This is a genomic window from Clostridium pacaense, assembly GCF_020709765.2.
In the GTDB taxonomy this organism is placed as follows: Bacteria; Bacillota; Clostridia; order Lachnospirales; family Lachnospiraceae; genus Enterocloster; species Enterocloster hominis.
Genome location: NZ_JAJFEB020000034.1, coordinates 1 through 41,275, shown reverse-complemented (window position 1 = coordinate 41,275; position 41,275 = coordinate 1). Strand labels below are relative to the sequence as shown.

The 41,275-nt window shown below is 51.3% G+C and carries 37 protein-coding genes; 9 read left to right on the top strand and 28 right to left on the bottom strand.

From position 1 onward, the window contains the following. The 11 genes from LK536_RS57580 to LK536_RS57530 form a co-directional block, all read right to left on the bottom strand. Positions 1-208 (bottom strand): hypothetical protein (locus LK536_RS57580; RefSeq protein WP_506092269.1); only part of this gene is annotated, 208 nt, incomplete at its 3' end. 142 nt (positions 209-350) lie between these two features. Beyond that, on the bottom strand, positions 351-653 hold the full coding sequence (locus LK536_RS57575) for a DUF6783 domain-containing protein (RefSeq protein WP_474913251.1): 303 nt from the start codon (positions 651-653) through the stop codon (positions 351-353). Continuing rightward, positions 631-1,458: an AmmeMemoRadiSam system radical SAM enzyme gene (gene amrS, locus LK536_RS57570; RefSeq protein ID WP_025482788.1), complete on the bottom strand. Its 828-nt coding sequence runs from the start codon at positions 1,456-1,458 to the stop codon at positions 631-633. Before amrS ends, LK536_RS57575 begins: the two co-directional genes overlap by 23 nt. Then, positions 1,455-2,861, bottom strand: coding sequence for an AmmeMemoRadiSam system protein A (amrA, locus tag LK536_RS57565; RefSeq protein WP_227796665.1), 1,407 nt, complete (start codon positions 2,859-2,861; stop codon positions 1,455-1,457). Before amrA ends, amrS begins: the two co-directional genes overlap by 4 nt. A gap of 225 nt (positions 2,862-3,086) precedes the next feature. After that, positions 3,087-3,854: a phosphonoacetaldehyde hydrolase gene (phnX, locus tag LK536_RS57560; RefSeq protein WP_025482790.1), complete on the bottom strand. Its 768-nt coding sequence runs from the start codon at positions 3,852-3,854 to the stop codon at positions 3,087-3,089. A gap of 1 nt (position 3,855) precedes the next feature. Further along, complete coding sequence (gene phnW / locus LK536_RS57555; RefSeq protein WP_227796664.1) at positions 3,856-4,977, bottom strand: 2-aminoethylphosphonate--pyruvate transaminase; 1,122 nt, start codon at positions 4,975-4,977, stop codon at positions 3,856-3,858. Positions 4,978-5,010: 33 nt separating this feature from the next. Next, on the bottom strand, positions 5,011-7,641 hold the full coding sequence (locus tag LK536_RS57550; protein WP_227796663.1) for an ABC transporter permease subunit: 2,631 nt from the start codon (positions 7,639-7,641) through the stop codon (positions 5,011-5,013). A 25-nt stretch (positions 7,642-7,666) separates the two neighbouring features. Then, the gene (locus tag LK536_RS57545; protein WP_120056761.1) at positions 7,667-8,443 is read right to left on the bottom strand and encodes an ABC transporter ATP-binding protein; all 777 of its coding nucleotides are present in this window, start codon (positions 8,441-8,443) and stop codon (positions 7,667-7,669) included. A 229-nt stretch (positions 8,444-8,672) separates the two neighbouring features. Then, on the bottom strand, positions 8,673-9,560 hold the full coding sequence (locus tag LK536_RS57540) for a MurR/RpiR family transcriptional regulator (RefSeq protein ID WP_227796662.1): 888 nt from the start codon (positions 9,558-9,560) through the stop codon (positions 8,673-8,675). Between the two features lie 347 nt (positions 9,561-9,907). Beyond that, on the bottom strand, positions 9,908-10,135 hold the full coding sequence (locus tag LK536_RS57535; protein WP_008722508.1) for an HPr family phosphocarrier protein: 228 nt from the start codon (positions 10,133-10,135) through the stop codon (positions 9,908-9,910). A gap of 141 nt (positions 10,136-10,276) precedes the next feature. Beyond that, entirely contained in the window at positions 10,277-11,311 is a 1,035-nt protein-coding gene (locus tag LK536_RS57530; protein WP_025482793.1) for a substrate-binding domain-containing protein, read from the bottom strand. Positions 11,312-11,460: 149 nt separating this feature from the next. Between LK536_RS57530 and LK536_RS57525 the strand changes: the two genes are divergently transcribed. Both LK536_RS57525 and LK536_RS57520 read left to right on the top strand, forming a co-directional pair. Next, positions 11,461-13,014, top strand: a complete 1,554-nt coding sequence (locus LK536_RS57525) for a response regulator transcription factor (protein WP_227796661.1) — start codon at positions 11,461-11,463, stop codon at positions 13,012-13,014. Further along, entirely contained in the window at positions 13,014-14,900 is a 1,887-nt protein-coding gene (locus LK536_RS57520) for a sensor histidine kinase (protein WP_008722503.1), read from the top strand. Before LK536_RS57525 ends, LK536_RS57520 begins: the two co-directional genes overlap by 1 nt. Positions 14,901-14,921: 21 nt before the next feature. Here the strand turns inward: LK536_RS57520 and LK536_RS57515 are convergent, their stop codons facing one another. From LK536_RS57515 to LK536_RS57500, 4 genes are read right to left on the bottom strand one after another with little or no spacing between them, the layout of a single operon-like run. Further along, on the bottom strand, positions 14,922-16,169 hold the full coding sequence (locus LK536_RS57515; protein WP_331472247.1) for a TolC family protein: 1,248 nt from the start codon (positions 16,167-16,169) through the stop codon (positions 14,922-14,924). Positions 16,170-16,200: 31 nt separating this feature from the next. Further along, complete coding sequence (locus tag LK536_RS57510) at positions 16,201-17,418, bottom strand: TolC family protein (RefSeq protein WP_227796660.1); 1,218 nt, start codon at positions 17,416-17,418, stop codon at positions 16,201-16,203. A gap of 44 nt (positions 17,419-17,462) precedes the next feature. Continuing rightward, the gene (locus tag LK536_RS57505) at positions 17,463-20,468 is read right to left on the bottom strand and encodes an efflux RND transporter permease subunit (RefSeq protein WP_227796659.1); all 3,006 of its coding nucleotides are present in this window, start codon (positions 20,466-20,468) and stop codon (positions 17,463-17,465) included. A gap of 12 nt (positions 20,469-20,480) precedes the next feature. Further along, the gene (locus tag LK536_RS57500) at positions 20,481-21,776 is read right to left on the bottom strand and encodes an efflux RND transporter periplasmic adaptor subunit (protein WP_227796658.1); all 1,296 of its coding nucleotides are present in this window, start codon (positions 21,774-21,776) and stop codon (positions 20,481-20,483) included. Between the two features lie 178 nt (positions 21,777-21,954). On the opposite strand from LK536_RS57500, the gene LK536_RS57495 reads away from it, so the two are divergent. From LK536_RS57495 to arfA, 7 genes are all read left to right on the top strand, one after another. After that, positions 21,955-22,629, top strand: a complete 675-nt coding sequence (locus LK536_RS57495) for a response regulator transcription factor (protein WP_008722467.1) — start codon at positions 21,955-21,957, stop codon at positions 22,627-22,629. Then, entirely contained in the window at positions 22,626-23,717 is a 1,092-nt protein-coding gene (locus LK536_RS57490) for a HAMP domain-containing sensor histidine kinase (RefSeq protein ID WP_227796657.1), read from the top strand. Before LK536_RS57495 ends, LK536_RS57490 begins: the two co-directional genes overlap by 4 nt. 639 nt (positions 23,718-24,356) lie before the next feature. Continuing rightward, positions 24,357-25,781: an ABC transporter substrate-binding protein gene (locus LK536_RS57485; protein ID WP_227796656.1), complete on the top strand. Its 1,425-nt coding sequence runs from the start codon at positions 24,357-24,359 to the stop codon at positions 25,779-25,781. A 150-nt stretch (positions 25,782-25,931) separates the two neighbouring features. Then, on the top strand, positions 25,932-26,789 hold the full coding sequence (locus tag LK536_RS57480; RefSeq protein ID WP_506092268.1) for an ABC transporter permease subunit: 858 nt from the start codon (positions 25,932-25,934) through the stop codon (positions 26,787-26,789). Between the two features lie 3 nt (positions 26,790-26,792). Continuing rightward, a complete protein-coding gene (locus LK536_RS57475; protein ID WP_025482806.1) occupies positions 26,793-27,629 on the top strand; it encodes a carbohydrate ABC transporter permease in 837 nt (278 codons plus the stop codon). 117 nt (positions 27,630-27,746) lie between these two features. Next, positions 27,747-28,631: an ArsR/SmtB family transcription factor gene (locus tag LK536_RS57470; protein WP_025482808.1), complete on the top strand. Its 885-nt coding sequence runs from the start codon at positions 27,747-27,749 to the stop codon at positions 28,629-28,631. 29 nt (positions 28,632-28,660) lie between these two features. After that, positions 28,661-30,175 carry an arabinosylfuranosidase ArfA gene (arfA, locus tag LK536_RS57465; protein ID WP_120056768.1) on the top strand — a complete coding sequence of 505 codons (1,515 nt, stop codon included), beginning with the start codon at positions 28,661-28,663 and terminating at the stop codon, positions 30,173-30,175. A gap of 198 nt (positions 30,176-30,373) precedes the next feature. On the opposite strand, the gene LK536_RS57460 is transcribed toward arfA, so the two are convergent. The 13 genes from LK536_RS57460 to LK536_RS57400 all read right to left on the bottom strand — a co-directional run bounded on the left by LK536_RS57460 (position 30,374) and on the right by LK536_RS57400 (position 41,160). Next, positions 30,374-30,553 carry a DUF6019 family protein gene (locus LK536_RS57460; RefSeq protein ID WP_034576156.1) on the bottom strand — a complete coding sequence of 60 codons (180 nt, stop codon included), beginning with the start codon at positions 30,551-30,553 and terminating at the stop codon, positions 30,374-30,376. Between the two features lie 102 nt (positions 30,554-30,655). Next, a complete protein-coding gene (locus LK536_RS57455) occupies positions 30,656-30,934 on the bottom strand; it encodes a type II toxin-antitoxin system HicB family antitoxin (protein WP_025482809.1) in 279 nt (92 codons plus the stop codon). 68 nt (positions 30,935-31,002) lie between these two features. After that, positions 31,003-32,271, bottom strand: coding sequence for an alkyl/aryl-sulfatase (locus tag LK536_RS57450; RefSeq protein WP_227796655.1), 1,269 nt, complete (start codon positions 32,269-32,271; stop codon positions 31,003-31,005). Positions 32,272-32,627: 356 nt separating this feature from the next. Then, positions 32,628-33,653: a PDDEXK nuclease domain-containing protein gene (locus LK536_RS57445; RefSeq protein ID WP_227796654.1), complete on the bottom strand. Its 1,026-nt coding sequence runs from the start codon at positions 33,651-33,653 to the stop codon at positions 32,628-32,630. Between the two features lie 178 nt (positions 33,654-33,831). Continuing rightward, positions 33,832-34,578 (bottom strand): BtpA/SgcQ family protein, encoded by a 747-nt coding sequence (locus LK536_RS57440; protein ID WP_227796653.1) that lies wholly within the window; start codon positions 34,576-34,578, stop codon positions 33,832-33,834. Between the two features lie 62 nt (positions 34,579-34,640). Continuing rightward, the gene (locus LK536_RS57435) at positions 34,641-35,558 is read right to left on the bottom strand and encodes a carbohydrate kinase family protein (RefSeq protein WP_227796652.1); all 918 of its coding nucleotides are present in this window, start codon (positions 35,556-35,558) and stop codon (positions 34,641-34,643) included. A gap of 10 nt (positions 35,559-35,568) precedes the next feature. Beyond that, positions 35,569-36,675, bottom strand: a complete 1,107-nt coding sequence (locus tag LK536_RS57430; protein WP_227796651.1) for an SIS domain-containing protein — start codon at positions 36,673-36,675, stop codon at positions 35,569-35,571. Positions 36,676-36,687: 12 nt separating this feature from the next. Beyond that, entirely contained in the window at positions 36,688-37,491 is an 804-nt protein-coding gene (locus tag LK536_RS57425) for an energy-coupling factor transporter transmembrane component T family protein (protein WP_025482816.1), read from the bottom strand. Further along, a complete protein-coding gene (locus tag LK536_RS57420) occupies positions 37,466-39,190 on the bottom strand; it encodes an ABC transporter ATP-binding protein (RefSeq protein WP_025482817.1) in 1,725 nt (574 codons plus the stop codon). The genes LK536_RS57425 and LK536_RS57420 overlap by 26 nt, the downstream gene beginning before the upstream one ends. A gap of 18 nt (positions 39,191-39,208) precedes the next feature. Then, positions 39,209-39,892, bottom strand: a complete 684-nt coding sequence (locus LK536_RS57415; RefSeq protein ID WP_008722434.1) for a QueT transporter family protein — start codon at positions 39,890-39,892, stop codon at positions 39,209-39,211. A gap of 14 nt (positions 39,893-39,906) precedes the next feature. Then, positions 39,907-40,071 carry a hypothetical protein gene (locus LK536_RS57410; protein WP_008722433.1) on the bottom strand — a complete coding sequence of 55 codons (165 nt, stop codon included), beginning with the start codon at positions 40,069-40,071 and terminating at the stop codon, positions 39,907-39,909. Between the two features lie 83 nt (positions 40,072-40,154). Continuing rightward, positions 40,155-40,898, bottom strand: a complete 744-nt coding sequence (locus LK536_RS57405; RefSeq protein WP_008722431.1) for a GntR family transcriptional regulator — start codon at positions 40,896-40,898, stop codon at positions 40,155-40,157. Positions 40,899-41,031: 133 nt separating this feature from the next. Continuing rightward, the gene (locus LK536_RS57400; protein WP_506092267.1) at positions 41,032-41,160 is read right to left on the bottom strand and encodes a hypothetical protein; all 129 of its coding nucleotides are present in this window, start codon (positions 41,158-41,160) and stop codon (positions 41,032-41,034) included. Positions 41,161-41,275: the final 115 nt, after the last annotated feature.

The following is a 41,275-nucleotide window of genomic DNA, read 5'->3' as shown; positions in this document are numbered from 1 at the left end:
TGTGGGCCTGTGGGGCCTGTTTCCCCCTGCCGTCCTTCCGGCCCGGGGATGCCCTGTGGGCCTGTGGGGCCTGTTTCTCCCTGCCGTCCTGCCGGCCCGGGTATCCCCCTGGGACCTGCGGGGCCTGTTGCCCCTTGCCGCCCTTCCGGCCCAGGTATCCCCTGAGGACCCATAGGCCCTGCCGGGCCGCGGCAACAGCAACAATCACATTCCCGGGGCCCTAAGTCATCCTGAGCACCAAAGTTACATCCATCCATTTGATTGTAATACATCATACTCTCCCCCTTGTGGCATACAGCAAATGCACTGCCGGGCTTCAGGCGGCAGTGCATTTGCATCCGTTACTATCATTATATGCGCATCCATGGCAAGGGGTATCCGAACCTATTGAAAAATCCATTTTTCCTGGACACCTGCTGTGAGAAGAGCCTGACCCTGACAGAAAATCCATTCCCGGTATCTGCACGCCTAGAACGTGTTTGAAAACTCATTCCCGCCGTCTGCAGGCCCCACTTCGCGGCATATTTGGTCCCAATTCGGTCAACGTAGCCCGCTACGCCTCCCTCATCGGGACCAAATCTCCCACAAAGTGGAACGCACAGCTGACGGAAAGCAATTTTCAAACACGCCCTAGCAATTCCCCGCAAACACATACTCCAGGCGGCCGCGTGCCGCCTCCACCAGCGCATACAGGCAGCCTATATCCGTTGCATCCCGGTCCGTCATCTTCCACATCGGAAAGAATCTGGTTATATGCAGGGGAATCCGCGGATTAACCGACGCAACCCATGCGGCAAGTTCCTTTATCTCTGCCTCTGAATCATTTTCCCCCGGCACAATCAGTGTTGTCAGCTCCACGTGGCATTCTCCTGCCGCGCGTTCTATGAAATGCTTCACCACCTCCAGGCTGCCTCCCAGTTTTTTGTAATAGCGGTCCGTAAATCCTTTCAGGTCGATGTTCATGGCATCTGTATAGGGCAGCAGTCCGTCCAGCACCCGGTCCGATGCACTGCCATTGGTCACGATTACATTTTTCATGCCCGCCATCCTGACAAGGCGGGCCGTATCCCGGACAAACTCCCATCCCACCAGCGGCTCATTGTACGTGTAGGCCACGCCGATGTTTCCCCTGTCCCTGAGGTCCGCGGCCCTGTCCGCCAGCTGCCCCGGCGTCACCGTCACCACCTCACTGTCCCTTTCCCCGGCCATGGATATCCCGTGGTTCTGGCAGAAGGGACATTTTAAATTGCAGCCAAAGCTTCCCACGGACAGGATCCGGCTTCCGGGACAGAACATGCGCAGGGGCTTTTTCTCAATCGGATCCAGGGCCATGGATGTAAGCCTGCCATAATTCAGGGGTACAATCCCATTGCCCCGGTTCCCTCTGGCCCGGCAGATACCGGTCTGCCCGTTTTCCAGGCTGCACCGGTGCATGCATACATCACATGTCATCCTCATCCCTTATCACCATGCCTTATGACTTCAAAGCGCTCCAGACCGACCCCGTCCTCATCCGGCCCAATCCCGGCCTTCTGCCTGGCAATGCCGATCTGCTCCCCTACCGTGTCCACTCCGTCCAGGTTTGGCAGCAGAAGCCCTCTTTTGCGTCCCTTTGTCACAATGACCCCGTAACGCTTCACATCCAGTTCCTCAGGCCCGCTTATGGGCGATGTCTCCCCCAGCACATCCACGCTGTATACCAGCTGCTGCAGTTCATCCTCCCTGACGGACGGGAACCTGGGGTCATGGATGCCAGCGCTTACCGCGTTCTGGATGATTTCCTCAGCCACATTCCCGCACACAGGCGCGATGGTGCCGATGCATCCCCTCAGCGCACCGTTCTTATGGATGGAGACAAAGACGCCTGCGCGTGATTTTAACATTTCGCCGGGCAGGCCTTCCTCCACTGCCTGGACCGGTATCATCCTTCTGGTATGCACGTAATGTTCCAGGGACTTTCTTGCCAGGGATACGTAGGCGTCTTCCGCTTCCTGCTTCTGCCTGCACACGGCCTGTTCCCGCTCCTCATATGCCTTCAGGAAACAGCGGCCTTCATCCTCCCCCTGTACTTCAAAGGTACAGATACCATATCCTACCCCAAAGGGACCCTCATAGGACAGGCGCTGCGGTTTTACCGCCATACCGTCCATGGCGCCCGCCATCATGGTAAAGCTTCTGTGTCCGCATTCGCCCGCCTTTTCGCAGAACCCTTCCGTGAAATCCAACAGCCCTCCAAACCTGCCCATGCCCATCACGTCCATGATGCGCTTATCGTATTCCGGCCCCTGGACGCTGAAACCATAAGGGCCGTCCTCTTTCAGCTTGTGGGAAAGATCGCCGCTGGCAATGATGACCGTCCTCCTGCCCAGGCGCTTTACCGCCTGTGCAATCAACTGTCCGGCCCTGTAATGGTCTGTAAAGGGAAGGCCGGAACCGCCAATCCGCACCAGCCGGTAATCACGGTAATACTGGTTGATGAAGTATAAGGGAACCATGGTTCCATGGTCCAGCTCCCTGTCCCTCTCCCTTTCCTTGCCCATGGGAAAATCAATATCATCCGCCAGGTCACAGAGTTCATTTACAAATTCAGTGTCATATTCCACTTCCACTGCTTCCTGGGAAGCCAGGAACTGGCCGAAGTCACCCTTTGCCCCTGTTCCCGGGGAAATGTGGAAATAGTCCGCATACATCACGGCATGGGGCGACAGCACCACAATGGTGTCCGGCTTTGAGGCCGCGGCCAGTCTGGCTGCCTGGTGATATGCCTCCACCGTATCCTTTATCCGTACCTGCTGGCCCCGTCCCACATCGGGTATGATAAGGGGCGGGTGGGGTACCATGATTCCTGCAATAATAGCCATAGGGCATCTCCTTTCCTTTGTTGCCTTTCCAACCATAACTACTTAATATTATAGCCAAAAGAAAGGAATACTTCAATGCCGGGGAACCATGAAACCGGCACATGTAACTGACAGCCCTGGAAAACAGCTGCAGCCGACAACCCTGACACGCAGATGCAGCTGACAGCCCCGACACGCAGATGCAGCTGACAGCCCCGACACGCAGATGCAGCTGACAGCCGGAACTTATATAAGTTCCAGGACCCCCCGTATATCCCTGACCACCCAGTCAGCCCCTGCCTCCAGGAACTTCCGGCTCACGGTCTTGCAGGCATATTCCCTGTCCTCCGGGGAAAGGGCCTCATATTCCTCCATGGACAGGCCCATGGCAGAGCTTCCCTCCACGATGCCCACCGTATAAACACCTGCGTTTTTTCCTTCTTTTATATCAGAAACCGTATCCCCCACTTTCATGACCCGCCTGACATCGGATAGCCCCAGGGCCTCCATGTTGCGGAAAATCATATATGGGTACGGCCTCCCTTTGTGTCCCGTGGAATCCGGGCTGAACCAGCAGTCCGGGCTGTAGCCCTTCTGCGCAGCGGCAGGCGCCACGATGCCCATCATTGCATCCGTATATCCGGTGGTGGAGCCGATCCGGATTCCGTGGCCGCGCAGCGTTTCCACGGTTTCTGTCACATACGGCTTCACATCGGTGAATCCGCCTGCCAGGCCAAGGATCTTACTTTCGCTGAGAAGATAGACCTGTTCCACATCCTCCTGGGTAAACGCCCGGCCGTGGATCCTTTCCCATTCCCCGGAAATCCGCTCCATCTCCAGCATGGTCCGCACATGGTCGCGTTTCAGCATGCCCATGGGCCCCCGTATCTCGTCCATGGTGGGCTGGATTCCGTATTCCCCAAATGCCTCCGCAAAGGCCTGTACCGGGGCAAAGCACCCGTAATCCACGGTGGTGCCTGCCCAGTCAAGAATAACTGCGTCAAATAATGCCATTTTACTGTTCCTCCCTGTCATTTTCCTGGTTTTCCTTATCCTCCAGGAACTCTTTTATTATACTGTAAAGCTTTATGATATCATCCTCATAAATCTCCCCGATATTACCGATCCGGAAGGTATCCGCGTCCGTCACCTTGCCAGGATAGATGGCATATCCCCGTTCCTTTATGTAACGGTACATTTCCTCAAAGGAAAAGCTGCTGTCCTCCGGGTAGAAAAAAGTGGTGATGATGGGCCCCTGATATTCCCCTTCAATATATGGACGGATCCCAAGTTCCGCCAGCTTTTCAATCAGCAGCCTGTTATTGCCGGCATACCGTCTGCTCCTGGCCTCAATCCCGCCTTCTTCCTCCATTTCCCTGAGCGCCTGTGCAAAGGCCAGCACCGTATGGGTGGGGGAGGTGAATCTCCATTTCCCGTCCTTTTCCATGGTCTCCCACTGACTGTACAGGTCCAGGGACAGGCTTGGCGCCTTCCCGTTGCATTTCATAAGTTCATCCCGGCGGCAGATGATGAAGGAAAATCCCGGCACGCCCTGGATGCATTTGTTGGCGCTGCTGATGATGAAATCAATCCCTAAATCCCCGACCGGTATATCCACGCCGCCGAAGCTGCTCATGGCGTCCACGATAAAGACACGCCCCGCTTCCTTCACCACCTTTGCCACAGATGCGATATCGTTTAAAATCCCGGATGTTGTCTCGCTGTGCACCATGGAGACATGGGTGATTTCCGGGTTCTTCTGAATGAGCTCACGGATCCGGTCCGCACAGGGCACCCGGTCATATTCCTCACAGTACTGGATGAACGGGATTCCTGCGTGCTTTGCAATATCCGCCATCCGGTCCCCGTAGGCGCCGTTGGAGGCAATGAGCAGGCAGTCCTCCGGCCCGGCGGAGCTTGTGAGGACGGACTCCACCCCAAAGGTCCCGCTGCCCTGCATCAGTACGCATGTATATTCAGGCTCCCCGACATGGGCCAGCCCAAGAAGTTTCCTGCGGATTTCCTGTGTGATTTCCTTATAATCATCATCCCAGGTGCAGTGGTCAAATAGCATCTCTTTCTTCACGGTATCCGTGGTCGTTAAAGGCCCCGGTGTCAGCAGCTTATAATTCATCATATCCGTTTACTCCTCTTTCTTCTTGTTTGTGGTTTATTTACAGCTTTCTGAAAGGTCCTGATGCTGTTTCAGCAGGTCCACTGTCAGCTTTTGGGGAAATACCTTTGGATAGGCGGACATATTGGCAGGATTCCCCTGCTCCCCTTCATAAACCGGCAGGGGATATGTCTTAATCAGCTCCGCCCTTCCGCTTTTAATGATGCACTCAGCCATCTTCTGGGCCATTGGGCTGGTCTTACCGCCTTTATCAATCACTGCCACGGATTCAGTCAGGGAGAAGTTCCCTTCCAGGGGGTCCACATAGTCTACCGGCAGTCCCTGGGCCTTATCTGACACGGCCTGATGGCGCAGGCCGAATCCAATGGCCACCTCCCCTGCGCGCACCTTCTTAAGGGGAGCCGATCCGGAGCTTTCCACATGGGGTCCGGCATTTTTATAAATCCCGGTAAGCACCTCCCTGGCGCCATCCTCACCGTATTCACTGATAAGGGCCTGCATCAGCAGCCATGCGGTGGATGAACTTTTGATATCCGTCACCGATACAAAGCCCTCATACTCCGGCTTTGACAGATCCTTTAAACAGACGGGCATGGCCAGGTTATTTTCCTTCATCATCTCGGTGTTGACAATGATTGCGCCCTCCTGCTTCGTAATGGGCGTGTAGTAAGAGGGGTATTCCTCCATTGCCCCGGCATCAAAGGCAAGGTCCGCGAACATATGGTTCTGGTCCTGGGCGCTTTCCAGGTAAAAGGAGCTCATGGTGACCACGTCCGCCTCTATGTTGGTCCCCTCTGCCAGCAGCTTGCCGCCAAGTTCAGAGGTCCCAAAGGACTGGAGAAGGTATTTTCCTTCAAATCCATTGCCGTCCAGGGCATGTTTCATGGCTTCTATGGCCTCATCATCCGCATTGGAGTAGATTACCACCTGTGATTCCTTCCCGGAACAGCCGGTTAATGTGAGGGCTGACGCTGCAATCAATGCAGTCATTCCCAGGGTTGCTGCTTTTTTCCACTTTTTCATAAACTTTCCTCTTTTCATTTTTATATTTTCCCTTCTTCCTGATAAAGCGCCAAACAACGCCTTGGCCCCAAGGTTCGTGGCCATGATCAGGAGGGAGAGCACAAATATCTCATTGAATTTTGTATAATACTGCAGTTCCTTTATTTTCGTCGTGATGACCATGGTCCTGGCGCCTGCGATGAAAATGACGGCGCTGACCGTCACCATTGCATTGACAAAATAATAGCTGAATACCTCCAGCAGGGTGGATACCGCGTTGGGCGTGACCACCCGCAGGATGGTCTTAAACCAGGTATCCCCCATGAGCAGGGCGGTTGTCTCCCAGGATGCGTTCATTTTCGCAAGGGAGCTCTTCATCATCAGGTATGGCGTGGAGAAAAAATGCACCACATTACAGATGACCAGGAGGAAAAACGTATTCTGCACCGGGGTGCCGGAAAAGGTGAACAGGAATGCAATGCCGATTACCATGCCGGGTATGGTGTTTGTCACCAGGGCAATGCTTTCTATGATGTCCTTCAGCCTTTGATCCAGGCTGCTTCTGGCCGTTGCAAGGGCTGCCCCGTAAACAATCAGCGAGCCGGTCAGGGCGGTCAGCACCGCAACCAGGATGGAGTTCCTGTACACTGCCGACAGGGAGGAATCCCGGAACACATCCCATACATGGCTGAATGTAAGATCCATCTGATAGGGCCATTCCCGCACCATGGGCACCACGAATATGACGGCAAACACGCACAGGACGCAAGTCAGGATGGCGCAGGACGCCGCGCCGCAGAACACATCCCGGAGCCTGCCTCTGCGGATTTCAGTATTGGAAATCCGGCTGTACCGGATATTATAGCGCTCCAGGTAATGGAGCAGGGAAATGCTCACAACGGACGGCACCAGCATGGACATGGCCACCACGGCCCCGCGGTTGAAATCCGGCACGCTTCCCAGCATTTCATTGTAAAGCACCGAAGCCACCACGTCATACTGCCCTCCCACGGACGCCGGGATGCCGTAATCCGTGAAGCAGAGGAAAAAGCACTGTACAAACGAAGCTGCCAGGGTTCCAAGAAGCGGCCTGAGCACGGTTCCAAGAAAGGTGGAAAACGGGCTGTCCCCCATGATCCTGGATACAATCATGAACTTTTTATCAATAAAACTCATGGAATTGAATATCAGCATGAAGGAAACAGGAAGGGTGTAGATCACATACCCCAAAAGCAGTCCCCAGAAGCCGTATATGTCAAAGAGCTGCCTTCCCAACAGCCTGGTCAGAAGCCCCTGTTTCCCAAAGGAATAGATGATTGCGAATCCATATGTGATGGTGGGCAGCAGCATGGGAATCACGGCCGCCAGGCGTATGAACCCCTTAAGCCCTCTGGGCACATTGGTGTAATGGATGGTATAGGAAAGGATGAATGCCAGGACCGTGGTCACGGCCGCGCTGAGGGATGCCACAGCCGCGCTCCTTGCAAATGCTCCCGCAAATCCCTTCCCGGTAAGCACATCCGCATAATGCGACAGGGCAATGCCTCCCTGGCACTCAAAGGATTTCCCCAAAAGAAGCAGGATGGGAACCAGCAGGAATACCAGGAAAACACCGGTGACCAGCGCGTAAATGCCCTTGATTTCTCTCTCTTTCATCGTCTTCATTGTAAAATCTCCCATCATTTCCCGGTCAGCCCGCCTGCATGATCACGCGGTCAGCCAGTTCCCTCTGGAACAGGGAGAAAATGTTGTTCTTTTTTATCTCCAGCTGGTTTAAGATGAATTCCTCCACAAAGCGGTCCGCTGGCGCGCCTATAATCTCCTCCGGCCTGCCAAACTGTGCAATACCTCCCTGATTCACAATCATCACCTTGTCGGAAAGGGTCAGGGCTTCCTCCGGGTCATGTGTCACAATCACCGTGGTCAGTTTGAATTCCCTGGCAATCTCCTTGATTTTTTCTTTAATGGATTCCTTGATTACCCCGTCCAGGGCGCTTAAGGGTTCGTCCAGCAGCAGGATCCTGGGCTTCATGACCATGGTCCTGGCCAGCGCCACCCTCTGCTTCTGCCCGCCGGAGAGCTGGTCAATCCGTTTGCACAGATGTTCCCTGAGTCCCAAAAGGTCAATGAATTCCTCCACCTCCTGGTTCGTGGAAATCCCCGGCCGGTTCTTAAGCCCGTATGTAATGTTTTTATATACATTGAGGTTGGGGAACAGCGCATAATCCTGGAATACAATGTTAAATCCCCTCTCCTCCATGGGAACCCGGGTGATGTCCTGTCCCTGGAACAGCATCTGCCCGCTGTCCGCGTCCGTGATTCCAAGAATCAGGTTCAGCAGGGTGGTTTTCCCGCATCCCGACGGACCCAGGATGGATACGATTTCCCCGTCCCCGATTGTCAGGTTGATGTCCTCCAATATGGTTACCCCGTCAAATGATTTCCTGATATGTTTTAATTCCAGCATAAATGCCCTCCTTTTAATCTGCCCAGACCGTTTTTCTAAACACCCACATTAAAGCACAACCGTCCGGCCGAATACAACAAGATCCATGTAAGTCCTTTGTAAAGGGAGGGTAAAGCCACAAAATGGAAAAAAAGAAGGCTTGTAGTATTTCTACAAAACCTTCTTTCTAATACGGCGGGAATGAATTGCCAAGCACGCCCCGGTATGCCTGCGTATGATCCGGCTGCCCTCAGTACGCCTGCCTGCGTATGATCCGGCTGCTCTCATCCAGCTTTTCTGTAAAATGTCCATAGTCCCTGAGGATGATACCCATGTAAATCATGTCTACCACGGCAGTCTGGGACATGCGGGAAAATATGGCATTGCCATACAGGAGCTGCTGGCTGCTGGTACACAGCAGTATATCCGCATGGCCCGCAATCAGCGAATGTTCAAAATTCGTGATGGCAATGGTGGCAGCCCCCTTCTTTTTCGCCAGCTTCATCACGTCCACCGTATTCTTAGATGAACCGGAATAGGATATGCCGATTGCAACATCCCGGCTGTCCAGATTGCCGGCGCTTATATGCTGGAGATAGATATCGTTGTACATGATGCAGTTAAACCCCAGATACATAAGCTTTGTGACCAGGTCCCCTGCAACAGAGGCCGAATTCTCCACGTAGTAGACGGCAATCTGCCTGGCGCCGCAGATGAGTTTTGCCGCCCTGCCGATGGATGACGGGGATATATGTTTTAACGCATCATCCAGATAAGACACGGACTGGGCCACCACGCGCCCGGGAACTTCCTCCGGCCGGTCCCGGGCGGATATCTCATAGCCATACCGCAGGACCTCCTCTGAACGCCCGCCTTCCTCCTCTCCCATCCCACTGCCATTACCGCCCAGGGACGCCTTCAAGACCTGGTACTTGAATTCCTTAAAGCCTTCCAGTCCCAGGGCTTTCACGAACCGCATCACGGTGGGCTGGCTGACCCCGGCCGCCCTGGCCATGGCCGCAATGGACATTGTCTCCATCGGTCCGTCATACCCCAGGTAATAGTCCGCTGCCTTTTGTTCGGATTTGCGCAGGCTGGCATATATTCTTTTTATCTCATATTCCAATGGTTTTGCCATTTCTCCCCTTCTTTCCGGGATTCTGTTTCCGAACCCCCAATTATCTGCCCGGTACTTTTTCTACAGGATCCCAGCATCCGTCCTGCGCCCGTACCCAAGTGCCATTTTTCCTGTCCGGGTCAAAGACCCTGCAGCCCTTTGTACTTTTTTCCGTACAAAGGATTGCGGGCAGGTTCCTGTCCATTGTCACATCCTGCCAGAAGGAGCGATACCATTGTTTTATAAAACTTTCGTAAAGGGATGGTAAAATATAGAAAAGCAGGATAATCCAGGGAAAAAGGAACCGGCCGGTGCATATCCTGCAACCGGCCGGTTCCTGTATTTTAAGTATGGGAATTCATGTTCAATCACGCTGCATAAGGAGCGATTTCTTCCAGAAGCCCGTCACATTCATCTGTGTGAAGGATCAGCTCAACTGTTTTGGACTTTGCCAGGGATAACACCCCGACCACTGATTTGGCATCGACCACACGGCTGCCGCATTTTACATCTGCATCATATGAATAGCGGTTGATGATCCGGACGAAATTAATGATCTGGTCTGCCTGGTCAAATTTTACAAGTATATGTTTCATCTTTATTCACCTCCGTATAGTATATTTCGAATTCTTCATCTGTATACCGTTCTTTTTCTTTACGCTCTTATCATAGCACGCAGACCATTGCAATTCTATGGTAATATCTTTTTAAATGGCGTAAAATTGTCCTTTCTTTTCCTATAACCGCGTTTCCCAGTACCCAATATTGTCCTTATCGATACGGATTGGCTCCCCGGATATGATTTCCAGACCGCCGTCATATCCCGTGCTTATCCTGTATGCGGCGCCATTATCCAGAAGGATATCCTTCCCCGGCTGTTCTTCTATGTTCCCGGACCACAGCCCCATGGACACGAAGCCCGCCACCTTTCCCATCTCCACCGGGTCCCATATGTACATCACAGGGCATATATCCTCTTCCCCGTCCCCAATGTATTCCGCCATCTGGCTGGGCAGGCCCAGGCCTATTACCTTCACCGTCTTTTCTTTTCCCTGCTTTTTTACCACATCCGCGGCAGCCTTGATTCCCTCCGTGGACAGGCTGCAGATGACTTTCACCTCCGGGTAGTTCTTTAACAGGCGTTCCGTCTCCTTTACAGCCTTATCGTACACGCCTTCCCCAAAAGCAATGTCCACCAGGCGCATGTCCTTATATCCGGACTCCTCCAGTTCCTTTTTCATCCAGTACATCCACTCATTCTGGTTGGCGGAACGGCTGCCCGCGGAAAGGATGCACCACTGGCCGCTGCCGCTGCATATGTCACAGGCGGAACGTACCAGGGCACGCCCCAGCTTTTCTGCGTCCACCGGTTTAATGTAAATGCTCCTGCTGTCCGCCTTGACGTCCGCGTCCAGGGTAATCACGGATATCCCCTTTTCCCTGGCCTCCCGGAGGACCGGCGCCAGAGCATCTTCATCATTGGCAGCCACCGCAATGGCATCCACCTGCTCGTGGATCAGGTTGCGGATCAGCCGGACCTGTTCCTGTGCCGTGGCCTCATCCGGATACAGGGTGATGCAGTTCTTGCCCGCATCCTCTATGACACGGCGGTATCCCTGGCTGGCCAGCTCGTTATACCAGTTGTCCCTGGACTTCATGATAATGGCGTAGGTCCCCTTGTCATGAAGCTGCTGTCCATAACAGGAACTTATGAAAATCCCTGCTATCATCAGTATCACAGCAAGTATCCATGCACCATGCCTGCCTTTCATCTTCTCCACCGCCTTCAATGAATTTCTTTTTCCAGTATATACCTAACAGGGGATTTTGTCTATTTTCATTGCAAATTATCGAATTCTTGTTAAAATAATGATATAAGCCATCATTATGGGTTTACCGACAGAAAGGGACGTTGATATAGATGAAACTACTAATTGCTGATGATGAGAAGCTGACCAGGGAAGGCATACGGGACCGCCTGGATTTACAGGGTCTGGGGATATCCGGAGTGTTCCTGGCTGATGACGGTGTCCACGGCCTTGAAACAGCCCTGAAGGAATCGCCCGACATCGTGCTTACGGATATACGGATGCCGCGGATGAACGGCGTCCAGATGGCGGAGCAGATCCTGGCCGCCAATCCAGGTACCGTCATCATTTTCATGAGCGCTTACTCAGATAAGGAATATCTGAAAGCAGCCATCAAGCTGAAGGCCGTAAGTTATGTGGAAAAACCCCTGGATATGGAAGAGCTGAAACAGGCTTTGGGCGAGGCCGTGGAAACACGCAGGACCATGAGCACCCACCTGGCCGCGTCCAGAAGCCACGAAAAGGAACAGCTGGGCCATCTCACCCTCCTGCTGACCGAACCGGAGCCGGAAAGCCTTGATGAGGCCGGTGAACTGATTGGGAGTCTTGGGCTTCCCATCAATTCCTCCACCTGTTTCAGCGCCCTGCTGCTGGACAGCCAGACCCCCGTCACCCTGCTTCCTGAGAACAGGATGGACGAGGTCAGGGATTCATTCAGCAGCATGCTGGCGGACAAGGGGATAGGACAGATGTATTTCATACGGGCGGACCGCTATATCATCATTTTCCTGTATTCCGATGCCAGGCAGGAGGAAAAGCTGATTCACGACTGCGCCGCCTTCCTGTCCAAACAGCTGAATGAAATCTCCCGTTTCTTCGTTTCCGTAGGCCCGGTGGTCAGCGGCGTGGAGCGGGCACACATCTCCTATATGGAAGCAAAGGAGCATTTAAAAGAAAGCTTCTTCCATGAATATGGTTTCATCCTGGACAAGGACACGGCCAATGCCCCCTTCCATCCCCCGGCCGACGTGCTGATGGAATTCTCCATGGCCCTGGCCGAAAAGCAGGAGGACCAGGCCCTTAAACTGGCAGGACAGCTTTACCAGTCGTTTGTGCCCAATGACGTGCTGGGTCCCAGCCAGGTCAAGGATATCTATTATAAGTATTTAAGCAAGCTGGATGAACACGGCATGAACAACTACATTTCCCTGTGGCAGAAAGAAGGACTGAATACGGAAAGCATCTGGGAGGGCGTCATGGGGTGCGCTACCCTGAAGGAACTTCATGACCTGCTGTGTGCCAAGGTCAGGCAGTTCTTTGAACAGCTGGAGGACAGCCAGGGCGAGAATCCCGTGGTGTTCCAGATTAAGGAATTCATCCAGCAGAATTACGCCGCGCCCTCCCTGTCCGTCCCGGATGTAAGCGAACACGTCCATCTGTCACCCAGCTATGTGTGTACGGTATTTAAAAATGAAACAGGCCAGACCTTAAACCAGTACCTGACGGATTACAGGATCAAGATGTCCAAGCAGTTCTTAAGCGACCCCCGCTATAAGATAGCGGACATATCCTCCAAGGTGGGATACAGCGACGGCAATTATTACAGCAAGGCATTTAAAAAAATCGTGGGGCTGTCCCCTTCTGAATACAGGGAGAAGATGCTCTGATGAAAAATCCAATCCAACAGCTGATCCACCGCTATACGTATGATATGCGGCTGAAGACGAAACTGGTCATATCCCATATCGTCCTGATCCTGCTGCCCACCGCAGTGCTGTCAGGTTTCTTTTTCCTGCGCATTTATGATATTGTCATGAAGGACAGCATCCGCTCTGAACAGGTGCTGTCCGCCCAGACCGTCAATTCCCTCGAGAACCTGATATCCCACGTGTCCGCATCCTCTGATACCATAACCAACTCCCTGTTTGTGCAGGATGTGTTCCGCATCCCCATAGAAGATGCGAAGGATAAGACCATCTCCACTTCCAGGATGAACAGCCTCTTCCATCTGGCCCGCAGCATGACAGACACCTCCCTGATCACAGATGTGAAAATATACTATGATGACCAGGCGTACGGTGACCTGCAGCAGTACAACCAGATCAATAACGCCCTGTTCCTGCCCATGTCCACAATATCCAGCAGCTACTGGTACGGGATTTACAGCACCTCCCACAGTACTTCCCTGCTTTGCCCTGAACTGTACCTGTCCCCCACCGAGGCGGAAAAGAATGGGCGCCTTGCATATATCACGCGCATTCCATATTCGGACAGCGAACCTGCCATTGACAGTTCCAGAAGCGCTTCTGCCTATATCGCAGTCTATTTTTCCAGGACTTCCTTTGATAATGTGCTCAGCAAGGACGCGACGGTCATGGACGAGGCCGCGTTCATCATCAACAGCAGGGATGTGATTGTCTCTGCATCAGACATGGCGCTGGCCGGGATGTACTATATGCCCCATTCCGAATTCAACTCACGCATGGGCATGGAAAAGGAGTTTTCCCTGGTTTCATTTATGGACAGCTCTGCTTACGCGGCCTATTTTCCAATCAAGGACACGGACTGGATCATGGTTTCCGTGATTCCCGCCCTCCATATCACGGACGCTGGCCGGGACATGATGACACACTTTGCGCTGATCTACCTTTTCTTTACGGCGATTGCCATGTACATCTCCTTTCAGCTGTCCGGCTCCATAGCAGACCGTATCATTACCGTTGCCCTGCAGATGGAAAAGGTCCGCACCGGACGGCCCCAGCCCTTAGACATCGGTGACACAGGCTGTGACGAGATCGGCGTGCTGGCCGACACCTACAACTACATGACAGAGGAAATCGGCCTGCTCATGGACAGCCAGAAGGATGCCGCGGACAATCTGCGGCGCGCTGAATTCCGCGCCCTGCAGGCCCAGATCAATCCGCATTTCCTCTATAATACCCTGGACATGATAAACTGGCTGTCCCAGACCGGGAGGAACCAGGAGGTAACACGGGCCATCCAGGCCCTGTCCCGTTTCTACAAGCTGACCTTAAGCCGCAACGGGCTTATGAACTCCATCGAGACAGAACTCCAGCATGTGAGCCTTTATATCAGTCTGCAGAACATGCGCTATGACAACTGCGTCACCTTTGTGATGGATGTGCCGGATGAGCTTTACGATTACACCATCCCCAAGCTTACCTTCCAGCCCATTGTGGAAAATGCATTCTTACACGGCATCATGACAACGGAACAGAAAAAAGGCAGCATCCTGCTCACCGGATGGAAGTCAGGGGATGATATCGAATTCATCATCTCTGACGACGGGGCAGGCATACCGCCTGAAAAACTGGATACCCTGATGCACGATATGGGGCATGCGGATATGGACGCCGGGGTAAAGCAGCAGGCTTCCCCCGGGCATATCGGGATTTATAACACGAACCTCAGGCTCAAAAGCCTGTATGGGGAAATGTACGGCCTTTCCTTTACCAGCACGCTGGGCAGGGGGACCGAGGTCACTGTGCGGATACCGGCGCGGCATATTACGGATTCGCTGGAGCAGGTGTGATGTGGCCTGTTGCAGTCCCCGTCAGCTAATCCCCTTCACCTCCCAGCAATAAGATTCATACGCCTGGACCAGGTTCATGGAAGCAGTCTCTTTTGCAGCCTTACTTTTGGCATAGTCCGCCTCTCCCTGGAGATATTCCGTATTGGACAGCATACCTGCCGCCTGCCTGCGCTTTTGGGACTGGTAAACAAGTTCCGCGCCTGTATAGGATTCCAGCGCTGCCTGGTACTGTAAAAGCTGTGCCTGGAGTTCCTGGTAGGCGGCGGTAATGGAGGCTTCAGCGGTTCCCTCCGCCTCATCCACCTGCCTGAACCTCTGGTTAATCTCCGCTGTGCTGACGGCCTTTGAATGGCGCTGGCTCTGGACATTGGAATCATTGCCAATGGCCTTACTCTTATCGCCCTCAAAGTCAATGGCCCCGATGGCGGACAGGTCTGGCTCAGGTATGGCTCCGATGGATACAGATTCACTGTCCTCCAGCCCCAGCATGTTAAGCAGCTTAAACCGCAGCTGCTTTTCCTGTTCCTTAAGGGAGGCCAGGGATGTGCGGGCCTGTTCCAGGCGGTTCTGCCCTTCCTGTACCTCTGCCTGTGTGGCGGTTCCCGCCTGGCCCTTCCTGACAAGGGACTGGTAAGAAGCTTCCAGGGCATTTACGCTTTTTTCCGTGGCCTTAACATTGCTGGCCATCTGATTGTAGGAATTCATCAGGGTCTGGGCCGTGTAGGTATAGGAGTCTGCGGATTTCTCAATGCTTCTGGTGCTCTTTTCATCTGTCAGGTTCTTTATCTGGTTATAGATACGTTTGGCAGAAGATTTCAGCATGGAGGCATTGGATGCGTAAAGGGCGGCTGTCTCCATTCCCTTGCTGTCCGCGTCATCTTCCATTTCCTCCGCCTTATCTTCCAGGTTATCCTGTTCCCACTTCATGGTGTCCCACATTTCCTGATACGCATTGATGGAATCTTCCTGGTCTTCTATGGTCTTTTTAAGGGTCAGGTTGCCTTCTTTCAAAAGAGTGCGCAGATTGCCGTATTCCACAGTCATTTCCCGGGATGCGGCCTCCTGTATTACCGCGGAAGCTGCCATGGATACCCCCGTATCTGCCCTATCTGCTGTATATTCTGTATCTGCCATGGATTCCATATCTGCCGTATATTCTGTATTTGCCGTATATTCCGCATCCGCCCCTTCTGCCAGGACCGTCAATGTGCCTGACAAAGCCATGGAGAGGGACAGCATGCCTGACAGAAGCCAATATTTTCCCTTCATCTTTCTGCCTCCTTTCCGATTCCTGCCCCTGTCATGACACGGACGCCAGGCCGTCCACGGCCCAGTCATAGTTGACCTGGGCTGTCAGAAGCGCCAGTTTCTTTGTGCGGACATTTACCTCTGCGGTCGTTAATGAGGACTTCTGTTTCTGGTAATCATTTCTTGTCATGGTGCCTGCGAGAAGCTTCCTGTCCGCGGCTGCCATGGTGCTGCTCTCTAATTCATAGGACTGCTGTGCCTGCACATAATCCTCTTTTGCCAGTATCAGGTTCTGATACGCGGTCTTCACACTGTTTGCAGCAACCTCCTTCTGGTTCTTATAGGACTGTTCCAGGCTTTCCCTGTTGGTGGCGCTGACCGCGTAATTTATCTGTTTCTCCAATATCTTCAGGCTATAGTTGTTCTCCAGCGCCTTTGTGACGTCCGCTTCCAGGTCAATGGCGCTGATACCGTCAAGATCCGGTTCCGGCACATCGCAGATCTCCACATCCGCCCCATAGGTCCAGCCCAGCATCAGACACAGTTCCTCCCTGGTCTTATCAAGACTGGTCCTGGCTGACAGGATGGAGGCTTCTGCCGAGGACACGGACTCTTTAGCCGTAAGCACATCCGCCTGGGTACTCATACCCGCGCTGAACTTCGTGACCGTGGAGTCATAGGCCAGCTGGGCCTGGGTCTTGCCCTCATTCAGGCTCTCCAGGTTATAGGCCTGGGTCCAGTAATTAATCATGGATGTCTGAGCCTGTTTTACCAGGGTGGCTTCCGTCTGGTCGTAGCCTAACTTCTTAATCTCCCCGTCATCCACATTATCATCGCCCTGCTCCCTCAGCTTATCCACCTGGATCTGGCTGTTCAGATAGGAGGACAGCCTGCTGGCATAGTCGGAATCACTTGAGTCAGGATAATCCATGGCGCCGTATACATCATCCGCCGCATCGTAATAATCCTGGGAAATGTCGTCCCGCGTCTCCCCTCTGTACTCCTTATACGCAATCTGGTTCTGGATGACCGTGTTATTGTATTCGTGGATCAGATATGCAATCTCATCAAATTCCAGTTTATTATCCCTAAAGGAAGCCCATTGCTCCGCAGTATACGCAAATTCCGGGCTTCCCGCCAGGGAAACGGAGGGCGATGACGCTGCAACCGCGATGCACAGAAGGATACCTGCCACGGGCTTTCCTATTACACTCTTTCCTGCCACATTCTCCCCAGCCATCCCCCATCCTGCTTTCATTCTACCTGTCATGTACTCACCTTTCCTTACCGATACTTCTATTATATCAAGTGCTTCTATATATCAAGAACCACCCGCTTCTTGTTGCCATTCATGACCGCATAATAAATCGGGAGGATGAACAACGCCACCAGCACACCGGCTGTCAGGCCTCCGATATTAACCACCGCAAGCCCCTGGGTGGTGGAACCGCTGCTGCCAATGGCAAGGGCCATTGGAATCATGGACAGGATGGTGGTCAGACTTGTCATGAGGATAGGACGGAGCCTGGTAGCTCCTGCCTCAATGAGGGCAGTCTTAAGGTCCATGGTCATCCTGTACTGGTTCACCGTATCCACATAGAGGATACCGTTATTGACAACGGTTCCCACCAGGACCAGGAAACCCAACAGGGAAGTCATGCTGATGGTCACGCCCGTCACCTTCAAAAGCCCGAAGGAACCCACAAGGCTGAATGGTATGGTGGTCATGACCATGAAAGAGAACTTGGGCGACTCGAACTGGGCAGCCATGACCACAAATACCATGAACACGGCAATGGCAATGGCCTTGTAAAGCGCCGAGAATTCTTCCTGCATCATCTTATCCCTGGAATTGACCACGGTAGTGATTGTGCCTGACAGGTTCGGATTGATGACCTCCCTGTCAATCACTGTTTTCACATTTCCCCCGGTATAATCTGCCGTAATTGTTATCTCAAAGGATTTATCGGTCTTGGAAATGGACGCCGGGCTGTCCTTAAAATAAATCTCGGCCACATCCATAAGCGCCACATAACCGCCGGAAGGCTTGGTCAGGATGATTCCCTTTACCTGGTCCACTGTCCTGTAATCTGCCTCTGGATATTCAGCCATCACGCTGACCTCCCGTCCGTCAATATCCAGTGTGGTGACCTCCACGCCGTCCAGCATCTGGCTCACCATGCTCCCGATTTCCGTAGGGGTAAGCCCCTCTGCTGCCGCCATGACCGGATCCACCTCAATGGTTACAATAGGCGCTGTATTCTCAATGCTGGAATGGACATTCGCCACATCGCTCCTGGCCGTCATTTCCTTTACAATCCTGTCACTTACCTCCTTCAGTTCATCATACTGGGTTCCGCGCAGGATGGTCTCATATCCCCTGCCCCTTCCCATGAAGCTCATGGACGTGGACGCCTCTACCGTGATGGTACAGTTGTCAATATCCGCCATTTCCTTTTCCCACAGGCTTGCCACCTCATCCGTGTCCATGGTCCTGTCATCTTCCAGATAAGCGGTGATGGTGCCGCTGTTGCTGTTATAGCGCAGCATGTAGGACTCCACATTTTCATCCGCAGCCACAATTGCCTCGGCCCTGGACAGCATTTCGTCCGCCTGTTCTGACAGGATTCCCGGCCTTGTCTCAATGGATACGCTTACTGTCCCCGTGTCATCGGATGTCATAAGCTCTGTCTCCATTCCGCTTGCCAGTACCAGGGTGGCAATAATGATAGCCACCGATGACAGCATGACCACGGCCTTATGTTTTAACAGCCCCGGCATGATGCGGCGGTATGCATTCTGCAGATGGACCACCGGGCGGGACATTGGCGCTTTTTCCGTTTCCTTAGGCTTATACATCATATAGCTTAATGGCACCACGGTCATGGCTGAGAACAGGGATGCCGTCATACAGAACACAATGGTGTATCCCAGCGGTTTAAACATCTGGCCCGTCATGCCCTGCAAGAATACCAGAGGGATGAAAACCACACAGGTGGTAATGGTAGAACCTATGATGGACTGGAGGACGATTCCCGTACCGCCCAGCGCTGACTTTGCATACCCCAGCAATCCCTTGTCCTCACACGCATCCGTTGCCCTGAAGCAGCTCTCCAGAACAACAATGGAGTTATCCACCATCATGCCGACGCCCAATACCAGTGCGCTCATTGTAATGACGTTCAGGGAAAATCCCACACTGGTCATGAGTATCAGCGAAAGCAGGATGGAGGTGGGAATGGAGCTTCCAACAATCAGGGATGCCTTATAGTCACCAAAGAATATGAAAATGATGATCATGGATATGATGACTGCCAGAACCATGGTCACCGCCACATCCTGCAGGGAACTTAAGATACTGTCCGCCGTATCCCTTGCAACCGTAATCTGCAGGTCCTCGTCAGCCGCCTCCAGGGAGGCAATGGTTTCCTGTACCGCGGACGACACATCCATGGCCGTGCTGCTCTGCTGCTTGGAGATGGACAGGGATATGGTCTCCTGGCCATTATACCGTGAAATGCCTCCCCTCTGTTCCTCGGCCTCATATACGTTGGCTATATCCTCCATGTAAACAATCTGCCCGCTGGAGGTGGTAATGGGCACCCGCTTTAAATCATCCAATGTATCATTCTCAACCGAAGTTGTCACGGACAGTTCCAGGTTGCCTGCCACCGCGTCCCCGGAAGGGTACGACAGGTTAGCGGCGCTCATAGCTGACTTGATCTGGTTCATGGTCAGCTTATACTGCGCCATCTTTTCTGACTGCAGTTCAATCTTAATGTACTCAGATGAACCTCCCATGGCCTCCACATCTGCCACGGAAGTGATTTTCTCAAATTCAGGAACGATTTTCTGGTCCACGTAATCGTAGAGGTCTGTCTCTGTCTTATGGGCAATGGACAGCATCATGGTGGTGCTGGCATTGTTGTTCATTTCCATGACAGAAGTCTCCACGTCATCAGGCAGCTGGCGTTCCAGGTTATCCAGCTTCTTCTTAAGGTCATCGTAAGCCTCATCCATATCCGTGCCGTAGTCATATTCCAGCATGACCATGGACCGTCCGTCGCTGGACGAGGAGGACATGCTCTTCACGCCTTCCAAGGTGCTGACCTCATCTTCGATGGGTTCTGTCACCAGTTCATTGATGTCCTCAGGTCCTGCGCCGGAATACCTTCCCATTACAATGAGCATGGGCGTATCCGTATCCGGCATCTGCTCCAACGTTGCTGAAAACACGGAGGAAATGCCGAACACCAGAAGGCAGAGCAGGGTCATGACCGTGGCTACCGGCCGTTTCAGTACAAGTCTTGTAAGTCCCATATGTATGCCTCCCTATTCTGCACGGTTGTCTGCGGCCGTCTGGGCGTCTGGCCCTGGCTGGCCCTGGGTATCCGCACCTGGCTGGCTTTGGACATCCGCACCTGGCTGACCCTGGGTACCCGCTCCTGACTGGCCCTGGACATCCGCTCCTGGCTGGCCCTGGGTATCCGCACCTGACCGGCTCTGGGCATCCGCTCCTGGCTGGCCCTGGGCATCTGCACCATCGTCCTGACCGTCTTCCGACCTCAGCTGTACCCTGGCGCCCTCATACAGATTAGAAGACCACGTGCTGACAACCAAATCGTCAGCGGACAGTCCCGACAGTATCTCAGCGTGTTCCGCATCATAAAGCCCTACTTCCACCGGCACCATCGCCGCAACACCATCCTGGTAGAGGTAAACATATCCGTCCCCTCCGCTGTAGTAAACAGCATCCACCGGAATCATCATTGCGTTTTCCGTATGCTCAGTCACCAGATTCAGCTTCACGGTGCTGCCAGTGGCAATGCCGTGTGCATTTTTCAGTTCTGCCTTTACCTTAAAAAGGCCGGTATCCGAATCCACCATGGAACTGATTTCGCTGATATATGCCTCATACCCCGTGCCATCCTTCTGTATATCCAGCCTGTCGCCAACGGCAATATTCCCCATCATCCGTTCTGTCACGTAGAAGGAGACACGTTTTTCCCCTTCCCCTGCAATAACGCACAGCTGGGCTGACTGGGAGACACGGTCATGGACCTCTATGTCGCAGCTTTCGATCTTGCCGCTGATAGGCGCCGTGACCGTGCTGTATTCCACCTGCCTGTCATAGGCCAGCTTGGCTGATTCATACTGCAGCCTGGCTGACTTGACCTTGTTGATATACTGTTCATACTCCTGGTCTGACAAATCGCCGCTGGCGTACAATATCTGCATCCTGCTCAGATTGCTCTGGGCCTCGGAAAGGGATACGGACGCGGAATCCATGGAATTCCTGGCAGTCTCCACCTGCTCCGTATCAATCTCACACAGGACCTGGCCCTGTTCCACCATGTCACCTGCTTTTACCAGCACACTTGTTACATCGCCAGAAGCCTTGGCATATACATAGACAACGTCAGAGGGTTCCACGGTTCCGGTAAGCCCCGTGGTCAGGCTGATATCCCCAACGGACGGCTTCTGCGCCTTCACGATGGTTGCCGCCGCCTCCTGCCCCATTCCCACAGGGCCCTGCTGTCCTTTTTTCTTTCCTGACAGCACAAGAAGGACTGCCACAACTGCAATGGCTGCTCCGATTCCTATCTTTACCTTCATTTTCTTATCCATTGTCGCTCTCCTTTACCATTTTGCATTCGTCTCATATAGTAAAACCTGAAGATAAATTGAACATTAACAAAAGCGGTTGTACACGAATAAAAAAAGTGAACTTTCTGTGATTTATTCATGTTCACTTTATATTTGGATGCTATAAATGTATAATAGATTTCAGATGGAGGAGAATGCCATGTTCCAGATTTTAATCGCTGAAGACGATAAGAATACAAGAAAATTAATGGAGGCTGTCCTGAAAAGCAACGGTTTCAACCCAATTCCGGCCAGCAGCGGGGAGGAAGCCTTAAAACTCCTTGACAGCCACCACATCGACCTGGCCGTGCTGGATATCATGATGCCGGGCATGGATGGATACGAGCTGACCACACAGCTGCGTTCCATGGATTACAACCTGCCCATCCTCATGGTCACCGCCAAGCTGCTGCCAGAGGACAAACGCAAAGGATTCATGGCCGGAACAGACGACTACATGACAAAGCCGGTGGATGAGGAGGAAATGGTCCTGCGCATACGCGCCCTGCTGAGAAGGGCGCAGATTGCCAGCGAACGGAAAATCACCATAGGAAACGTAATCCTGGACTATGATTCCCTTTCCGTCACCAGGGATGGCAGCAGCCAGACACTGCCCCGGAAGGAATTCTATCTTCTGTACAAGCTACTGTCCTATCCCGGCAAGATATTTACCCGCATCCAGCTCATGGATGAGATATGGGGAATCGAATCGGAAACCGATGACAATACCATCAATGTACATATCAACCGGCTGCGCAAACGGTTCGAACACTATCCGGAATTCACCATCGAAACCATACGCGGCCTGGGCTACAAGGCGGTGAAACATATATGAAACACAAGCCGAAACACAAACCACTGGGAACCATCACCCTGGTATTGTCCCTTATCATATTTGTCATCATGTTTGCAGTCATGACCCTCCAGGGCGCCCTTATGTACCTGTACCTGAAAATCTGGTATCAGGCCGACATACCCATGCCCCAGTTCTGGCGTCCCATTCCATTCATCATCCTGGTCAGCGCCCTGGTGGGGATGGTCCTGACCATCCTGGCCAGCCGGATTCCCTTAAGACCCATCCGGGATCTGATAGACGCCATTAACCAGCTGGCCGACGGTAATTTCCATGTGCGGGTCCATCTGGATTTGACGCATGAATTTGTCCGGCTTTCCGAGAGTTTTAATTCCATGGCCCAGGAGCTTGAGAATACCGAGCTTCTGCGCTCTGACTTCATCAATAATTTCTCCCATGAATTCAAGACCCCCATCGTGTCCCTTCGGGGGTTTGCAAAACTGCTTAAAAATCCGGATCTGTCCCAGGAGGACCGGGACGAGTATCTGGATATCATCATCCATGAATCCACCCGCCTCTCCCAGCTGGCGACCAATGTGCTGAATCTTTCCAAAATTGAGAATATGAGCATACTATCTGATATGGAACGGTTTGACCTGACCGAGGAAGTGCGCCAGTCCATCCTTCTGCTGGAATCCAAATGGCAGAAAAAAGAACTGGAACTGATCATCGATATGGACGAGGTCAGCTATCATGGCAGCCGGAACCTGTTAAACCAGGTCTGGATCAACCTGATTGACAATGCCGTCAAATTCTCCCCTGACAGGGGAAAAATCAAGATAAAGCTGCATCAGCAAGACGGCAATACCATATTCCAGATCATTGACAATGGATGCGGCATGAGCCAGGACATGCGTCTTCACATATTTGACCGTTTCTATCAGGGGGATCCCTCCCACACTACCGAGGGCAACGGTATCGGACTGACCGTGGTGGATAAGATTGTCCGTCTGCACAAGGGACATATCACGGTGGGAAGCGAAGAAGGTATCGGCACCACGTTTACAGTCACCTTGCCAGAAATCCAGACGGGCTTCATTCCGGATATGGAGAAGCCCTGTCCTATGTAGTCTTATAAACGGATGGCCTGCCATCCGTTTATCCCTCTTCTGTCTGCCTTCTGATTGCCTTTCATCTGCGTTCTGCCTGCCTTCTGATTGTCTTTCGACTGCGTTCTGCCTGCCTCCTGATTACCTTTCATCTGCGTTCTGCTTGTCTTCTGATTGTCTTTCGACTGCAATCTGCTTTTCTTCTGCCCATTTTCCTTTTGCCCTCCTTCCACCTGATTCTTACCTTCCCTCCATCTGCCCTTTGTCTTTCTTCTATCCGTCTTTTGCCTCCCCTACATCTGCTTTTAATTTCTCTCCTATCACCCCCATCCCCATCGTTTATTCCCCATTTTTGGGGTCTGTACAATTTACAAACAAATTAATCCTTGTTTTCCTTAATTTCAATGAATTAATTTTAACATTAATTAACGAGTCATTTTAAATGAATTTATTTCTATTTTATATGCATTATATCCAAAAATATCAAACTATACCTCTTATATATTGACTATTATACACATATCCATTATAATAATATTAACTTAAAACTAAATCTTAAAAACATCTTTTCGATTTAGCTTTAGCAAAATACACGTGTATTCAACTTTATATTTTAATGTGATTCCAATGGATGACAACTGTTTAAAAGGAGAGGGAATTATGCGGAAACGATTATTAAGTATGTTATTATGCGGAGCACTTGTAAGCACATCATTAATGGGATGCGGTTCCAAGGCCGGCACCACTGACCAGACACCTGCAGCAGATACAAAGACCGAGGCAGGCGCCACAGAAGCGCCCGCCGCACAGGCAGCCGACCCGGCGGGCGGCGGGACCACAGGCACCAACACCTTTGTGGATGGCGGAACCGAGATGGCGCTGTGGACCTTCCAGGAGCTTCACGTAAACTTCTATACGGAAATGGCGGACAAATGGAATGAATCCCATCCGGATAAGCCCATCAACCTGACCGTGACCACAGGCGAAAGCTCCGCCGTACATACAAAGCTGCTGGTAGCCCTCCAGTCAGGCACGGGCGCCCCTGATATCGCAGATATTGAAATCGGAAGATACGCCACATTCTTAAAGGATAATTACCTGCTGCCCATCAATGACGTGGTAGAGCCGTACAAGGATGACATTGTCATGTCCCGTGTTAACATGTACGGGGATTCAGAGGGTAACCAGTACGGTATTGATTTCCATCTGGGTGCCAGCGTGTGCTATTACAACATGGATATCATGGATGCCGCTGGTGTTGACCCCGGGACCATCGAAACCTGGGATGACTACTACAATGCAGGCCTTACGGTTCTTGAAAAGACCGGCAAACCTATGTGCGCGGTAGAACTGAGCGACCTGTTCCTTCCCCAGCTTCTGCTTCTGGAAAAGGGCGTGCAGTATGTGACCGAAGACGGCCAGCCAAACATCGATACGCCGGAGCACGGCGAGGCCATCACCTTCATCCGCAAGATGATTGACGCAGGCATCTGTGAAGTTGCCCCTGGCGGCAAGTTCCACTGTGAGGAATGGTACGGCCACCTGAATAATGCCGGGGTTGCCTCCATTGCCATGCCGCTGTGGTACATGGGACGTTTCACGGATTACTGTCCTGACTTAAACGGTAAGATTGCAATTTATAAGATTCCTGTATGGAACAAGGGAGATACCCGCTGCGTGCTCCAGGGCGGAACCGGGACCAGCGTAACCAACCAGTCCGCCAACCAGGACCTGGCAAAGGAATTCCTGGCATATGCAAAGCTGTCCGAGGAAGGCAACCGATATATCTGGGAGAAATTAGGATTCGACCCAATCAGGACCTCCCTTTGGGATGACGGGGAACTGACCCATGACCAGAACAACAAATTCATCCAGTACTTCAGGACCAATCCATTTGACGTGCTGAACGAAATCAGGGCTGAATACGGAATTGACCTGACCGCCCCCAATATCTCCGGCGCATACGCCAATGTCCGCAGCATACTTGGAACCACCACCTACACCAATGCATTTGAACTTTCATTGGACGAGGACGTGGACCAGCTGCTTGAGAATGAACAGGCCAGCGTCATTTACGATGAATAATATCTGAATCCCGCGTATGAATCAAACAGTATGAGGAAAGGGGGCGCCATCAACAATCCCTGCGCCCCCAAGCATACGTTTATCCCATGAATGGAGGAATCGAGATTGAACCGCAAAAAGATAGTTTCTCATTTTCTGTATTCCCAGAAAGTGGCACCGTATGTCTTCATACTGCCATTTATCCTGACCTTTTCCATCTTTTTTGTGTATCCGGTCATCAATACCGTGGTCATGAGTTTCCAGAAGGTATCCGGTTCAGGCAATACCTTTGTGGGTCTTAAAAACTATAAGTCCCTTATGAACCCTATCTTTTTTAAGGCGGTCAGGAACAGCATGTTCTACACAATCGTGACCCTGTGCCTTATGATACCGGTCCCTATGCTCCTGGCCACCATACTTAATTCCAAGCTGATGAAATGCAAGACCGTCTTTAGAAGCTCCATGTTTGTACCGGCCCTTACATCCGTGGTGGTTGCAGGCACCATCTTCCGCCTGATTTACGGCGAACTGGAAGGTTCCTTTGCCAACCAGGTCATGGCCATGTTGGGCAATGGTCCCATTGTGTGGCTGAGAAAGCCCCTGACCGTATGGATTGCCCTTTTTACCATCTGCATGTGGCGCTGGACCGGTGTCAATATGATGTACTACCTGTCCGGGCTTCAGCAGATTCCCGAGGAACTGTATGAGTCCGCTTCCATTGACGGCGCCTCTGCCCTTCAGAAATTCAGGCACATCACCCTTCCGCTTTTAAAGCCCACAACGGTCTATGTGCTGACCATATCCATATTTGCCGGACTGGCAATGTTCACGGAATCCTACATCCTGTTTAACGGCAACACCTCGCCCAACAACGTTGGCACCACCATTGTGGGTTATCTGTACAGGATGGGCTGGGAACAGAACAACATCGGCCTGGCAAGCGCCATCGGATGCTTCCTTCTGGTCATGGTCCTGATCATCAACCTGATACAGCTGGGCATCAACGGAACGTTCCGAAAGGAGGACTAGAGGATGAAAGCCAAAAAAAATGCATTTTCCATCTGTCTTGTCCTGTTCTTCATCCTTGTGGCAGGCATCACCCTCCTGCCCCTGGTCCTGCTGGCCGTTGCATCCTTAAGCCCGGGATCCGAACTGATGAGGAACGGACTGAATTTTAACATTGACTTTGCCAAGGCTTCCCTGAACAACTATGTACAGCTCTTTGGCGGCAATAATTCCTATTTTTACTGGTACAGGAACAGCCTGACCATCACCATTGTCCAGGTGGCCATGACCTTATTCCTCAGCGCATGCGTGGGCTATGGGTTTGCCATGTACGACTTTAAGGGTAAGAACCTCCTGTTTGTCTGCGTCCTCCTTGTGATGATGATACCTACGGAAATCATCCTCCTTCCACTGTACCGCATGACCATTGCCATGAAAACCATCGACACCATGTGGGGCATCATCCTTCCCTATCTGGTCCTCCCCATGCTGGTATTCTTCTTCCGCCAGTATCTAAGCGGTATCCCAAGGGATTTCCTGGATGCCGCCAGGGTGGACGGCTGCACGGAATATGGCATTTTCCTTAAAATTATGTTACCATTAATGAAACCGTCCTTTGCAGCCATGGGCATCTACCAGGGCATGCAGAGCTGGAATAATTTCCTGTGGCCCATGATTGTCATGCGCACCGCCACAAAGATTACGCTGCCCGTCGGACTGGCAGGACTGATTACGCCTTATGGCAACAACTATGATATCCTGATTGCAGGCTCCTGCTTTGCAATCATACCGATCCTGATCCTGTTCATCTGTTTCCAGTCTTACTTTATCGACGGGATGACTGCCGGCGGCGTGAAAGGATAGGCCCTGACAGGATCCGGAATCGGAATTTGAAGGCAGGAAGCAGGATTCGGAAGAGGGATTTGGAAGCAGGACATACAACCGGCCGCGCAGCTGCGGCCGCTACGAGGAGGAGTGGTTATGAGAGTCAGCATATCGGAAGATAATCTGGAGTTCTTCGAGGCGCTTGCAAGCCCCGTGCGCCTGAAAATCATCGGCTGCCTGTCCAAGCGCAGCATGAACATCAAGGAACTGGCAGAAAATGTCGGCGTCAGCAGCGCCATCATGACTTCCCATATCAAAAAGCTGGAGAGCGCCCATCTGGTGGAATCCAAGAAAAGCAAACAATACGGAAAAGTATGCAGTCTGGTGGGAACCAACTACATGCTGCTCTTCCCCACGCCGCGCCTGGCCGTTACCCATTACGATGTAAACCTGAAGGTGGGCCAGTACACCCGTGCCGAAATCTCCCCTACCTGCGGGATTGCAACCGAACACAGCGTAATCGGGGATTACGACGACCCGCGCTGCTTCTATGACCCAAGACGTGAGAACGCGGAGCTTATCTGGTTCTCAAAGGGGTATGTGGAATACTACATCCCCAACTATGTGCCGGATGACTGCCAGGTTACCAGCATAGAAATCTGTGCGGAAATGTGTTCCGAATACCCGGATGTGAAGATTGACGCCGTATCCGACATAGACCTTTTCCTCAATGACGAGCATCTGTGCACCTGGCAGTCCCCCGGGGATTTCGGCGACAGGCGCGGCAGGTATACGCCTTCCTGGTGGCACGCCGGGCAGTACGGTATCCTCAAACGCTATGAAATCAACAGTTTGGGCGTTTACCTGGACAAGGAACTGAAGGCAGAAAAGCCACTGGGACATTTCCATACGGAAAAGGATTACTGGACACTGCGCTTTGCAGTAAACGAGGACTCCGGCAATCCCGGCGGCCTGACCTTATTCGGCAGCAAATTCGGGGATTACCCCCAGGATATATATGTATGCGTGAGATATGAATGACCCATAAACCAATTTTCAGGAGGAATATCATGAGCAGCAAAAAGGCAAAAATGATTGTAGATAAAAGTTTCAGGATTGCACCGGTGGATAAGCGCGTATACGGATCCTTCATCGAACACCTGGGAAGGGCTGTGTACAACGGTATCTATCAGCCAGGACACCCCTCGGCAGACGGGGAGGGCTTCAGGAAGGATGTGCTGGAGCTGGTAAAGGAACTGCAGGTTCCCATCATCCGCTATCCGGGAGGCAATTTTGTATCCAATTTTTTCTGGGAGGACAGCGTGGGGCCAAAAGACCAGAGGAAGAAGCGTCTTGACCTGGCCTGGCGCACCCTGGAAACCAATGAATTTGGTCTGGGAGAATTTTCCAAATGGACGAAGAAGGCCGGGTCTGACATCATGATGGCCGTCAACCTCGGCACCAGGGGGATTGCGGACGCCCTGAACCTGTTGGAATACTGCAACCTTGACACAGACACCTATTACAGCAATTTGCGTAAAAGCCACGGCGTAAAGGAACCATATAACATAAAGACCTGGTGCCTTGGCAACGAGATGGACGGCCCATGGCAGATGGGACATAAGACAGCCTACGAGTACGGACGCCTGGCAGCCGAGACAGCCAAGGCCATGAAGGAAATGGATTCCTCCCTGGAATTCGTCAGCTGCGGAAGCTCCAATGTGGACATGGCCACCTTCCCTGAATGGGAAGCCGTGTCCCTGGAACAGGACTACGATTATGTGGACTACATTTCCCTTCACCAGTATTACGGAAACTATGACAATGACACCGAGGACTTCCTGGCCAAGACCCAGGACCTGGAACGTTTCATCCACACGGTAACCGCCACCTGCGACTATATCAAGGCCAAGAAGCGCAGCAAAAAAACATTGAACCTAAGCTTTGACGAATGGAATGTATGGTTCCACTCCAAGGCGTCCGACAGCGAGGAGATGGCAAACCGTCCATGGCAGACAGCCCCCCATCTCCTGGAAGATATCTATGACTTCGAGGACGCGCTTTTAGTTGGCCTGATTCTCATCACCTTCCTGAAACATGCGGACCGCTTAAAGATTGCCTGCCTGGCACAGCTTGTCAATGTAATCGCGCCGATTATGACGGATAACGAGGGCGGCGCCTTCCGCCAGTCCATCTACTATCCTTTCCTGCACGCATCCAGATATGGACGCGGCATTGCCCTGACGCCCGTGATCAGCTCCACCTGCCATGACACCAGCAGACACGGGGAGGTAACGGACATTGACGCCGCAGCCGTATATAATGAGGAGAAGGACGAGGTCACCATCTTCGCGGTCAACCGCTGTGCCGGACAGGATATCCCATTCGAAGCAGACTTAAACAGCTTTGAGGGCTACCGTGTCATCGAATATCTTGCAATGGAGAATGACGATATGAAGGCGGTTAATTCCCTTACAGGCGAAAAGGTGACGCCTTATCCCAAAAAGGAATATCAGATGGAGGACGGCATTTTCACAACGGTCATGAAGAGCTGTTCCTGGAATGTGATACGGCTTGGGAAGTAATCCGCATTTGTACGCCACCCTTATGATTATGAATTGCCGCAGAACAACCAGGAATAAATACATTACGAATTAAATACACAAAAACAGGGCTGTCCCCAGACCCAAACCGGTATGCGGACCGGTCATATGTCCGGGAGACAGCCCCCTTTCTGCAGTTGTATGAACTGGTTATTTTTGATAATCCCTGTGTATATCTGTTTATTCCTGGAAATCCTGATGTTTCATTTTCTCGATTTCCTTGTATGCTTCAAGAAGCCCGTTTTTAATCGCCTTTTTGAATACAAAATAGGTAACAGTGAAAATAAGTGCAAAGATACCGATGTATAACAAAAGTGCAAAAATAAAAAAGAAAACGCCCATACCTGTTGCCATACTCATTTTATCCCTCCTTATCATGCCATAGCAGTGTAATATATTCCATTATATGACAAAAAGGGCTGGAAACAAAGTATACAAAATCTTAATTTTCATTGATATCCGTTAATCATTATCCGGCATGATTTTTACAATGACCATGATCTGCTTCACAAAAGCACCTTCCTCCAGCTCCATATCTTCTATATGGGACTGGGCCGGAAAATCGTAGGTCTGTTCCTCCACCTCCAGGTAAAGCCAGTTATAGGCAGCTTCCCTTGCATTTTCCACCGCATCCTCCAGATCCGGGCCATCTGCCTCGCAGCACTCCAAATCCGGAAACACTACATGAAAACCCTTATCATCCTTATGGGGTGTGAATACGGCCGGGTAAGTAAATGTCATATTTTCTTCCTCCAATATCTAAAATAAAGCAATATCATTATATACCGGTTTCCTCTGCTTGTACAGACTTAACCCCTCAATTCCTTTGCGCAGGACAGATAGTAATGTCTTCCATTTGCGCTTGTCTCATACCCTGCAATGGATTTAAGGGCATCTGATTTCAGAAGGGCCGCCTCCCGGTCATCCCCGTCACTGTCCAGCAGCTGGTCGCACAGTTCCAGGCACCACTGGTACTCCATCTCCTGACAGGCTTTTCTGGCTGCATTTAAAACCTCCGTCCTTCCGCCCATAAGCACCGTCCTTTTATCCGCCCTGGCTTTTGGCGAAAGGGGATGAAGATGGGTGGGATTCCCGTCAAACCAGCCCAGATATGCGGTATAGACGGCCCTGACGGTCCATTCCACACATCCATAATATTCCCCCAGATAAGGAAGGCTTTCATATTCCGGCGGCAGTTTGATCTCAGCCGCCAGCTGGTCCTCACTCCTGCCCAGGTTCATTCCCTCAAGGGTCTTTTCCAGTATATAATCAATGGCAGTCCTGAAATTACCCAGGACCTCTTTTATAGTATCATTCCCATATATGACGCCCGTATGCCCCGGAAGCAGATACTCTGCCGGATATGACATGAGGACATCCAGGCTTTTAATCCAGACGGCCAGGTCACGGTACTGGCTTCCGCGGATTGCATAAAGATTGGGGAAACAGCCATAGTAATTATCCCCGCAGCACAGCACCTTTTTCTCAGGGACCCACACCATGATCTGGTCCTCTGTCTCTCCGGGAAGACGGAGCATTTCCAGGCGCACCCCGTCTATCTCGCGGATTACCTGGTCCTGATCATACACAACAGAGGGCGGTACAAAAGCGTGGTGTTCCCCATAAGCCACGCCCTCCCTTGGCCCGATTCCCTGGGAAATGTTTTCCTCGTCCGTCAGCCTGTATCCAAACTGTCTGAAACCGCGCAGGTTCTGGATATCCTTAAGCCGCTCCGTCCTCTCCAGCACAGCCGTCTTAGGGGCAAAGGCAATGATCTCAGGTTTTCCCTCCAGGAAAGCGCCTGCGCCGCCACGGTGGTCCGGATGTCCGTGGGTATAGATGATTGTCCCCACCTCCTTCCCAGTCTTTTCCCGGATGATTGACAGCAGCTTCCTGCCCCTCTCCAGGGAATCTAAAGTATCAATCAGGATTACACCGGATTCCCCCTCAATCACCACCGCATTGCTGTGTCCCAGCCCCGATATGTGCCATATCCCGTCCGTAACCTTTGTGTGTGTCTCCTGATAACTGGCCTCTGTAAATTCCCGCAACTTCCTGCCGCCCTGTTCCATCAGCATAATGTGCCCGTCCTTTCTTCTTTCAATTCCAATTACAATAATAACTTTATTATAGCAGGGTTTTGGGGAAATGAAATCGTAATTATTCCGGCATTCATTCTGGCAAAATCAGTAAGAATAAGATAAACCTTGTGGCCGGAGCAATCGCGGAGCCATTCGCGGATATGGTTTGGCTGACTTTGAGGAAACCATGCAAGACCTCATGGCAGACAAAGCCTCGTATCAAGCGGCAAGGAAACTATACCTGTTTCCTTGTAATCGGCTTCCTATTTCGTAACAGACGCCATAAAACTGCACCCATAAAAAGACAGGGCACGGTGGCAATTTTTTTTGCTGGCTACCGTGCCCTGTCTTTTTTACTTTTTTTCACTATGCCATTCCTGCAATACTGCTTCCACTTGTGCGATAAGCTGTTCTTTGTTTGGAATATAAGAAACATACCGGGAAGCAAAGATATTGTTTGAAAGACCACCTAATGCATATTCGGCGGCTACGCTGTCTTTGTCCGTACACAAGATGATGCCGATAGGTGGATTGTCGTGTTCATCGTTTACCTCTGTTGCATAGTAATTTAAATACATATTTAGTTGTCCAACGGCTTCCGGCATAAGCTTAACCATTTTTAATTCTATCAGGACATAGGCGCGGAGAATCTTGTTATAGAAAACCATATCCACATAATAATGTGTATTGTTCAACGTGACGCGCTGCTGCGTCCCCACAAACATAAAACCGCGTCCTAATTCTAACAGAAATTTTTCTATCTGTTCGACAAGAGCCTTTTCAAGCTCCCTTTCCATAAGCGGCTTATTTTCCGGCAGCCCTAAAAACTCAAAGACATACGGGTCTTTTATCATATCTGCAGGCCGCGCCATTTCTATTCCCTTTTCTGCAAGAGCAAGAACCTTTTCTTTGTTGGCTTTCCCGTCTGACAGCAGCAAACGCTCATAGAGAGAGGTCGAAATCTGACGTTTCAGTTCCCGTATCGACCACCCGGAGTTAATTGCTTCCTTTTCGTAAAAGCGGCGCTTATCATCATCTGAAATCGTCAAAAGCTCACAGTAATGCGACCATGACAATTCAACAGACACCGTCTGTTGAATTTGATAGGTCAGATAAAAGCGGCGCATGAATTGAATATTAGAAACAGAAAAGCCTTTTCCAAATTCTTCTGATAGCTCTTTGGATACTTCTTTTAGTGTCTGTTTTCCGTAAGCGGCGCGTTCCTGACTATTTTGTTCATGCTCTACAATAATGCGACCGATGTTCCAGTAAGTAGACAGCAATTCCGTATTGACTTGTACCGCGGTACGCTGACGTGCGCCGGATAATAATTCTTTGATTTCCTGTACCATAGAAGTAGTATATGATAAATCGCTCATAATTATAGCCCTCGTTCTTGCTTTCTGTTTCTGATTATATCATAAATCCCTTGCTATTTCTATTGTAATAAATACCCGGGTTGATAAATGGGAAATTATATTCTAAACAACATCAAAAATCGGCTAAATATTCACTACATAATTTTTCTCCATATATGGTAAGTGAGCTTGTATTTCATTATCCACAGACACATTCCATAAATCTTCTTATCTTCTGCCTGCTCCAGACATTATCCTTCCCATCCTCCATAAGGCAGGAACTGACAATCATTCCATCGCAGTGTTTAACTGCTTCCCCCACATTTTTCTCCGTGATGCCTCCGCCCAGATAGACAGGGGCCTGCGGGTACTGTTTCCTCACCCGGTCCGCCAGGTCCAGGGATTCCTCAAAGTTCTTCCCGGTCAGTATCAGACCGTCAGAACCGAACTTTAACGCCTGTCCGGCAGCCGTCTCAATGGGAAGAGGACCCAGCGGGACACCTGTACGGTCATAGATGTCCGTAAGTACACGGACAGGCCGATCCATGTCTTTTCTTGCTTCCCATACTTCCCCTGCGCGGCCGGTCATTACGCCTCCTGCCTTAACCATGGCTCCGATAAACACTTTCTGCCTGATGAAGTCCGCGCCGCAGGCATTTGCAATATACATTGCGGCAGAAGGGTTGTTTGCCTCCAGTATTATCCCCAGGGACAGATCCGGAAACATCCGTTTTACCGTTCTGCCCAGGGCCGAAAGGATGGCCACGTTTTTTAATCCGGCCAGCTCTCCCGGCGTCTGGTCCTGTATCATCATACTTGTGATCCCGCATTCCGCGTGTATGCCTATCTGCTCCAGCAGCCAGCTTTCCAGCCCTTCCAAATCAAGCCTGTCTGCCCCAAAAGGCGGAAGATGAACCACTCCCGTTATCCTGCATGACTTTCCCATCCTGTATCTCCTCCTGATCCAACTCTTTTCATCATTCCGGTTCCCGGCATAGAGGATTGTCCTTAAAATCCCCATTCCTCTACCGGCACCTGCCCAGCCAGTTTTTCCACCTCACTGCGTTTCCTCCCTGCCACTCCCTCAAAGCCAAACGCCTCGATACACAGGGAAGCCAGGGCAGCCCCATATGTGCCGCTGCTTTTCCAATCCCCTGTCCTGCACCAGGCGGACAGGAATCCGCCGTTAAACGTATCCCCCGCGCCAGTAGCATCCTTTACCACCGTATGCCGGATCCCAATCCGGTAGGCTGTCCTGCTTTGGAAATCATAAATATCAGCTCCCTGTTCCGCCCGTTTTATCACTGCTGCGGTAATGGAGGTTGCGGCCAGCCGCCTTATCAATGTCTCCGTGGAATCCCCGCAGCCCGGCCAGAGCAGGTCCAGTTCCACATCCGAGGGCAGGAATATGTCACACCAGCTTAAAACCTCCCTCAGGCTTTCCCCGTCCTTTTCAGCAAAATATTCACTGGTATCCACACAGACCTGCATTCCGCGTTTTTTCGCCCATTTCGCATATTCCAGCTGAACAGCCGGCAGCATGGGCGGCAATACCAGGACCGTATATTCTTTGCGGGGCAGATGTCTTGGGGTCTGTTCCAAGGTTTTCTCATACCATATCTTCCTGGCATGGCTATGTGTCACCCTTTCAAACTGTTCCGAATATTCCATGAAGCTTCTCCGCTGCTCACCAAGCACCGGAAGTACCTCAGACACATCAATCCCCAAACCTTCAATCCGCTGCAATACTTCCCTCGGGAAATCACTGCAGCAGGTGGTTAAAAGCCCGGTGGTCCCGCCATATACGCTGGCAGCCACCGATGTATATAAGGCCGCTCCTCCGGGAACCTGGTTTTCTTCCCGGTCCGGGGTTTTAATCCGGTCCAGTGAAAGATGACCTGCCACCAATATTTTTTCCTCTCCCATCCCAATCCCCCTAATCAAGATTAACGGTTCCTCTTGTCAACATCCGGCTTACCTTTTTCCGGAACGGATCGTTATGGCTCCTGCGGTCCGGATCCAGCCCCAGTTTCCTGGAAAAATAATAAGCTGTCAGCTGTATGGGGACCGCATACAGCAGAGGCGCATATAATTCCTCCACATCCTCCGGCATGGCAAACGCATATTTCCCCATATCACATAGTTCCTCACTATTGGAAATCACAAACAGGTCACAGCCAAAATGGCGGAGACACGCCCCAACCTCCATGGTTCTCTGGAAACTGTCCCCCTTGGGCGCCACAAGGAAAACCGGACAGTTCTTATCAATCACCCAGAATTCCTGATGCGCGAACTCTTCGCTCTCCTGGCCTATGGCGGTCACCCCGCAGACTTCCAGGAATTTGGCTGCCCCGTATTTGGCTGTTGCGAAGCTCTGACCTGCGCCCAGTATATAGACAGGGAACTGATGTCCATTATAGATAAAGTTCTCTCCTGCCTGCCTTGCCGTATCCTGGCACTGGGTAACCACATGGGAAATCAGTTCCATTGTCCGTGCCAGTTCCTTTTGGCATCCATCCCGTCCTGATTCCCGGCTAAGCCCTGCGCCCAGGCAGAACAGGGCATATAAGGTGCCGGTGTAGGTTAATGTCCCGGGCGTCCAGCCCGGTTCCTCCTTAAGCCCCAGAAAAACAGGGTGGCTGCACACTTCATAGAGACGTCCGGTCAGGGAATTGGTGATTCCCACCACATATGCCCCTCTCTCCTGTGCCGCCTTCACAGCCTCCACGGTCCGGGCCACGTTGCCGGACATAGAAACCGCAATCACCGTGCTCTCCTCATCCACCTGGTGAATCCCATATGTGGAGAACTCCAGTGCTGTCATCGGAAAGCAGAGGCTGTCCGTCTTTTTCAAGAAATAATTTTTAACAGCCAGCCCCGCAAAGTAGGAATCCCCGCATCCCAGGAAAAAAATTTTTCTGTCCTTCCCCTTTTCCATTATTTCCTTACAGGTCTCTGCTACCGCTGCCTCAATCTGTTTTAAACCCGGGCCCAGACTCCCCTGCCGTTCAATCTCCGTCATCATATCCCGATATTCCTGCATAAAAACCTCCCTTTATAATACTGATGTTGTAATCAGGCCCACTGCCGTGACCCTTAACAATACAAGCGCTGCAAACAGGCACACAAGACCGGCTGTCATCCCAAAATCCCGGCCGGTAAAAGGCCGTTTACTGATGGATGTCCGTTTCCCGTTTCCCGATTCAAATCCCCTGGCCTCCAGACTTACGGATATCTGTTTAATCAGTCCCAGGGCCCTTGAGGACAGCGGAATCAAAATTGCCACATTCTTTTTAATCCTGCCATACAGGCTCCCTTTGTCCATCTCCAGCGCCCGTGACCGCTGCGCGTCCTTAATGGTATGAAGATCGTTGATGATTAACGGCACAAAACGCAAGGACATTGAGAAGGAAAATGCCATCTTATACGGCATCCCCAGTGTTACCAGGCCCAAAGTAATCTCACTGATACTGGTGAACATCATCCAGTAGATACTCATGAGCACAATGGTGCAGAAACGGAACGTCATGGCAATTCCATACCAGACGCCTACCGAATAAACTTTAAGCCCTCCGGCCTGTGCCAGCACCTGTCCCTCCTTCAGCGTAAAGGGCCAGATTACCAGGGAAAATATCACAATCAGCAATGCAACGCTTTTCAACAGCTTAAGGGACTGGCCGATTGGCAGCTTTGCCGCTGCGCCTACAAGGATTACCCCCAGGAACAGCCCTGCCAGGATTGCCGGATGGTTCGTTAAAAGGCAAATCACGAATGTACCGATAAATAACAGATTCTTTGTGACAGGATGCAGATGATGAATCACCGAATCCCGGTCAATGTAACTGCCTACTGCATTCATATCCGGCCACCTCCATAAATTCTTCATTATTAAGCAAAACAGATGTCCAGCCCAGTTCCAGCCCAAGCTGTGTTATCTGCGGCGGGAACAGATATGCCTCCCGCAGCCGCTCCTTCTCCCTGAACACCTCCCGGATTCCTCCCTGCAGGGTAATATTCCCATCCTGCACCACCCAGATATTCCGGGCATGCTCGGCCACAAACTGCATATCATGGGTCACCAGCAGGATTGTCTTTCCCTCCTGATTCAGACGGTCCAGGATACTGCCGATCCGGTCCTTGAAAGACTTGCTGAGTCCTGTGGTAGGCTCATCCACCACAAAAATGTCCACATCCATGGCTATGACACAGGCCAGGATCAGAATTTGTTTTAATCCGCGCTCCAAAGACAGGGGCGTCTCATTCCTCCATTCCTCCAGTCCGCTGATTTCCATGGCCCGTTCCACTGCTTCCTTCACCTTTCCCTCATCCCATCCCAGATTTCTCGGACCAAAGGCAATCTCTTCCTCCACGGTCTGGTTAAACAGCTGGTGATCCGGATTCTGGAACACATACGCAGTGCTATGGGCTAAATCAGCCACGGAACAGGCTGCCGTATCCCTTCCGCATACATACACATGACCGCCGGTAGGTTTTAAAAGCCCATTTAGATGTTTCACCATAGTGGTTTTTCCCGCTCCATTTTTTCCTAGGACCGCGATAAAATCCCCGGTCTGTATGGATTGGCTGATATCGCTCAAAATCTCCCGTTCGCCGTAGGAAAACACCGTATGCTCATAAGCAGCCGCCTCGGGCCTTTCCCCATCCCCTGTTTTTGCCTCATGTCTGTCAACAGCTGATGCTTCTGTTTGTGTCAGCCCTTCCAGGGCCAGTGCACGTCTGGCCTCTTCCACGGTAAGGAATACCGGGTATTTACCGTCAAACCCCATCTGCTTCCATAAAAGAGACACATCCGGAACATTAATCTTTGCCTTTTTTAAGAATTCCGTCCTGGCCATCACTTCCCTTGTGGGCCCCTGGGCAATGAGTTTTCCTTCCTCCAGGACCAGAAGACGGTCCGCCACGGTTACAAGATAATCGATATCCTGCTCCACCACGATTACTGTATTCTCCCCGCTTCCCGCCAGATTCCCCACGATTTTGAGGACTTCCGCCTTCCCCACCGGATCCAGCTCCGTTGTAGGCTCATCCAGGATTACGATATCCGGTGCGGAAATAATGGAAGCCGCGATGGCAAGCCGCTGCTTTTCCCCGCCGGACATACGGAACGGAGCCCTCTTCTTGTAATCCAGAGGCAGCCTTACTGTTTCCATTACCTGATCCATCCTCATGCGGATTTCCTCCGGTTCCATGCCAAGGCTTTCCGGAGTAAATGCCAGGTCCTCCTCCACGGTTGTACCCAGTATCTGGGTTTCCGGATTTTGAAATGTCATGGATACATGGGGCACCAGCTTTGCAGTGGATCCAGTCCGCACTGACAATCCGCAGACCTCCAGCTCCCCACCCCATGCCCCTCCTGTTTTATGCGGGATAATCCCTTTGATTGCAGAGCAGAGTGTGGTCTTTCCCGCGCCGTTAGGTCCGATGATCCCAATCACTTCCCCTTTGTGAATCTCAAAGCTGATATCATCCAAAGCCAGCTTATCCGTCCCGGGATAGCGGAATTTAAGATTTTTCGCTTTTATTAATGTTTCACTCATTGTATCTCCTTATTTCCTTTACAGATTCTCTACGGTAGTGGTGTTCTCCTGCCTCCAGTACATCCCATTCTTAACTGTAAAAGGATATAAAATCTTCAGGAAAACCGGTCCTAACAGCAATGGTGACAAAATCCTGTTCATCAGCAAGGCAAAGGGTTCCGTTGTCCATGCCGCCACCGGAGGCATGGTCCCCGTCACATCAATGAACCACGGCATTGATAACATCCCAAATCCGGCGCCGATGCATATGCCCGCAATATACTGCATCCAGCTGTTTTTGTTCTTTAGTGAAGCATCCCTTACAATCATCCCGGGTATCAGGGCAAATGCGAAGAAATTCCCCAAAAAACCACTGACGCTGGCAGGTGAGATAAAACCTTTCAATATGTCTGAAATCACATTTCCCAGGCCCGCCCCAATGGCCCCGGGTATCCCAAAAAGGATTCCCAGCACAGGAGTAATTGCCGCTCCCGGCCGGAAACTGATCCATCCAAACCGGATTGGTCCTGTGATAATCGCCGCCCCGGCATTTAATGCCGCAGATATTGCGATTATGGTAATCACAGAAGCGTCCCAGCGGATATGATGTTTCACAAGCTTCAGCCCGTCCAGCCTCCATTTGAATGACAGTAAAAATGCGATTCCCCCAAGACCAAACGATATAGCACCCAATACCCTTAAGATTCCCAAATAGTTTTCCATACCTCATTCTCCTTTTACTCTTTCTTCTTCATAAAAAACATGGCCAGCGCAACAACCAGAAGCACCGCTCCCACGGCCTGGAACATAGGTGTTCCGGCCTTCACCCCACCCATAAGGGCGCCGGCAATCACAAGCACCAGTAATACGACCGCCAGAACCGCTATTCCCTTTTTCGACATCTTATTCCCCCCTCTCGTTATAATGTTATTATGAAAACATAATATGTTAGACGAAAAGGAAAAGCTGGCATCCAGCTCTATCCTTACTCTTCTCCTGCAAGTTCCACCGTTATCTTCATCCGCTTACTATTAATAAGGGACCGGGTAATCAGGATCGGTCTTCCATTCTCCTCTACAATACTCCGGGTATCCAGCACCGGCGTGTCACAGCTGATTTTTAGATATCCGGCCTCCTCCCTGGTAGGCATGGCCGCCACAATCTCCTCTGTCCCATGGCTCAGCTGATGCCCCAAACGCCTGAGGTGTCCATAAATCGACTGGGTCAAATCACAATCCTTCAGCTTCTCACCGATTCCCGGAAAAACCTCCGAAGTACTTATATGGGTCGGAATACCGTCAACCGTCCTGAGACGGACAATCCGAAGCACACGGGTCCCCTCAGGTATCCCAAAGTCACCTGCATTGCGGGAATCCACGGCCGCCTCTTCCACTTTGAGGACTACCGCCCCTACGGTCCTGCGGCTCTGCTCCATCTCCTCCGTAAAACTCCGCAGCTCCTTGAACCGGAGATTATACTTTTCCGACTCCCCGTAGGATACAAAGCTGCCCTTTCCCTGTATCTTGTAAATCAGGTTCTGCTTGTTCAGTTCTTCCAGTGTCTTCCTGACCGTAATCAAAGATACCCCATATGTATGGGAAAGTTCCTTTTCCGAAGGAAGTTTCTCCCCTGCTTCCCAGATTCCCTTCCTGATGTTTTCCATGAAAATAGACAGAAGCTGAAGGTACAGGGGGATATTGTTGCCTTTATCTATAAATTGTGTTGCCATCTGTTTCACTCCTAACTTATTATGTTTTCATAATAACATGATATTAGCATTAGTACAATAAACATATTATTCAAAATTGCTTCTATTTTTTTATGCACTTTTTACAATTCCTAACTTATTTTCCAAAATCTCTTTATATCATATCTGTCCCAGTGCCGCCCGGCGCAAACACGTCCAGCGTCCTCCTTGTATCGAAACCGTAAATACTAACCATAATTATCCAGGCCTGGTCCAGGACTGATTCCATAAATAAGATTGCCATGCCAAACTCATTATACTATAATAAAACCAGTAGGAGGTTTTAGTGTGAAAGAAAGTAGAGGAAAACCATAAATGGACGCACTTAAATAAGCTGTCTAAGGCAGGCAACTTTTTGA

What these genes read in the sequence shown, in the direction of transcription:
- LK536_RS57575 (WP_474913251.1), bottom strand. Translation starts at nt 653, where the DNA reads ATGTGTTTGCGGGGAATTGCTAGGGCGTGTTTGAAAATTGCTTTCCGT.
- amrS (WP_025482788.1), bottom strand. Translation starts at nt 1,458, where the DNA reads ATGAGGATGACATGTGATGTATGCATGCACCGGTGCAGCCTGGAAAAC.
- amrA (WP_227796665.1), bottom strand. Translation starts at nt 2,861, where the DNA reads ATGGCTATTATTGCAGGAATCATGGTACCCCACCCGCCCCTTATCATA.
- phnX (WP_025482790.1), bottom strand. Translation starts at nt 3,854, where the DNA reads ATGGCATTATTTGACGCAGTTATTCTTGACTGGGCAGGCACCACCGTG.
- phnW (WP_227796664.1), bottom strand. Translation starts at nt 4,977, where the DNA reads ATGATGAATTATAAGCTGCTGACACCGGGGCCTTTAACGACCACGGAT.
- LK536_RS57550 (WP_227796663.1), bottom strand. Translation starts at nt 7,641, where the DNA reads ATGAAGACGATGAAAGAGAGAGAAATCAAGGGCATTTACGCGCTGGTC.
- LK536_RS57545 (WP_120056761.1), bottom strand. Translation starts at nt 8,443, where the DNA reads ATGCTGGAATTAAAACATATCAGGAAATCATTTGACGGGGTAACCATA.
- LK536_RS57540 (WP_227796662.1), bottom strand. Translation starts at nt 9,560, where the DNA reads ATGGCAAAACCATTGGAATATGAGATAAAAAGAATATATGCCAGCCTG.
- LK536_RS57535 (WP_008722508.1), bottom strand. Translation starts at nt 10,135, where the DNA reads ATGAAACATATACTTGTAAAATTTGACCAGGCAGACCAGATCATTAAT.
- LK536_RS57530 (WP_025482793.1), bottom strand. Translation starts at nt 11,311, where the DNA reads ATGAAAGGCAGGCATGGTGCATGGATACTTGCTGTGATACTGATGATA.
- LK536_RS57525 (WP_227796661.1), top strand. Translation starts at nt 11,461, where the DNA reads ATGAAACTACTAATTGCTGATGATGAGAAGCTGACCAGGGAAGGCATA.
- LK536_RS57520 (WP_008722503.1), top strand. Translation starts at nt 13,014, where the DNA reads ATGAAAAATCCAATCCAACAGCTGATCCACCGCTATACGTATGATATG.
- LK536_RS57515 (WP_331472247.1), bottom strand. Translation starts at nt 16,169, where the DNA reads ATGAAGGGAAAATATTGGCTTCTGTCAGGCATGCTGTCCCTCTCCATG.
- LK536_RS57510 (WP_227796660.1), bottom strand. Translation starts at nt 17,418, where the DNA reads ATGACAGGTAGAATGAAAGCAGGATGGGGGATGGCTGGGGAGAATGTG.
- LK536_RS57505 (WP_227796659.1), bottom strand. Translation starts at nt 20,468, where the DNA reads ATGGGACTTACAAGACTTGTACTGAAACGGCCGGTAGCCACGGTCATG.
- LK536_RS57500 (WP_227796658.1), bottom strand. Translation starts at nt 21,776, where the DNA reads ATGGATAAGAAAATGAAGGTAAAGATAGGAATCGGAGCAGCCATTGCA.
- LK536_RS57495 (WP_008722467.1), top strand. Translation starts at nt 21,955, where the DNA reads ATGTTCCAGATTTTAATCGCTGAAGACGATAAGAATACAAGAAAATTA.
- LK536_RS57490 (WP_227796657.1), top strand. Translation starts at nt 22,626, where the DNA reads ATGAAACACAAGCCGAAACACAAACCACTGGGAACCATCACCCTGGTA.
- LK536_RS57485 (WP_227796656.1), top strand. Translation starts at nt 24,357, where the DNA reads ATGCGGAAACGATTATTAAGTATGTTATTATGCGGAGCACTTGTAAGC.
- LK536_RS57475 (WP_025482806.1), top strand. Translation starts at nt 26,793, where the DNA reads ATGAAAGCCAAAAAAAATGCATTTTCCATCTGTCTTGTCCTGTTCTTC.
- LK536_RS57470 (WP_025482808.1), top strand. Translation starts at nt 27,747, where the DNA reads ATGAGAGTCAGCATATCGGAAGATAATCTGGAGTTCTTCGAGGCGCTT.
- arfA (WP_120056768.1), top strand. Translation starts at nt 28,661, where the DNA reads ATGAGCAGCAAAAAGGCAAAAATGATTGTAGATAAAAGTTTCAGGATT.
- LK536_RS57460 (WP_034576156.1), bottom strand. Translation starts at nt 30,553, where the DNA reads ATGAGTATGGCAACAGGTATGGGCGTTTTCTTTTTTATTTTTGCACTT.
- LK536_RS57455 (WP_025482809.1), bottom strand. Translation starts at nt 30,934, where the DNA reads ATGACATTTACTTACCCGGCCGTATTCACACCCCATAAGGATGATAAG.
- LK536_RS57450 (WP_227796655.1), bottom strand. Translation starts at nt 32,271, where the DNA reads ATGCTGATGGAACAGGGCGGCAGGAAGTTGCGGGAATTTACAGAGGCC.
- LK536_RS57445 (WP_227796654.1), bottom strand. Translation starts at nt 33,653, where the DNA reads ATGAGCGATTTATCATATACTACTTCTATGGTACAGGAAATCAAAGAA.
- LK536_RS57440 (WP_227796653.1), bottom strand. Translation starts at nt 34,578, where the DNA reads ATGGGAAAGTCATGCAGGATAACGGGAGTGGTTCATCTTCCGCCTTTT.
- LK536_RS57435 (WP_227796652.1), bottom strand. Translation starts at nt 35,558, where the DNA reads ATGGGAGAGGAAAAAATATTGGTGGCAGGTCATCTTTCACTGGACCGG.
- LK536_RS57430 (WP_227796651.1), bottom strand. Translation starts at nt 36,675, where the DNA reads ATGCAGGAATATCGGGATATGATGACGGAGATTGAACGGCAGGGGAGT.
- LK536_RS57425 (WP_025482816.1), bottom strand. Translation starts at nt 37,491, where the DNA reads ATGAATGCAGTAGGCAGTTACATTGACCGGGATTCGGTGATTCATCAT.
- LK536_RS57420 (WP_025482817.1), bottom strand. Translation starts at nt 39,190, where the DNA reads ATGAGTGAAACATTAATAAAAGCGAAAAATCTTAAATTCCGCTATCCC.
- LK536_RS57415 (WP_008722434.1), bottom strand. Translation starts at nt 39,892, where the DNA reads ATGGAAAACTATTTGGGAATCTTAAGGGTATTGGGTGCTATATCGTTT.
- LK536_RS57410 (WP_008722433.1), bottom strand. Translation starts at nt 40,071, where the DNA reads ATGTCGAAAAAGGGAATAGCGGTTCTGGCGGTCGTATTACTGGTGCTT.
- LK536_RS57405 (WP_008722431.1), bottom strand. Translation starts at nt 40,898, where the DNA reads ATGGCAACACAATTTATAGATAAAGGCAACAATATCCCCCTGTACCTT.
- LK536_RS57400 (WP_506092267.1), bottom strand. Translation starts at nt 41,160, where the DNA reads ATGGCAATCTTATTTATGGAATCAGTCCTGGACCAGGCCTGGATAATT.